Below are 54,804 nucleotides of genomic sequence, written 5' to 3'. Positions count from 1 at the left end.
GAAGTCGATGTGGTTGCGGTTCAGGTCGATGTTGTCTTCGTTCGTGCGGTGCAGGTGCGAAAACCCGTGCGGGTTGACCGCATGCACCAGCAGCAGCGTCACGCCGGCCTGTTCGAGCCGCGCGAGCAGGTCGGTGTCGTGCAGCGTCGCGACCTGCGCGCCGGAGCCGCAGAAGCCTTCGGGGCCGTGCGTGCCGGAGGTGACGAGCAGGATCTTCTTCGCGTCCTTCGCGCCGATCAGCGCCACGTCGGTGGCGAGTTCTTCGCCGAGCGCGCCGCGGTGCGCGGGATGCACGAAGGATTCGATGGCCGCGCCGCGCTGGGCCGCGGCGTCGAGGAACTTGGCGCGGGCTTCGACATACGTGCCGGAGAAGTGGCGTGTGGCGGCTGTGGGTTGTGTTTGCATGAGTGGGCTCCTGTACGGAAATCGTGGGAAGTTTTTTCAGGCCCGTGCGTGGGCATCCGCGGCGTCGATGTCGCGGCCGGTGTGATCGCGCAGCCAGACGAGGCCGAGCAGCGAGACCACCGTCATCGCGACGAGATACCAGGCCGGCGCGAGCTTGCTGCCGGTGGCGTTGACCAGCCAGGTGCTGATGAACGGCGCGAAGCCGCCGAAGAGGGCCACGCCCACGCTGTAGACCAGCGACATGCCGCTCGCGCGCACGCGCTTGGGAAACATCTCCGGCAGCATCGTGATGCCCGGCACCGTCTGCACCACGAGGCCGATGCTCAGCACGCCGAGCACGGTGAACAGCACCACGGGCGTGGGCGAGGCGTTGAGCCACAGGAAGCCGGGGTAGATCAGGATCGCCATCACGACGCGGCTCCAGAAGATGAGCGGCTTGCGCCCCACGATGTCCGACAGCTTGCCCACGAACGGCGCGAACGCGAACGAGATCAGCCCCGTGAGCGCCGCGCCGAACAGCGCCACCGAGGGCGTGAGGCCGAGTTCGCGCACGGCGTACGTGGGCATGTAGAAGGTCACGACATACGCGGCCGTGGTGCCGCCGACGATGGCGAGGATGGCGGCCAGCACCGTCTTGCCGTGCTGCGTGCAGACGATCTTCAGGCTGCTCTCGCGCGGCGCGGCGGCCTGCTCGGGCGAGATGTGCAGCGATTCTTCGAGATGGCGGCGGATGTACATGCCCACCGGCGCGATCAGCATGCCGATGATGAACGGCACGCGCCAGCCCCAGCTCTGCATCGCCTCGGGCGTGAGCGAGAAGGTGAGGCCGCCCACCACCACGGCGCCGAGCATCACGCCCAGGCCCTGGCTCGCGAACTGCCAGCTCGCCATGTAGCCGCGGTTGGCGGGCGTGGCGTGCTCCACCAGCAGCGTGGTCGATGCGCCCACTTCGCCGCCGGCCGAGAAGCCCTGGATGAGCCGCGCCAGCACGATGACGATGGGCGCCGCGACGCCGATGGCCGCGTAGGTGGGCGTGAAGGCGATGAGCGCGCAGCCCAGCGCCATCAGGAAGATGGTGAGCGTCATGGCCTTCTTGCGGCCCGCGCGGTCGGCATACGCGCCGATCACGATGCCGCCCAGCGGCCGCATGATGAAACCGACGCCGAAGCTGGCCACCGTCAGCAAGAGCTGGCCGTATGAATTGAAGGTGGGAAAGAAGAGCTTGCCGATCACGAGCGCAAGGAACCCATACACCGTGAAGTCGAAGAACTCGAGCCCGTTGCCGATGGTGGTGGCCACGATGGTCTGCCGCCTGCGGGCGGACGAGGGCTGCGTGCTTGGGATGCTCATGTCTCTCCAGTTGTGCTTTGGTGTGTGATCTGGTTGGAAGGTCGTTCGACCGCGGCGGATGCTAGAGACTTGGTGCTGTCATGAAAAGACAATAATTGGGCGATAACGATAACTTTTGGTTGTCATAACCCGGTGCCTTGAGCGATGAAGCCCAATCAGTTGCACGCCTTCGTGGCGGTGGTCGAGCAGATGAGCATCCGCGCCGCCGCGCGCGTCCTGGGGCTTTCGCAGCCGGCAGTGACCAAGATCGTGCGCGAGCTCGAGCGCGAGGTGGGCGCGCCACTGGTGGAGCGCAGCGTCAAGGGCGTGCGCCTCACCGAGTTCGGCAAGGCCTTCGCGCCGCGCGCGCGGCTGCTGCTGGCCGACATGGCGCGCGCCCGCGACGAGATCGCGCAGATTCGCGACGGCGCGACCGGCTCGGTGTCGATGGCGGTGAGCGCCTCGTTCGCGCTCACCGTGCTGCCCGCGGCCTTCAAGGATTTCCACATGCGCCTGCCCGCGGTCGATGTGCAGTTCAGCGAGGCGGTGCTGCCCTGGATGCTCGCGCGGCTGCGCGACGGGTTTCTCGATTTCGCGGTGGCCCACGTGGTGCCCGGCACGCTCGATGCGCAGTTCGAGGCGCTGGAGCTGTTCCCGGTGCGGCTGGTGGTGGGCCTGCGCGAGCGCCACCCGCTGCGGGATGCGCGGTCGCTGCACGACCTGTACGCCGGCGAATGGATCCTCCCGGGCGACGACCACCGCGGGCGCGAGGCTGTCTCGCCGCTCTTCACGCCGTTGGGCCTGCCGCCGCCGGCCCGCATCATCCAGGGGCAGTCGGTCACGGTGGCGCTCGGGCTCGTGGGTCACATGGACCTGATCGGCCTCTTCGTCGAGCCGCTGGTCAAGCTGACGTTCAAGCGGCACGGCATCCGGCGCATCGACGTGGTGGAAACGCTCCCCACGCTGAACGTGTGCGTGGTGCGGCGGCGAGGGCAGCGGTCGACGCCGGCGGCGCAGCATTTCATCGAATGCATCCAGCGCGCTTCGGCGGCTGCGATGGGCGTCTAGGGCGCGGGAAAGTCGATGCCCCGTTCCCCCGCCTTCCACGGCGCGTACTTGAACATGGCGCGGGCGAACAGATCCGAGGCGGTCCACGCGGACAGCCAGGCGTGCAGGCGCGGCCAGGGCTGCGCATCGAACCATGCGGCATCGACCATCGCGAACTGGCGCACGAAGGGCATGAGGGCGGCATCGGCCAAAGTCGCGTGCGCGCCGGCCAGATGAGGTGACACCGAGAGCCGGGCTTCGAGATCGCGCAGGAACGCTGCACCGCGCTCGCGCGCCGCATGTTCCGCGTCGTCGAATCGGCTGGGGTACTTGTAGCGGTCGAGCTGCGGCTTGAAGTCGCCATCGCAGGTGGCCACCAGCGCGAGCAGTTCGTCGAGCGTGCCGGCTTCGGGTTGCAGCCAGCGCTGCGGATCGTTGCGCCGCAGGGCCCACCGCATGATGTCCAGGCTCTGCTCGATCACCGTGCCGTCGGCCATCGCCAGCACGGGCACCGTGCCCTTGGGCGATGCGGCCAGCATCTCGGCGGGCTTGTCGCGCAGCACGACCTCGCGCAGCTCGCAGCGCGTGCCGCTCGCGATCAACGCAAGCCGGGCGCGCATTGCATAGGGGCAGCGGCGGAACGAATAGAGAACGGGGAGGGCGGTGGCGGAAGACATGCGAGCGGACGATTTTCCGCCAGCGCGGCCGACTCGCGCCCGGCCGGGTTTTTCAACACAATCGGCCGATGGGCGAACGCCTCTTCCTTCGACTGGACGACGACCCGCTGCACGGGCCGGAATCGGGTGTGCCCGCCGGAACGCTGCGCGCGATGCCGGTGCGCGCGGCGTTGCAGGCGCATGTCTCCCACATCCTGCTGTACCGCGAGACCTTCGCCGCGGGGCACGAGGTGCATGAACGCGTGCTGCCCGATGGCGCGGTGCGCCTGGTCTTCAACCTCGGCAATGCGCCTTCCGCGGGCGATGGGGCCGGGCTGCCGGTGGAGGCGATCGGCGCCGCTGCCGCGCCGGTCGTGGTGCGCATGCGCGACACCGTGGAGGGCATCTCCGTCACGCTGCGGCCCGGCGCGGCGGCCGTGCTGCTGGGCCTGCCGGCCGGCGAGATTGCGGGCCGGGCCATTCACCTGGACGAACTCTGGCAGGGCGGTGCGGCCGAACTGCTGGCGCGCATGGCCGAGGCACCCGACGATGCCGCGCGGGCGACATTGCTCCAGTCCGCGCTCGAGCGCCGGCTGCGCGATGGCGGCGGTGCCGTTCACGCCGCCGCGACGCGCGCGGCCCGCCTCATCGCCGAATCGGGCGGCCGGAAACCTCTGCGCGATGTGGCTGCGGCCGTCGGTGTCGGCGAGCGGCGGCTGCAGCAGCTCTTTCATGCGCACGTCGGGCTGTCGCCGCGTGCCTGGGCGCGGCTCGCGCGGCTGCACGACTGCTTGCGCGCGCTGCGGCTGCAGTCCGCGCCCGCCTGGGCCGACGTCGCGGTCGAGAGCGGTTTCTACGACCAGTCGCACCTGGTCAACGAATTCCGCGCGCTCTGCGGCGTCACGCCGACCGAGTTCATGGGGCACGCGATTTCGGGTTCTTCCAAGACGCCTGGCTGAGGGCGCACTATCTTCGTCGGCGTTCGAACCAAGGAGCACTGGATGACGCAGAACGAGAACACGAACCGCCCGCTGAAGGACTGCATCGCGGTGGTCACGGGCGCCAGCCGCGGCGCGGGGCGCGGCATCGCGATGGAGCTGGGCGCGGCCGGCGCCACGGTGTACGTCACCGGCCGCAGCACGCGCGCGCAACCCGCGGACACCTACGGCCAGTTGCTGGCGTTGTCGGACTTGCCGGCCGTTCCCGGCAGCATCGACGACACCGCCGACGAGGTCACGCGCATGGGCGGACGCGGCATCGCCGTGCGCTGCGACCACACCCATGAAGACGATGTGAAGGCGCTCTTCGCGCAGGTCGAGCGCGAGGCCGGCCGCATCGACCTGCTCGTGAACAACGCATGGGGTGGCCACGAGACCTTCACCGGCGTGTTCGATGCGCCTTTCTGGGAACACCCGCTCGCGAACTGGGATTCGATGTTCGACCGCGGCGTGCGCAACCACCTCGTGGCCAGCCGCTCGGCCGCGCCGTTGATGGTGCGCCAGAAGCACGGACTGATCGTGACCACCACCTTCTGGGACCGCGGCCGCTACATGAAGGGCAATCTCTTCTACGACCTGGCAAAAGCCTCGATGACGCGGCTGGCCTTCGGCATGGCCGAGGAGCTCAAGCCGCATGGCGTGGCATCGGTCGCCGTGTCGCCGGGCTGGATGCGCACCGAATTCGTGCTGGCCGGCCACAAGACCGACGAGGCGCACTGGCGGGAGCGGCCGGCGCTTGCGAGCACCGAGTCGCCGCGCTACCTGGGGCGTGCGGTGGCGGCGCTGGCGGGCGACCCGCAGGTGATGGCGAGAACCGGGGAGGTGCTGCGCGTGGCCGATCTGGCGAAGGCGTACGGCTTCACCGACATCGACGGAAGGCAGGTGAAGGCCTTCGAGATGTAGAGCGCCGGCACCTTGGCATGCGCGCTAGGGCGCGATGGTCATGCAGGGGGTGTCGCTGAACTCGAAGCTGAACACGCCTGCATGCTGGGCGGCCTTGCGTTGGGCCCATTTTTCGACGGCTTTCATGTGGTCCCGCTTGGCGCTGGGCGTCTGCAGGGCCGGTGACGTGCTGAACCAGAACTTGAACGAACGCCCCGCGGCTTCGGGGGCCACCGCCCGCTTGCCCGCGGGATCGACCCGCGCCGCGAGCATCTCTTCCAGGACTTCGATCTCCGGGTTCGTGTTGGAGCCGTCGCCGCAGAAGATGTAGTGGTCGGCCGATACCTTGCGGGTGAAATCGGAAGAGACGTTGTGCTCGGACCCATGGTGCGGATACTTCAGCACCGTGAGGTGGATGCCGCCGCTTTCGCCCAGATGGCCGCCGCTCTTCAGGCCCGCAAGAATCATGTCGGGGTGGTTGTCGCCGGTCAGCAGCAGCGTCTTTTCGTCCTCCTCCACGAGCAGCACGGTGGAGGCCACGTTGGGCGCCGTCACGTTCTTGTAGGCCGCGACGCCCTCCCATTCGTGCAGGTCGATCGGGTTGAGGCCATGGGCCCCGGCGCTGGCCTCGAGCTGGCCGGCGTAGAGGTCGCGGACCTCGCGGGCGGTCTGGCGGTTCTTCTTGTCGCGCAGCCAGTGGTCCCAGCCTTTTCGCAAGGCCCTGAGCTCCTTGGGCGTCGGGCACAGGATGCTGACCGTCAGTCCTCCGATGGTCTCGGCCGCCTGGTCCGGGCGCGCCATCAGCAGCTTGCCCGAATGATCCGGCGTGGCTTCCAGGGCGTTGAGCGCAATGTCCAGCCGCTCCGGCTTGATGAGGCGCGACACCGTGAGCGCTTCTTTCACCGAGGTCGCGATCTGCGCGTACTCGTGGCCCAGGTGCACCAGGTCCGGCACCTGGCTGGCCTGCAGCATGGGGGCGCTGGCGGCCAGCAGTTCCTCGATGTCGCCGACGTTGTCCGTGATCAGGTCCCGGAACGCGTTGTGCCAGATGCGATGAATCTCGGGCGTCCGGGGCAACTGCGGCTCGGACGACGGGTCGCCCGCCTCTTGGTGGAAGTCGAACACCTTCCACTGCATCATCAGGTCCAGCAGGACGGCGATACCCCCGATGTGGTCGCTGTCGATGTGCGAGATGTAGGCGAGGTCGATCGCCTTGCCCGCCTCCCGCCACGTGCCGAGTTCGGTGGCGATGTTCCTGCGCATGGCCGTCGGCGTGCCGCCGTCGCACAGGATGCGGTGCGCTTCGGCCGCGTCCTCGACCATGAGGCAGTCACCCTGCTCGGACTGGAAAACATGGATCTTCATGGCGTGTTCCTCCCTTCACCTGCGTTCGTCTCGTTGGTCGAACACCAGCGCTTCGAGGATGGCGGCCTCGGCGTCGATCACCCCGAATCCCGCATCGTTGCGCCATTCGTAGCCGTGCGAAGGCAGGGGCTTGGCCGTGCGCTTGAGGATGCCCTGGCATTGCGAGGCGTTCAGCGTCGGCTTGGCGGCGAGCATCAGCCCCACCACGCCGCAGACGTAGGGGCTCGCCATGCTGGTGCCCGTCATGCGGACCCAGAGCTCGTCGTCGCCGAACCCATTGGCCGCCACGATGTCGGTGCCCGGCGCCGCGATGTCCGGCTTGCTGCGGCCCTCGCGGGTCGGCCCCTGGCTGCTGGAAACGTTGATGCGCCCCGCCGCCGCGTCGACATTCGCCACCCCCAGCACGCGATGCGCGCAGGCGAGCGAGCCGATCGAGTGCGAGTCGACGTTGCTCGTCCTGGAGAAGAACGAGGGAAAGCGGAAGGCGCGCAGGTTTTCTCGGCGGTCCAGCTCCATCGGATCGTCCCGCTCGATCCAGGCGTGGAAGTGGCCCGAGCGGATCTCGTCGCCGTGCAGCCGGATCTTCCAGACGCCGGGCGCCACCGGCGCGAACGTGTCGGGATTCAGGTTGGGAGACAGGTACAGGGCGATGTAGTTGTCGCCGTTGACCGGGTGGTACAGCTCGTTGTAGATCGACAGGACAGTCCCGTTCTCCAGGCGCTTGTTCTCGACGAACTGCCGCGGGCCGGCCGTGATCCACGTCGTGGCGCCCGGCGGCTGTACGGCGATGGTGAAGCGGTCTTGCGGGCTGTACCAGATCTCCAGCTCGTTTTCGGAGACGTCGGCGATGCCGTCGCCCACCACGACCCACTCGAGGTCCGTGCTCAGGCCGCGCGACTTCACCTGGCCCATGGTGTGGATGCGCCCCATGACCCACCCCAGGTCGTCGGGCGTCGCCCCGGCCTCCTGGCCCGCATTTCCGGCGGCGATGCTGATCGCGCGCCCCGGCGTGCTCAGCGACGAATCGACCCAGCGGCACGGCCCGTTGGAGCCGTCGTGCGGGCCGCCGTTGGTGCCCAGGCTGATGTTGATGGACACCGGCAGGCCGAGCCGCGTGCCCTGCGCATAGAGGTATTCGATGGCGTCGACGATGCGGGAAGAGTCGCTGAAGGTCCAGCGCCTTTCCTCGCGCTCGTCCGCTGGCATCGGCAGGGAGATCGATACGCCGGCGATCTTCGCGCCGGGGCAGACGCCGTGGCGTCCCGCCGCGATGCTGGCGACGTGCGTGCCGTGCGACCCCGGCATCCGCTGCGACTGGCGCTCCAGATCGACCGCGGGAATTCCTCCGGAACGCCCTGCGGCCACGGCGGCACGCAGCCTCTGCTCGGTGAACTCCGCGCCGTACCGGTAGGGGTGGGGTGGGGCGCGGAAGTCGCCGCCCTGGTCCCAGATCGCCACGAAGCGCGTGTTGCCGTCGTCGTCCAGGAAATCGGGATGGGCGAAGTCGAAACCCTGCACATCGATGATGCCGATCAGCACCCCTTCGCCGGTCTGGCGCTTGCCGGCCACCTGGACGGTTCGCGGCGTGGGCCTGGCGCCCTTGGCAGCCACGGCCAGCGGAAGCGAGAAGCTCAGCGATTCGGCCGAATGCACGAACGTGACACCCGGAATGGCCGAGATGGCCGGCAGCGACTCCACCGGGACGGTGGCCGAGATGAAGTTGCGCCGCGGGAGCACCTGCCGCGAGACCTCGGCAGGCAGCACCGCATGCCGCACGATCTCTTCGATCGCACCCGCGACGGTGTCGGCCGCATTGGGCGTGCCGGGCTCCGCATTGACCGTCTCGACGAACACGTTGACATAGGCTTCGCTCGCGAGCCCGGTCTCGGTGAGCTTCGGACGCCGTGGCGGGCGCGCTCGCACGGGAACGGTGTCGCCCGCCGATTCGCCGCATGCAAAGCTCTCGCAGGCCTGCAGCGTTCGCATGGCGTCGGTGCCGAGGGACGACGCATCCAGGACCATCCCGCTGGCAATGCGGGCGGAGAACAGGGCGCCGGTCGCATTGACCGGATCGCTGCGGTTCTTCAGGAGGCGCAGGCGCGGATGCAGTTTGCGCTCGTCGTTGGAAGTCATGAAACTCTCCTCGCAACGGATGGCTCGATCGCTTGCCGTCCCTGATTCTGTTGTGCTTGTGTGACAGGCTTTTGAGTTGCACATTGTCACGAAAAGCGGACGTCTTGCCTCCCTTGTTTGTAGGAGGCGGTGCGTTTCCCGGCGGCAGTCCCCGCGCGAAACGGGGTGCCCGGTGTGGCGGAAATCCTCCCCCGGACCCGGACCGCAGGCGGAGGGGTGATTTCCAGCGATGGCGAATTGCCCGAGGACTGGCACACCATCCGGGCTTCCGATGTCTTCGGCCCCTGGGGCGCCTGAATCGCAACCTTGTTGCGATTGGTCAATATAATGCAATTCTGTTGCACATATAGCGTACGCCCCATGACCTCACGCCTCCCCGTCACCGTCCTGTCCGGCTTCCTAGGCGCCGGCAAGACCACCTTGCTCAATCACATCCTGCACAACCGCGAGGGGCGCCGCGTGGCGGTCATCGTCAACGACATGAGCGAGGTCAACATCGACGCGGCGCTCGTGCGCGACGGCGGCGCGCAGCTCTCGCGCACCGACGAGAAGCTGGTGGAGATGAGCAACGGCTGCATCTGCTGCACGCTGCGCGAAGACCTGCTGATCGAGGTGAACCGCCTCGCGAAGGAGGGCCGCTTCGACCAGCTGGTGATCGAGTCCACCGGCATCTCCGAGCCGCTGCCCGTGGCCGAGACCTTCACCTTCGCGGGCGAGGACGGCAAGAGCCTGGCCGACGTGGCGCGGCTGGACACCATGGTGACGGTGGTCGATGCCTTCAACTTCCTGCGCGACTACGGCTCGCCCGACAGCCTGGGCCAGCGCGGCCAGTCGCTCGGCGACGAAGACACGCGCACGGTGGTCGATCTCCTGATCGAGCAGATCGAGTTCTGCGACGTGCTGGTGGTCAACAAGACCGACCTCGTCACGGCCGAGGAGCGCGAGCGGCTGATGGCGATATTGCGGAGCTTGAATCCGCGTGCGCGCATCGAGGTGTCGGAGTTCGGCCGCGTCGCGCTAGACCGCGTGCTCGACACCGGCCTCTTCGATTTCGAGCAGGCGGAGCAGGCGCCGGGCTGGCTCGCCGAGCTGCGCGGCGAGCATGTGCCCGAGAGCGAGGAATACGGCATTCGCAGCTTTGTCTATCGCTCGCGCCTGCCGTTTCATCCGAAGCGCTTCTGGGACCTGGTGCAAAGCGAGTGGGAGGGCGTGGTGCGCTCCAAGGGATTCTTCTGGCTCGCGAGCCGCCCCACGCGTGCCGGTTCGTGGTCGCAGGCCGGCGGCGCCTGCCGCTACGGCGCTGCGGGCTTCTGGTGGGCGGCGGTGCCGCGCGAGCATTGGCCGACCGACCTCGACGCGCTGGAGTTGATCACCAACAACTGGGACCCCGCCACGGGCGATGCGCGGCAGGAACTGGTGCTGATTGGCATCGGCATGGACGAGGCGGCATTGCGTGCGCGGCTGGATGCCTGCCTGCTCACCGAAAGCGAAATGCGCTTCGGCCCTTCGTGGTGGCAGAACCTGCCCGATCCGTTCCCGTCCTGGAACGTCTGAACAGGTCTATCGCGAGCAGTCGCCGCAGGTGCCGTGCAAGGTGAGCGCGGTGTGGCGGGTGTCGATGCCTTGCTTGCGCAGCGCCCGCCCGAGCCGGCCCATCACCTTGGGCAGTTCGGGGTCCGACGGCAACGCCAGCACCTTGTGGCACTGGTCGCATTCGAAGGTGTTGCCCGATGCCGCCTCGACGTGCCATGCGAAGCGGTTGACCCGGTCGGCGCCCACGCGGCGATCGCACAGGCCCGCTTCGACGAGGCGGTCGAGCACGCGGTAGATGGTCACGCGGTCGGGGGCTTCGCCCGTGGCGGTGGTGTAGGCCGCGGCCACTTCTTCGTGCGTCAGGGGTTGGGAGGTGTGCCGGAGCAGCTCCAGCACCGTCTGGGCGGCGCGTGTCACGCGCAGGCCGCTTTCGCGCAACAGGGTTTCGCTGTCGAAGGCAGCGGCGGCGAGCGGGGGCTTCGGGTGCGGGGTCGGGGTCTTCATGGGAAACGCCATTGTGTTGCATCCCCGGGCCGCTTGTGTAAAGCAACGAAAAATCGCCTGCAATCCGCCCGGTTGCCATGCCAGATAATCGCCGGCATTCCAGATCACCGGGCGACACGAACAGCATGGACACAGAGCGGGGCGGCGACGTACTCAGCCATGTGCTTGCGACGTACAAGTCCGAACGCGCGGTCACCGCACGCTTCTCGCTTTCCGCGCCGTGGGCACTGCATTCGACCGGCGTCGATGGCCCGCTGATCCGCATGTGCACCGGCGCGCCGTACTGGATTGCGGTGGACGGCGCAGAGCCGGTGGCCGTGGCGCCGCACGACATCGCGATGCTGCCGCAGGGCGGCGCGCACACCGTGTCCTCCGCGCCGGGGCTGGAGGCCGAACCCTTTCGCGACCTGATCACCGCCCACTCGGTCGGCCGGCATGGCGATCATCCGATCGTGTTCTCGCACGGCGGGGGCGGCGCGGCGACCGAGCTGTTCTCGCTGCACCTGTGGATGCCCGCCGAGGGCCTGGGCTCCATCATGGCCAGCCTGCCGCCGCTGATCGTGCTGCGGCGGGCGCAGATTCCCACCACCGCGTCGCTCGCGCAGGCGATGGAGTCGCTGGTGAACGAAACCATCGCGCAGCGGCCGGGCTGGCAGCTCTCGGCGGCGCGCATGGCCGACCTGCTGCTGGTGCACATCCTCTGCGAGCACCTGTATGCCCAGCCCCCGGCCGACCATGCGCAGCAGGCCGGCCAGCTGCGCGGCCTCGACGACGAAAGCATCGCCCGCGCGATGTCGCTGATGCACGAGCGGCCCGAGCACCCGTGGTCGGTGGCCACGCTGGCGCAGGCCAGCTATCTGTCGCGCACCATCTTCAGCGAGCGCTTTCGCGCGCTGGTGGGCGTGACGCCGATGCATTACCTCGGCTCCTACCGCATGACGCTGGCGGCCGAGAAGCTCAAGAACCGGCAACTGAGCCTGCACCAGGTGGCCGAGGCGGTGGGCTATGCCTCGGAAAAGGCGTTCTCGCGCGCCTTCCAGCGCTGGACGGGCATGACGCCCAGCGCCTACGCGCGGCGGCACGGCAGCCCCGAATCCAACTGATCAACGTGCACCGGACGATCGGTGCCCAAATCCGGCGTGCCGGAGGTTGAGGCGGCCGCAGGCGCGCCGAACAATCGGCGCATGCCCATCCAACGCCACCGAGTCATTCCCGAAGTGCGCAATCCGGCGCTCGAAAACTCCCTCGTCAAGTCGATCGCGTCCGGCGACAACCAGCAACGCGAAGCCACGGTGAAGAACACCGACGGCGAGCCGCTGCTCCAGTTCGAAGGCCGCAGCAACCCGTACCTTGAGCATCAGCGCAACGACCTGCTGCTGAGCATCCAGCACATGCGCAGCGAAGGCCACGACGAGATGGTCTTCATGTGCATCACGCACTGCAAGGAACTGACCTTCAAGGCCATCCACTACGAGCTGGTCAACATGCAGGCGCGCATCCGCGCCGACGACGTGGCCGGCGCGCTGCAGCTGGTGCCGCGGGTGCGCGCGCTGCTGGAGTTCCTGGGCAAGACCTGGGACGTGCTCTCCACCATCACGCCGCACGAATTCAACCAGTTCCGCAACACGCTGGGCATCGCCTCGGGGCAGCAGTCGTACATGTACCGGCATGTGGAGTTCGTCCTGGGCAACAAGTCGGTGCCGCTCGCGCGCGCGCATGCGAACAATCCCGACGTGTGGCCCTATATGGAGCGCGCGCTGAATTCGCCGAGCCTCTACGACGATGTGCTCGCGCTGCTGCACCGCCGGGACATCGCGGTGCCGCCCGAGGCCTTGTCGCGCGACTGGTCGGCACCCTATGCGGTGAACCCGGGCGTCGAGGCCGCGTGGCTCTGGGTGTACGGCGATCCGACGCCGGAGAACGATCTCTACCGGCTCGGCGAAGCGCTGATGGACATTGCCGACGTGTTCTCGCAATACCGCTGGCGGCACTTCGTGTCGGTCGAGCGCATCCTCGGCTTCAAGCCGGGCACGGGCGGCTCTGCCGGCGTGGGGTGGCTGCGCAGCGTGGTGGATCACCGGTTCTTTCCGGAGCTGTGGTCCGTGCGCACGCAACTCTGAGGCTGCCCATGACCGCAACAACAACACATCACAAGATACTGATCGTCGGCGCCGGCATCGCGGGCTGCTCGGCCGCCATCGCGCTGGCCGCCAAGGGCATGCGGGTCACGCTGGTCGAGAAGCAGGCCGAATGGCGCTTCCAGAGTTCGGGCATCTTCATCTACAGCAATGGGTTGGAGGCGCTGCGCAGCGTCGGCGTGCTGCCGCAGATCCTCGATGCGGGCTTCGGCATCGCGGATGGGCGCAATGTCTACCTCGACCACCTTGGCGCGCCTATCGTCGATGTGTTCTATCCGCGCTCGCAAGGTGGCGCGGCGCCGATCCTGGGCATCAAGCGCGCGGAGATGCACCGCATCCTCGCGGGCCGGCTCGATGCGCTCGGCGTCGATATCCGGCTGGCGACGACGGTGGAAAAGATCCATTCGCCAAGCGGCAGCGATCACGCGGAGGTCTCGCTGTCCGACGGATCGACGCGGCGTTTCGATCTCGTCGTCGGCGCCGACGGCATCCGCTCGCAGGTTCGCGAGGCCGTGTGCGGACCCGTGATGCCGCGCTACACCGGCTTCGGCGTGTGGCGCAGCGTGCACGAGCGGCCGCGCACGCTCGACGCCAAGATCATGATGATGGGCATCGGCAAGCGGCTCGGGATCATGCCGATCAGCGACGACAGGCTCTACATCTTCGGCACGGTGAGCGAGCCTGCGGACCGCTGGTATCCGCGGGAGCAATGGCCCGCGCTGATGCGCGAGCGGTTCGCGGAATTCGGCGGGCCGGCGCGGCGGTTTCTCGACGAGCTCTCGGCGAATTCGGAAGTGCTCTATACCGCCGTCGAGGAGGTGCAGGCGCCGCTGCCCTGGCACGCGGGCCGCGTGCTGCTGATCGGCGATGCGGCGCACGCCTCGACGCCGTTCATGGGGCAGGGCGGCGCGATGGCCGTGGAAGACGCGGTGGTGCTGGCCCGGATGCTCGCGGCGAACGGCATCAACGAAGATACCCTGAAAGCCTTCGGCGAGCGCCGCTACCCCATGTGCCGCTTCGTGCAGGACGCCTCGCGCAAGGTCGGCGAAGCGGGCGCGATGGAAGATGCCGTGAGCTGCGCGCGCCGCAACGCGGCGATGCAGGACACGGCACAGCAACAGGTCGATGGCTTCTATCGCGAACTCGATGCGCTGCGTGCAATGCCGGCTTGAAGCGCGTGCTCATGCCCGGATGCAGCTGAATGCCCGGCGCATCGTGCCGACGCCTGCTGCCCGCGCCGATCTCGCGTTGCAGGGCATCGAGGCCACGGGCTTTCCGCAGCGGCAGTTCCGGCAGCAGGTGTCGGCCGAGTACGAGCGCCATGCGCAGATCGTGAAGGCGACCGGCATCAAGGCCGAACCAGCCGGCTAGCGAATCGAGCGGGCCAGCGCCTTGGCGAAATCCGCGACATCGTCGTCGCGGCACGCCTCGGCCGCCATCGGCGCATGCCCGCCCGCCACGGCGACCAGCGCCATCGCCTTCTTGGGGCACAGGCCCAGGCAGGTCGATTGCACGACGCGCAGGCGCCCCGGCACATGCACCAGATCGCGCTTGAGTTCCTTGCGGACCTGTTTCGCCTTGAGTTTCGTGGGGCCGTCGCTGCGCTCTTCGCAATCGCCGCAGACCAGCACCACGCCGGACAGCTTGATCTCGACCAGGGGAGGGGAATGGCTCACGCGCTTCTTTCCTTTTGTTTCAGCCCATCTTGGGCGCGAAGGCACGCTGCGCAAGTCAGCCGACCGCCCGAATGCGCTAAGGTGAGGCCATCCGAATCCTTGAATACCTTTGCCCGACCATGTCCCGCCTTCCCATCGAAATCGAAACCGCCCCGAACCCCACCGCCTCCGTGATCCTGATGCACGGCCTGGGCGCCGACGGCAACGACTTCGTGCCGATTGCAAGCGAGCTGGACCTTTCCGAGGTTGGACCGGTGCGCTTCGTGTTCCCCAACGCGCCGGTGATTCCGGTCACCCTGAACAACGGCTACCAGATGCCGGCCTGGTTCGACATTGCCGGCCCCGATTTCAATGTGCAGGAAGACGCCGCGGGCCTGCGCCGCTCGCAGGCCACCATCGAGGCGCTGATCGCCAACGAAAAGGCCCGGGGCATTCCCGCCAACCGCATCGTGGTGGCCGGCTTCTCGCAGGGCTGCGCGATGGCGCTGCTGACCGGGCTGCGCCATACCGAGCGCCTGGCCGGCATCGTCGGCCTTTCGGGCTGGCTGCCGCTGGCGGCCAGCACCGCGGCCGAGCGCCATGCGGCCAACCACGAGACGCCCGTGTTCCTCGGCCATGGCCGGCAGGACCCGATGGTGCCCTTGGCAAGGGCCACGCAGTCGCGTGACGCGCTCATCGCCTTGGGCTATACCGTCGAGTGGCACGACTACGCGATGGCGCACTCGGTCTGCATGGAAGAAATCGACGACCTGAATGCTTTCCTGCTGCGCGTGCTCGGCTGAAGAACAGGCCGCTTTGGCAAGCCACGCGACAGACGGAGAAGGAAAAGAGAAGGAGACAGCCCATGATCCTCGTCATCGGACACGCCCTCGCCAAGCCCGACACCCTGCAGGCGATGCTGGCCATCAGCGTGGAGCACGTGCTGCGCTCGCGCGCCGAGCCCGGTTGCATCTCGCACGAAGTGACGACCGACGTGCAAGACCCGCTGCGCCTGACCTTCGTGGAGCGCTGGAGCGACATGCCCGCACTTCAGGCGCACTTTGGCGTCGATGCCTCGCGCGCCTTCGGCAAGGCGCTGGCCGCCATGGCCGACGGCACGCCGGAGATCCACGTCTACCAGTCGGACGAGATAGACCTGCGGGCCGGCCACACCTGACCCGAATTTTTCTCTACTGAAAAGGCCTTTGGCCCGCATGGTGCCTATGCAGGGAGCTATCAAAAAAATAGCGGGCGAGAACCTAGCCGGAAACGGGATTCCCTGCGCAAGCAGTGCCCGCTCTCCCGTGCTACCTTCCAGCCCCTCAGAAGATTGATGGGTCATAACAATATGAGCAACAGATTGCAGGAGAGGTTGGGTGCACTTTCAGCCGCACGCCTCCACGGCATGCGACGCGGCATCGAGAAGGAAAGCCTGCGCGCGCTGCCCGACGGCAAGCTCGCGCTGACGCCGCATCCGGCGGCGCTGGGCTCGGCGCTCACGCATCCGCACATCACGACCGACTTCAGCGAATCGCAGCTCGAGCTCATCACGGGCGTGCACGCCGGCGTCGAATCGGCGCTCGAGGAATTGACCCGGGTCCACCAGTTCACCTACCGCGTGCTCGACCAGCTGGGCGACGAGCGCCTCTGGGTCTCCAGCATGCCTTGCGGCCTGCCGACCGACGAGACCATTCCCATCGGGCGCTACGGCTCTTCGAACGTGGGCCGCGCCAAGAGCGTCTATCGCATGGGCCTGAGCCACCGCTATGGCCGCCGCATGCAGACCATCTCTGGCATTCACTACAACTGGTCGCTGCCCGACGTGTCGAGCGAACAGTACTTCGCGCTGATCCGCAATTTCCGCCGCCACGCCTTCTTGCTGCTGTACCTGTTCGGCGCCTCGCCGGCCTTGTGTTCGAGCTTCGTCGCGGGCCGCCCGCACGAGCTGCAGCCGCTGGGCGACGGCAGCATGTTCATGCCGCACGGCACCTCGCTGCGCATGGGGCGCCTGGGCTACCAGAGCGATGCGCAGGCCTCGCTGGCCGTGAGCTACAACAGCCTGGAGGGCTACGGTGCCTCGTTGCAGGACGCGCTCACGCGCCCCTGGCCGGCCTACGAGGCCATCGGCATCCGCAACCTGGGCGGCGACTACAACCAGCTGGGCACCAGCCTGCTGCAGATCGAGAACGAGTTCTACGGCACGATCCGCCCCAAGCGCGTGATCAACCCCGGCGAGCGTCCGCTGCATGCGCTGCGCGAGCGGGGCGTCGAATACGTCGAGGTGCGCCTCATGGACCTCGACCCCTTCGAGACCGTTGGCATCAACGCGCAGACCATGCGCTTCATCGACGTCTTCCTGCTGCACTGCCTCCTGAGCGACAGCCCCGACGACACCCCCGAGGAAATCGCCGACCTCGCGCGCAACCAGCACCTGACCGCCGCGCGCGGCCGCGAACCGGGCCTGCGCCTGTCGCGCGGTGGCCGCGAAGCGACGCTGACCGACTGGGGCATCGAGCTGGTCGACGAGTGCCTGCCCATCGCCGCCGCGCTCGACGCGGCGCAGGGCGGCACGCTGCACACCGACGCGGTGAATGCCGCGCGGGCCGCGCTGCAGAACCCCGACAGCCTGCCCTCGGCCCGCGTGCTCGCGGCCATCGAGCAGCAGCACGGCAACTCGTTCATCGGCTTCGTGCGCGCGCAGTCGGAGCAGACCCGCGCCGCGCTGCTGGCCCTGCCGTTCTCGGACGAGCAGCAGGCCGGGTTCGAGCGCATGACCGCCGAGTCGATCCAGGAGCAAAAGCGCATCGAGGCGGCCGACACCATGCCCTTCGAGATCTACCGCGAGCAGTACGTCTCGCCCGCGCGCCTGGGCATGGCGCGGGGCCGGATGGCCGTCGCGGCCTGATCGCAAGAGCGAGGCATCAAGGCGCCGAGGCGTCCGGCGTCCTTCGGCGGCACCATCCTCAGACGACAGTGGCGGTGGCCTATGGCCTACAGGCATTGGACCGCATGGCCCACCGCGCACGATGTCCGCACTGCGAGGATGCGTTGCATGCACAGCGCAAGTTCCGCCTCCCTGGTTTCATCATGACGTTCAAGGCCTATCTCGTCGAAGACAGCCCCGTGATCCGCGAGAACCTCGTCGGATTTCTGGAGGACGTGGCCGATGCGCAAGTGGTGGCCTCCGCCAGCACCGAGGAAGAAGCCGTCGCCTGGCTGGGCCAGCACCGTGACGGCTGGGACCTGACCATCGTCGACCTGTTCCTCAAGCGGGGCAACGGACTGGGCGTGATCAACGCCTGCCGCAACCGCTCGCCGCACCAGAAGGTGGTGGTGCTCAGCAACTACGCCACGGCCGACATGCGCGATCGCTCGACCCAACTGGGCGCCGACGCCTTCTTCGACAAGTCGGCCGAGCTCGACCAGCTGGTGGCGTACTGCGCCACCATGCAGCCGTCGCCCGGGTGACTGGCACCCTCTGCCTCCGGCGCTGCCGCCACGCTCTTTTGGGGTAAAACGCCACGCTGCCGCACAGCGGCAAGGCGCAGACACTCCCCCAAACGAAAGCAGCAGAGAGAGCGACTCATGAGCAACAGCATCGACTTCAAGGGCCGCGTGGCCATCGTGACCGGCGCGGGCGGGGGCCTCGGCCGCCAGCATGCGCTGGCCCTGGCGGCGCGCGGCGCCAAGGTGGTGGTCAATGACCTGGGCGGCGCGCGCGACGGCTCCGGCGGCTCGGTGAGCGCCGCGCAGGCGGTGGTCGACGAGATCAAGGCGGCCGGCGGCGAGGCCATCGCCAATGGCGCATCGGTGACCGACTTCGAGGCGGTGCAGGCCATGGTGCAGCAGGCGGTGGACGCCTGGGGCCGCGTCGACATCCTGGTCAACAACGCCGGCATCCTGCGCGACAAGAGCTTCACCAAGATGGAAATCGCCGATTTCAAGCTGGTGGTCGACGTGCACCTGATGGGCGCGGTGAACTGCACCAAGGCCGTCTGGGCGCTCATGAATGCGCAGAAGTACGGCCGCATCGTGATGACCACCTCGTCCTCGGGCCTGTACGGCAACTTCGGCCAGAGCAACTACGGCGCCGCCAAGCTCGCGCTCGTGGGGCTGATGCAGACGCTGAGCATCGAGGGCGCGAAGAACGATATCCGTGTGAACTGCCTTGCACCCACCGCCGCCACCCGCATGACCGAGGACCTGTTCCCGAAGGAGATGCTCGAGGCCTTCCAGCCCGACGCGGTGGTGCCCGCCATGCTGGTGCTGGCCTCGCAGGATGCGCCCAACCGCACCGTGCTCTGCGCGGGCGCCGGCGTCTTCGAGGCGGCGCACATCACCCTGACGCAGGGCGTCTGGCTCGGCAGCGGCCCCGATGCGCCCGAGCAACTGGCCGCGCGCCTGGCCGAGGTGACCTCGCGCGAGGGCGAGGTCGTGCCGCAGAGCGGCGCAACCCAGGGCAGCAACGAGGTCGGCAAGGCCATGGCGGCGAAGGTCGGCAAGGGCTGAAAAGGGCTGAAAAGCCGCCCTGTTCATGGCGCTTGACCTAGAGCGCACTCGAGCATTTCCAATGAATTCACCGGGACTTCCGGTTCATTCGACTGCCGAGGAAAAAACCATGAACACGATCGACAACAAGGCCCTGGTCCAGCACATTCACGCCGAACTGGACAAGGGCAACGGCCAGGCCTTCATCGACAGCCTGGCCGAGGACGCCAGCTGGACGCTGGAGGGCACCACGCCCTGGTCGCGCACCTACGCGGGCAAGGCGGCCATCCGCGAGGAGCTGATCAAGCCGCTGTTCGCGCAATTCGCCGCGCCCTACGTGAGCAGGACCGAGCGCATCATTGCCGAGGGCGACCGGGTGGTGGTGCTGTTCAGCGGCGACGTGCCCACCAAGGCCGGCAAGCGCTACAACAACCGCTACTGCTACGTCTACCGACTCGAAGGAGGCAAGGTGAAAGAGCTGACCGAGTACTTCGACACCGCACTGGTGCAGCAGGCGCTCGAGGCGCCGCCGGTTGCCGCGCATGCCGGCAGCTAGCGCACCGGCCGCGCCCGTCGTGAAGGGCACGCCCTTCCACATCGGCGAACTGGCCACGCGCACCGGCCGCACGGTGCACGCCATCCGCTGGTACGAGACCCAGGGCCTCGTGCCCGGCGTGGCGCGCGACGAGGGCGGCCGGCGCCTCTACGGCGAACTGCACGTCGGCTGGCTGGACCTGATGGAGCGCCTGCGCCGCACCGGCATGTCGATTGCGGAGATGCGCGAATACACCGCGCTTGCGCTGCAGGGCAAGGCCACGCTGCAGCAGCGCCGCGACCTGCTCGCCGCACACCGCGCGCGTGTGACCGAAACCATTGCCGACTGGAAGAAGGCGCTCACGCTGGTCGACCGCAAGATCGACTTCTATGACGCCTGGATGGCGAGCGGGCACCGCCCGCCGCTCATTCCCGCGGAGACGCCGCGCACGCCGCCGCCGAAACGCAAGACCCGGTGACCGGCTGCGCAGCAGCAGCGGCGCAGGCGGCTACTCCGCGACGAAGCCGCCGCCGTCCTTGCGAATCGAGCCGCGGTCCCGGTGGTTGTTGAGCCGGCCCAACGTGCTGTCGAGCAGCCGCTTGAGCTTGTCGGCCGCGCCGCGGAAGGCCTCGTCCAGCGTGTTGCCGTGCTGTGTGACGGCCAGCGGCTGGTGGTGGGCAAGGCGCGCTTCCATCACGCAGCGCTTGTCGCCGCCACCAGCCTTGTCGTGGTTCTCGTCGCTCAGATGCACCTCGACGCGCGTCACGTCTTCGACGAAACGGGAGAGGTGCTGCTTGATCTCGGTGTCGGCCCAGCGTTCCAGCGTGTCCTTGTTCTCGATACCGTTGCTCGTATTGACCTGAATCTGCATGCAATGTCCCTCTGCTGGATGGATGAACGAAGGTCCACTGTGCGCCCTTGGGCGCCGTGCCGTGCGTAGGTCTATTCCCTACCCACGCGCCGGGCAGGGTCCGCAATGTGGCAGTTTTGCTCAGCTCTGGATGTAGCTGGTGAGCTGGTCGATGGTCTGCTCGTGCTCGCTGATGATGTCGTCCATCAGGTCCTGGATGGAGATCATGCCCACCACCTTCTCGCCGTCGACCACCGGCAGGTGGCGGAACTTGCGCTGGCTCATCAGCGCCATGCAGGCGCGGGTGCGGGTTTGCGGGGTGACGGTCATCACGTCGGGCGTCATGATCTCCGAGACCTTCATCTCCTTGGAGTTCTTGCCCTGCAATGCGACCTTGCGGGTGTAGTCGCGTTCGGAGAGAAAGCCCACGAGCTTCTCGCCGTCCATCACCATGAGCGCGCCGACCTCGAAGCGGGCCAGCGTGGCCAGCGCATCGAACACGCTGGTGTCGGGCGAGGTGCGCCAGGCGGCGGAATCGTGGCGCTTGAGCAGTTCGGAGACGGGTTTCATCGCGGTCACTCCATCAGAAAAGTTTTGATTCGACCGACGCCGCTGGCGCCGCACTCGGTCAAATCATAGGGGCGGAAAAGCCCCCCGCGATGCAAAACCCTCTAGGGGATTGCGCGTGTGTCCACGCGCGAGAACTTAAGGCGTCGCGGCCAGCACGCGGCTGAGCGCCACGGGGTCGCCCACCACGGCCTTCACGAGGCCCTTGTCGTCGAAGTTGACCTGGTACTCCGACCAGCTGTCGCGCCAGTAGCGCCACACCGGTGCGTCGAGGCTCGGGTTCTCGCTCGCCACCGGGTAGCCGATGGCCATCAGCACCTGCTCGCGCGTCATGCCGGGCATCACCTTGCCGCCGCGGATGGCTGCGCTCACCGCGGGCGGGAAGGTGGCCATCTTCTGCTTCGGGTCTTCGGTGACCACGTAGCGCTTGGCGAAGTCGATCAACGTGAGGTTGCGGCTGTAGTCGTTCTTGATGCGCTGGGGCTTGCCCGCGAGATCGAGGTTGAAAAAGCGGAAGTCGTAGGCCGTGATGCGCGCCGGCGTGCCCACGGCGACGATGCTCGTGCCTTGCTCGTCGTAGTTGATGTCGCTGATCGAGTCGCCGTAGGTGCGCATGTTGCAGCACAGGAAGCCGCTGGTCAGCGGGCCGGGCGGCGGGGAAGGGCGCTGGGCCTGGACGACGGACACGGGCACGACGGTGGCTGCCAGCAGGGCGGCAGCGGCAAGGCGCTTGAGCATGGATTTCCCTCGGGGTTTTGTTGGAATGGCTGCGGGGGCGCAGCGCGCGGATTCTAGGGGGCCAGCCGGGGCAAGCGAAGGCGCCATAGGGTGGACGGGCCCTGTCAGCTATGGAAAAGATAGCGTTCGCGCGTTGTTCCGGTTCCCGGTTCACAATGCGCGTCCGGCCTCCGGGCCGCCCCCTTCACAACCCCAGCAGACAGCGCGACAGAAAGAGCATCCATCGATGGCGATCCAGTGGTTCCCCGGGCACATGTACACGACCCAGAAGGCCATCACCGAGCGGGTGAAGGACATCGACGTGGTCATCGAGCTGCTCGACGCGCGCCTGCCCGGCTCCAGCGCCAACCCGATGCTGGCCGAGCTGACGGCCGGCCGGCCGACGCTCAAGGTGCTCAACAAGCAGGACCTGGCCGACTCCGCGCGCACCGCGCTCTGGCTTGCGCACTACAACGCGCTGCCCGACACGCGCGCGATTCCGCTGGATGCGAGCCTCACCACGCCCGCGCAGCAGATCGTGAAGGCCTGCCACGAGCTCTCGCCCAACCGGGGCGGCATGGCCAAGCCGATGCGGGTGCTGATCTGCGGCATTCCGAACGTGGGCAAGTCGACGCTCATCAACACGCTGACCGGTGGGCGCAAGGCCAAGACCGGCGACGAGGCCGGCATCACCAAGCTGGAGCAGCGCATCACGCTGGCCGACGACTTCTACCTGTGGGACACGCCCGGCATGCTGTGGCCGCGCATCGTGGTGCCCAAGAGCGGCTACAACCTCGCGGCCAGCGGCGCGGTGGGGCGCAACGCGTTCGACGAGGAGGAAGTGGCGCTGGAGCTGCTCAACTACCTCAAGGGGCACTACGCCGAAGGCATTGCCGCGCGCTTCAAGTTGGTCGAGCTCGACGCCGCCACCATCGCCGCCATGAAGGACGAGGACGTGCTCGACACCATCGGCCGCAAGCGCGGCGCGCTGCTGGGCAAGGGCCGGGTCAACCTGCAGAAGGCGGCGGAGATCGTGATGCACGAATTCCGTGCGGGCAACCTCGGGCGCATCACGCTCGAGACGCCCGAGGAGTTTGCGCAATGGCTGGCTGAGGGACAGCGCGTCGATGCGGAGCGTGCGGCCAAGAAGGCGGCGCGCGGGAAGAAGGGCAAGCAAAAAACCGAAACCACGCCGGAGGAAAACAGCTGATGCCGAGTTTCTTTTTCTTTCGCAAGGGCGGCCTTGATACCGACTCGGAAGACTTCCCCGGCCTGGTGAGCGTGGCCGCCTACCTGAAGCAGCTGAGCGCACAGGAACACGAGCGCAAGCCCACGGATGCCGAAGGTTTCCTGCGCGAGCTCGACGCCGTGCCATGGCGCGAGGTGATGGCGGCCTGGCTCGTCGCGCAGGAGGGCCCGCTGCCCGCGCTGGTCTTGTGCAGCGACGACATGAAGGTGCAGTTCGGCATCAGTGGCGTCTTCCATGAGCAGTTGCACTACTACCAGTGCAGCTTCAGCCGCGAAGTGAAGAAGGGCTGGTTTTCCAAGGAAACGCAGAACCTCAGCTTCGAGATTCATGCGCGCGAAGACGTGGCCGGCCTGGTGCGGCAGTTCGTGCAGGGCGACTATGACGCGCTGACCGACGAGGCGCGGCGCATCGGCCAGAACGTCCTGGCGTAGTGGCCGGCGGCTTGTTGGCCCCGGGGCGCTGACCGGCAAGGGCCCGCCCACTATCATCGAAAAATGCAACGCCTCACGCGCCAACGCAACGCCGTTTTCTCCGCTTTCAGCGACCCCGGCCGCGTCCTCACCGCACCGGAAATCCTCGAACACGCTCGCGAGATCGTCCCTGAGATCAGTCTCTCCACCGTGTACCGCCAGGTCTCCCTGCTGCTGGCCGATGGCGAGATCGCAAAGGTCGAGTTGCCGGGCGAGCCGGCGCGCTACGAAGTGGCCTGCAAGCCCGCCGCGCATCGCCATGCGCACCACGACGGCGACGAGGCCGATCACCACCATCACTACTTTCATTGCTCGGGCTGCAGGCAGGTGTTCCTGCTGCATGCGTGCCCGGGGCCGATGGACGACCTTGCGCCCAAGGGCTTCCAGGTGAAGAGCCACGAGGTGACGTTGCATGGGCTGTGCGCGGCCTGCGTCGACGCAGGCGGCAAGGCGAAAGCGCGCAAGGCGCATTGAGGCGTTAGGTTGCGGTCAGCTTTTCTGCGTTATTGAGAATGAATTCTCAATAACGTATAGTTGCGGATCCAACTTTTCGGAACGATCCTATGCAAGTCCTGTCTTCGCTCAAGGAAGCAAAGAAGCGTCACCGCGATTGCCAGGTGGTGACACGGCGCGGCCGCACCTACGTCATCTGCAAGTCCAACCCGCGCTTCAAGGCGCGCCAGGGCGGCGCGAAGAACAAGAACAAGCGCTGATCCTGCGCTGACGACAAGGCGGGGCGCTTCCCGCCACCCCCCCCCCCACGACTGAACAGAACCGCATCGGCGCACCCCGCGCCGCCGAAGGCCTGCGCGCGTCTTTTTCTCCAACTGGAAACCTGTCCATGCTCCGAGCCATCGGCCTCACCAAACAGTACGGCACGCACACCGCGCTCGACCGTCTCGACCTCGACATCCGCGGCGGCGACATCTACTGCCTGCTGGGCGCCAACGGCGCGGGCAAGACGACGACCATCAACCTGTTCCTGAACTTCATCGCGCCGACCGGCGGCACGGTGGAAATCAACGGCGTCGACGTCACGCGCCATCCCGTCGCGACCAAGCAGGACGTGGCGTACATCCCCGAGCAGGTCACGCTGTACGGCACGCTCTCGGGCCTGGAGAACCTGCGCTTCTTCGCCGGCCTCGCACTCGGCCATGAACTGCCGCGCTCGCGCCTGCTCGAGTTGATGACCGAGGTGGGGCTCGACCACGCGGCCGCCGACAAGCGCGTCTCGGCGTATTCGAAGGGCATGCGGCAGAAGGTATGGATCGCGGTGGCGATCGCCAAGGCGGCCAAGGCGCTGCTGCTCGACGAGCCCACCTCGGGGCTCGATCCGCACGCCGCCGCCGAGTTCTCCGACCTGCTGCGCCGCGCGGCCGACACCGGTGTGGCCGTGCTCACCACCACGCACGACCTGTTCCACGCGCAGCAGACCGCCACCCGCGTCGGCATCATGAAGCGCGGCCGCCTCGTGGAAAGCCTCGACGGCGAAGCGCAGATCGCGAACACCGACCTGCAGTCGCTCTACCTGCAGCACATGAGAGCATGAGATGAAAGCCTCCATGTTGCTGAACTGGATCGCACGACGCGAATTTCTCGAACGCCTGCGCGATGGCCGCCTGTACTGGGCCGGTGGGCTCGTGGTGATGCTGCTGTTCACCGCGCTCGCCGTGGGCTGGGCGCACCAGCAGGGCGCCCACGCCGAGCAGGTCGCCGCGCAGGCCATGGACTACCGCGACTGGCTGCACCAGGACAAGCGCCACCCGCACGATGCCGCGCACCAGGGCATGCACGCCTTCAAGCCTGAGCCGCCGCTGTCGATGGTCGACTCGGGCATCAACCCCTTCATCGGCAGCACCGTGTGGCTGCAGGCGCACCGCCAGAGCGAGGTGAAGTTCAACGCGGCACAAGACGCGACCGGGCTGCAGCGCTTCGGCAATCTCTCGGTCGGCTGGATATTGCAGGTGCTCGGCCCGCTGCTGGTGATCGTGCTCGGCTTCAATGCGTTTGCAGGCGAGCGCGAGCAGGGCATCCTGCGTCAGACGCTGAGCCTGGGCGTGTCGCCGCTGCGGTTGCTGGCCGGCAAGGCGCTGGCGCTCGCGGCATCGCTCGCGGTGCTGCTCGTGCCGGCCGCCATCGTCGCGGCCATCGCGGTGGCCGCGGGCGCGGAGCAGGGCGGGCGCATCGACGCGCTGCTGCGCCTTGTCGCATGGGCGCTCGGCTACGCGGTGTACCTCGGCATCTTCGTGTTCCTCGTGCTGGGCGTATCGGCGATGTCGGCCACCTCGCGCACGGCCATCACCGTGCTGCTCGCGCTGTGGATCGGGCAGGCCGTGATGGCGCCGCGCGTGCTCTCGGAGCTGTCGCGCACCTGGTTCCCGAGCCCGACGCGGCTGGAGTTCAACCAGCAACTCGGCGCCGAACTCAAGGCGGTGTCGGACAAGGTCTGGCAAGAGAACTTCGGCACCACCGAGCGCTGGGGCCGCGACGTGCCGCTCAGCAAGTGGGGCATTGCGCTGCGTCTGGACGACCAGGCCTCGTACCCCGTGTACGACCGCCACTACGGGCGCCTCTGGGACACCTGGGAGCAGCAGCAGACGGTGCAGGAGTGGAGCGGCCTCGTGCTCCCCATCCTCGCGATCCGCAGTTTCTCGATGGGCATGGCGGGCACCGATTTCTCGCACCACCGCCGCTTCACGACCGCGGCCGAACTGCATCGCCGCAACATCCAGGACCTGATGAGCAAGGACCTGGTGGTGCATGCCGATCCGCTGGGCGACCGCCACTTCTCCTACCAGGCCACGCCCGACCTGTGGGCCACCGTGCCGCCGTTCGACTACCACTCCCCGGGCGCGGGATGGGCGCTGCGGCACCAGGCGCGAAGCCTGGCCGTGCTGTGCGCCGGCCTGCTGCTCGCAGTGGCGTTCGCCGCCTTCGCCACCGTGCGCCAGCGCGCGCTTTGAAGAGGGATGCCACACATGTCCATTCATCCTCCCCAAGGCCGCCGCCTGCTGGCCGTGATGCGCCAGGAAATCCGCTTGATGCTCGCCGAGCGCGGCCTCTGGGTCGTCGGTGCGCTGTTCCTGCTGCTCGTGGCCTATGCGCTGGGCAACGGTCTCATGCAGACCGCCAAGCGCGACCGCGCGCAGGCCGCCGTCGCGCAGGCCGACCGCGACACCCGCGCCGGCCAGCGCGTGCAGCTCGAAGCCATCCTCGCCGGCACCGCGCAACCCACGCCGTTCGAGAACCCGGCCGATCCCTCGCGCATGGCGAGCGGCTACGGTGGCCAGCATGCGCTGCTGCCGACCGCGCCGCTGGGCCCGGTTGCGCTAGGCCAGAGCGACCTGTTCCCGAGCCAGTACAAGGTCACGAACCAGAGCCGCGTCGTGTTCATGAACCCGAGCGACATCGAGAACCCCTGGCACCTGCTGAGCGGGCATTTCGACCTGGCTTTCGTCATCGTCTATCTGCTGCCGCTGCTGATCTTCGCGCTCAGCTACAACCTCCTGTCGGCGGAGCGCGAGAACGGCACCCTGCGCCTGCTGCTGTCGCAGCCCTTGCGCCTGCGCACGCTGCTTGCGGGCAAGCTCACGGTGCGCGCCGCGGTGCTGCTGGGGCCGGCCGTGCTGCTGCCGGTGGCGGTGCTGTGGATCGCGCGCCATGCGGGCTTCGCCGGCGCATCCAGCGCGATGGGCAGCGCGACGCTCTGGTGGGCGTTGCTGGTCGGCGCCTATGCGCTGTTCTGGTTCGCGCTGGTCGTGGCGGTGAATGCCTTCGGCGCTTCGTCGGCGACCAATGCGATGGTGCTGGTCATCGCGTGGGTGATGCTGGTGCTGGTCGCGCCGGTGCTGCTCAACCTCGCCGTCACCCGGGCCGCGCCCGCGCCATCGCGCACCGAGCTCGCCACGCAGCAGCGCGTGGTCACGGCCGAGGCGATGAAGCGCTACCAGGACCTGCTGGGCACCGAGTACCAGCACGTGGGCCACGGCGCGATCCTCATGCCGCGCAACGGCAAGATCGAGATCGCCGGCCGCGCGCTGGCCAACTACAAGATCGAGCGCGAGGTCGACGAGGCGATCCGCCCCGCGCTCGACCGTTTCGACGCGCAGCAGGCGCGCCAGCAGCAACTGCTCGGCCGCTTCGGCGCGGTGTCGCCCGCCGCCGTGGCCTACGAAGGCATGACCGCGCTGGCCGGCAACGGCGTGCGCCGCCATGCGCGCTTCGAAGCGCAGACGGTGGCGTACCACGAGGCGTGGAAGGCCTTCTTCTTCCCGCGCATCGATGCACGCGACGCGTTCACGCCCGCCGAGTTCGACCGCATCCCGGCCTTCGCCTGGCAAGAAGAGCCCGCTGGCCTGATGCGCGGCCAGGCTGCGCTGGCGGTGCTGCAGCTGCTCGTGCCGAGCCTGCTTTTGTTCGGCCTTGCGGCGTTGCGGCTGCGGCGCTTCTCGGTCGCCTAGCGCATTGCAATGGCGCTTCCTGATTTTTCGTTTCGTTCCACCCAAGCAAGCAGTCCAATGATCCAGCTCACCCGCACGGCCATCGCAGTCGCCGCCGTCACAGCCCTCCAGGCCGCGTACGCACAAGGCAGCGCCGCCGAACTCGGCACCGTCGTCGTCGAAGGCAGTCGCGATGCCAACAGCCTGCACCTCGAGGAATCCAGCGGCGCGGCCTCGCGCCTCGGCCTCTCGGTGCGCGAGACGCCGGCCTCCGTCGAGATCCTGTCGCAGGACGCGATCCAGCAACGCGGCGCGCGCACCTTCAGCGAAGCGCTGCGCGGCATGGCGGGCCTGTCGGGCGGCGGCCCGCCGTCGTCGCCGACGACGCTCTCCACGCGCGGCTTCAGCAGCCTCATGTACCTCTACGACGGTGTGCGCAGCTCCGGCGCCGGCGTCGTCAACCGCGTGCAGGACACCTGGAACTACGACCGCATCGAAGTGCTGAAGGGGCCGGCCTCGGTGCTCGACGGCGAGGGCGCCATCGGCGGCGTCGTCAACTTCGTGACCAAGCGGCCCGATCGCAGCAACCCGAACAAGGAGGCCTTGCTTTCCTACGGCAGCTACGGCTCGACGCGCGCGGCCTTCGGCTTCGGCGGCGCCCTGGGCGATGCCAGCGCCTACCGTATCGACTACAGCCGCAACGACAGCAAGGTCGGCACCATCGACCGCAACGGCGAGCGCATCGACCACTTCACCAGCGGCCTGCTGGTCGACCTCGGCGGCTCGGTGAAGCTCGATCTCTCGTTCGACTACCTGCGCGACAACAACGACGCCTACTGGGGCACGCCGCTCGTGCCGCGCAGCTTCGCCACCCAGCCGACGAACGTGGTGAGCACGCCCGACGGCCGCGTGATCGACCGGCGCATGACGCGCACCAACTACAACGTACTGGACGACGACAACTCCTCGGAAACCTACTGGCTGCGCGCGCGCCTCACGGGCCAGCTCGACGGCGGCTGGTCGTGGCGCAACGAGTTCTCGGCCAACAAGTCGAACCGCGTGTTCCGCAATTCCGAGAGCGCCACCTTCGTGGCACCCGCCAGCATCGCGCGCGACCAGACGCTGATCACCCACGACCAGGACTTCTGGCTCGACCGCATCGACGCCACGCACAAGGGCACGATCGGCGGCATGGACAACCGCTTCGTCGTCGGCGGCGAATACAGCGAAACGCGCTTCGGCAGCCAGCGCCGCTTCTCCAACGGCAGCGCCAGCACGGCGAGCCTGCTGCGGGTGCCGGTGTTCGACCCCTACGTGGGCTTCTTCAACGACAACCCCGCGCTCAGCGTGGGCGGCGGCAACCGCACCGACATGAACACCAAGGTGCGGGTCAGTTCGGTGTTTGTCGAAGACGCGCTCAAGCCGATCCGCAACCTCACGCTGGTCGGCGGCCTGCGCCACGACCGCACCGAGGTCGACCGTTCCATCACCGACCTGAACCTGGGGAGCAACACGCGCTTCGGCAGCAGCTACCGTTCGACCTCGGGCCGCCTCGGCGCGGTGTATGACATCACGCCGCAGTCGAGCATCTACGCGCAGTACACCAACGCCACGCTGCCGGTGAATTCGCTCTTCCTGCTGTCGGCATCGAACGCGGCGTTTCCGATGTCGCGCGGCAAGCAGGCCGAGGTGGGTTTCAAGCAGAGCCTGCCTGAAGCGAACCTGGAGTGGACCGCGGCGGTCTACAAGATCGAGCTGGACAACGTGCTCTCGCGCGATCCGGCCAACGCCGCCAACACGGTGAACAACGGGCGCCAGTCGTCGCGCGGGCTGGAACTCTCGGCGGTATGGAAGCCCACGCGCGAGTGGACGCTGGCGGGCAATCTCGCGGCGCTCGATGCGCGCTTCGACACGCTGGTGGAGGCGGGCAACGTCTCGCGCGTCGGCAAGACGCCGCCCAACGTGCCCGAGCGCGTGGCCAACCTCTTTGCGACCTACCGGCCCGACAACTCGAAGTTCGAGTACTTCGTGTCGCTCAACCGCACCGGCCACATGTTCACCGACAACGCCAACCAGATTCGCATCAACGGCTTCACCACCATGGATGCGGCAGTGAGCTATCGGCTGAAGAACGCGCTGCTGAGCTTTCGCGTGCGCAACCTGACCGACAAGCTCTACGCCACCTGGGTGGGGCGTGCCACCAGCCAGGTGCTGCTGGCGCCGCGGCGCACCTTCGAGGTGTCGGCCAAGTTCGACTTCTGATCGCGGTGCGCGCTCAGCGCATCTGCAGGCGCGCGTCCTTCGGGTAGCTGATCGTGTAGTCCGCCGCCACGCGCGCGGTCTTGCCGGCTTCGAGGTCGAAGCTCCACATCGCAAGGCCCGGCTGCTTGTTCCATGCCAGTTCGCCCGGCTGCGGCGAGAACTGCGAAGTCACGCGCACTTGCTCGTCGACCGAGACCGGCGCCGCCTCCAGCACCTGCACCGCGATGGGCGTGCGGTGGCGGTTCTCGACCACGTAGGCGCGCTGCACCTTGCGCTCGGCGCGTGTGCCGGCAAAGCCGCCCGTGCCCTGGTTGTCCTTCTCGGGCTCGGCCTGCACGCGCACCAGTTCGTCGCGGCCGAAAGAGAGCGTCAGGCGCGCATCGCTGGGCGCCGTCCACTGGCCGTTGCCGACGAAATTGCCGTCGCGATAAAGCTGCATCGGGCCGGCCGGCCACACGCCGGTGGGCTGTGCGAGATCGGCGACCAGGAAGGCGCTCGGGTCCACGCCAGGGCTGGTGCGCGAGGCGAGCTTGGCCGTGTCCTCGTACTGGCCGAGCGCCATCGTCACGCGCTGGCCGTTGGAGGGCACGTCGATGCTTTGCGGTACAGAGAATTCGGTGGCGAAGCTGTTGTCGAACACGCTCACGTCGAACAGCGGCGCGCGGCGCTCCATGGCCGACTCTTTTGCGTGGGGAGGCGGAACGCCCGCCGCGACCGGCGCCGGTGCGGACATGAAAGCCATGTCGGCGCGGGCGCGCTGCGGCGGCGGCTCGATGCCGATGCGCCAGGCGCCCGGCGTGCGGCCGGTGGTTTCGCGGCGCGGCTGGCCGGTGGAGAGCACCAGCTTCACGCCGCGCCAGTCTTCACCGGTGGCTTGCGCCACCAGCGCCTGGCGCTCGATGCGCACCTTGCGCGTGGTGGTGTCGAGCAGCGCGCGATAGGTGGGTGTCCAGCCGGGGCCGGCGACCTGGTAGCTGAGCTTCACTTCGGCATCGGTGCTCGCGGCCAGCGTGACGGTCACGGCCACCACCTGCGCGCCGTTGCCCTGCGAGCGCGTGCGTTCGGCGAGCAGCGGGTTGAGCTGGCGGTCGATGTCGCTCTGCTTGCGTGCGAGCTGGTGTTGCTTCAGCAGCGAGTCCTGCCCGGTGCGGCGCATCGCGTCGGTCACCGCGGCGAGGTTGCGCGCGTCCATCGGTGCGCGGGCGCCTTGTGACGAATCTCCGCCCGAAAGCCCCTTGAGGTAGCCCGTGACCATGCCCAGCGCATCGCGCTCGGCCTGCAGCGCGGCCTTCTGGTCCTCGAGTTCGCGGATGCGGCCGTCGAGCTCGCTGGTGGCGCAGCGCGCCGAAAGCGCGCGCTGCTCGTTGAGCACCGAGGTCTCGCCCACGCGCACCGACGCATCGGCCGACACCTGCAGGCTCTGCACGTCCAGCCCCGCGGGCAGGCAGGCAAAAGTGACCGAACGGCTGCCCGCCGCGACGCGCGCCACGCGCTCCACGGTGGCGCTGCCGGGGTAGACCTTGACCTGGGTGATGCGCGAGTCGGCCGCCTGGGTTTGCAGAGGGGGCGGCACCTGGGCGCTGGCGCTCAGGACCAGCCAGGTGGCGGCGACGACGGTGGCACGGAGCAGAAGGGCGGAGGACGGTGCTTTCATTGAAGAGCCTTCGAAAGTGAGTGGGTTGACCTCCACTCATACGGCCGGGCTCGCTCAACGGGGTTAAGGCGCCCCGAGAAATATTTCATGCCGATGGCGGCTGTCGCCAATGCATCCGCAACGGCGCTCCCGGTCACGCGTGCGACGACGCGCGAAGGCTCCGGTTCGTAGAGTGGATTCGTCCACACCGCCCACCCATTCCGTTCCAAGGAGACCCGCCATGCTCGACACCATCCAGGCCATCAACCGCACCGCCTCATTCAACCGCTGGGCCGGCTTTGAAGTCCACCGGGCCGCCGACGGCGAAGCCGAACTGCGCATGAACTGGCGCGAGGAAGACATGGGCCAGTACGCCGGCTTCCTGCACGCCGGCATGATCGCCGCGCTGCTCGATACCGTGAGCGGCTACGCGGCCTCCACGAAGGCGGGGCGCGTGCTGGCCTCGCACTTCTCCGTCAACTGCATCTCGCCCGCCATCGGACACGCCTTCGTGGCCCGCGGCCGGGTGGTGAAGGCGGGGCGCAAGCAAGTGTTCGTCGTGGCCGAGCTCTATGCGCAACCCGAAGGAAAAGGCGAGGACGCACTCAAGCTCGTGGCGACGGGGAACGCCATCCTGGTTCCGGTGGAACTGGAAGCGCTGCAGCCGAAGCCCGCCGCCTGAGCTTCAGCCCGAACAGCGGCCGCAGCCAGTTGATGCGGCGGATCAGCCCGTCGGTCAGCAGCCAGCAGCCCAGGATCGTCAGCGCCACCAGCAGCGCGGGCTCCAGCACCGGGCCGAGCGCGAACGGCGTCAGCACGGTCACGCCGACGATGATCAGCGTCTGGTGCAGCACGTACCACGGGTAGACCGACTCGTTGGCCCAGCGCAGCCACGGCCACGGGCGGTTCAGGTGGCGGTGGCCGTGGCCCAGGATGGTCGCGATGGCCAGCCACATATAAAGCGTGCGCAGCAGGTCCAGGAGCAGGCCCGGGGCCGATCCCCTGGCGCCGACCCGCAGCGCGATGAAGGCGCCGATCGCCGCCACGGCCAGCACCAGCGACACCCGGCGCAGCCGCTCCAGTTCCTTCCAGATGCCCGTGTCCACGCCCATCCAGTAGCCGTAGAGGAACACGGTGAGGTAGATGGCGTGCAGGTAGAAATCGCGCACCAGGTTGTGCGTGGGCGGAAAGTGCGGGGCCAGCAGCACCGTCCAGGCCAGGAGCGGAAGCGCCGGCAGCAGCAGCAACTTCCAGCCGCGCAGCGCGTTGAACCGGCGGCGCACCCACTGGCCGGCCGGCGACTTCCACAGCGGCAGCGTCAGCGCGACCAGCGCGGTGTACGCAAACAGGTAGGGCAGGTACCAGAGGTGGTTCCAGGTCATGCCGAACTCCGCGCCGTCGAAAGCGCGCTTGGGCCACGGTTCGGCCATCGACAGGTAGCGCAGCAAAAAGGCGCCGAAGCCCGGCGCGACCAGCCCGTTGGCCACGCCCTGCGCGTAGGCCTGGTAGGGAACGATCACCATCATCCCGAACACCAGCGGCAGCATCAGCCGCGCGCCCCGGCTGCGCAGCAGCGCCCCGGTGCCCTGGTGGCGGGCGAGGAAGCCGAGCGACACGCCGGAGATCAAAAACACCAGGTCCATGCGCCAGAGGTTCAGCACCCGCATCGGCCACTGCAGCCATTCGGCCGCATGCGGGCTTTTCAGGTGCCAGGGCCAGTCGGCCACGTAGTACATGGCCACGTGATAGAGGATCACGAACAGGAAGGCGAGCGCGCGCAGGGCGTCGATGTCGTGGCGCCGGTCCGTGCCGGGCAGGGGAGTCGGAAGGTTCATTTCAGCGTCCTCGAAACGGAAAGTGCGGCCATCGTGTGCCCCGGTGCCACCCGGCGGCGCGCCCGCGGGACGGATGGCCCGGCCTTTGTGACGAGCGGTGGCCCCGGTGGGACGAAATTCGCCCCGCCGTCGCGCAGATGGCGAGAATCCCGGGCATGAAAGCGTCCCGCCGGAACCTGTACGAGCGCTACGAGCCGATCCGCCGCTACGTGGAAGTGGGTTTCTGGATCGTGCTGATGGCGCTGCAGGGCGTGTTCAGCACCATGGTCGCGGTGGTCGACGCCCGCAACCGCGCCGTGCCGCGCGCGACCTGGGAAATCGTCACCTGGGAGGGGTCGAGCCACCTGGTGCTGCTGATGCTGATTCCGGTGTTCGTCGCCATCGAGCGCCGGCTGGCGCCGCTGATGCCCGGCCGCTGGGTGCGCTTCGTGGCCGGGCATGTGGTGGCCAGCGTGGCCGTCAGCGTGGTGCACGTGGCCGGGATGTTCGCGGTGCGCTCGCTGGTCTATGCCCTGATGGGCAGCCGCTACGACTTCGGCGGCTGGACCGCCCAGTGGGGCTACGAGTACCTGAAGGACGTGCGGGTCTACGTCTCGATCGTCTTCGGGATCTGGGCCTACCGGTTCTTCATGCTGCGGCTGCAGGGCGAGGCGCGGGTGCTCGATGCGCCGGAGGCGGGTGTGGCCGATCCGCCCGAAGCCGCGCCGCCTTCCTCATCGCCCGCTCCCGACGAGGCATCTCCCGAGCCTGAACCGGAAGCAAGCCCGCCGCCCCCGCCACCGGCCCCGGCCCGCCCCGAACGCTTTCTCGTACGCAAGCTGCGCCGCGAATTCCTGATCGCCGCCACCGACATCGACTGGCTCCAGGCCGAGGGCAACTACGTCGGCCTGCACGTCAACGGCCACGACTACCTGCTGCGCGCCACGCTCACCGATTTCCTCACCCAGCTGGACCCCGCCCGTTTCGTGCGCGTGCACCGAAGCCATGCGGTGAACCTCGCGCGCATCAAGGAAATCGAGCCGCTGGACGGCGGCGATGCCCGCCTGCACATGCACGACGGCACGACCGTGCCCTGCAGTCGCCGGTATCGCGACGCGCTTCGGGCCGGCGCCGGCTCGACGGGCTGAAAAAGAAGCCTGTTCCGGTGCGCATGTGCGCCGTTATGGCCCGTTTCGCACCATCAAAGAGCCTTCAGGCACCATTTTTGCTTCCTTGCACCGTCGCTCCGGGCAATCCGGCCGCGATGCACCAATTCAAACCAAAAACTGCAAGAAGCTCCCATGGACGCACTCAAACAGGGCGCAGATGCGCTGTTCATCCTTCTCGGCGCCATCATGGTGTTGGCCATGCATGCCGGTTTCGCCTTTCTCGAACTGGGCACCGTGCGCAAGAAGAACCAGGTCAATGCGCTGGTGAAGATATTGGTCGACTTCTCAGTCTCGACCATCGTGTACTTCCTGGTCGGCTACGGCGTGGCCTACGGCACCCACTTCTTCGTGGGCGCCACCGAGCTGGCGGCCAAGAGCGGCTACGAACTGGTGAAGTTCTTCTTCCTGTTGACTTTCGCTGCGGCCATTCCGGCCATCATTTCGGGTGGCATCGCCGAGCGCGCCAAGTTCTGGCCGCAGTTGATCGCCACCGCGGTGATCGTCGGCGTGGTGTATCCGCTCTTCGAGGGCATCGCCTGGAACAAGGCCTTCGGCATCCAGGCCTGGATCGCCTCGGTCACCGGCCACGAGTTCCATGACTTCGCGGGATCGATCGTGGTGCATGCCGTGGGCGGCTGGCTGGCGCTGCCGGCCGTCGTCCTCCTGGGCGCGCGCCGCAACCGCTACCGCGGCGACGGCTCGCTGAGCGCGCACCCGCCGTCGAACATCCCGTTCCTCGCGCTCGGCGCGTGGGTGCTGTGCGTGGGCTGGTTCGGTTTCAACGTGATGAGCGCGCAGAGCATCGACAAGATCTCCGGCCTCGTGGCCGTCAACTCGCTCATGGCGATGGTCGGCGGCACGCTGGTGGCGCTGGCCATGGGCAAGAACGACCCCGGCTTCGTCTACAACGGCCCGCTCGCCGGCCTCGTGGCCGTGTGCGCCGGCTCCGACCTGATGCACCCGCTGGGCGCGCTGGTGGTGGGCGGCGTGGCGGGCGGCATCTTTGTCTTCATGTTCACGCTCACGCAGAACAAATGGAAGATCGACGACGTGCTCGGCGTCTGGCCGCTGCACGGCCTGTGCGGCACCTGGGGCGGCATCGCGGCCGGCATCTTCGGCACGCAGGCGCTGGGCGGCATCGGCGGCGTGAACGTCGGGGCGCAGCTCATCGGCACGGTGATCGGCGTGGTCTGGGCGCTGGCCGGCGGCGCGGTGGTGTACGGCGTGCTCAAGGCCACGATGGGCTTGCGGCTGTCGCAGGAAGAGGAATACGACGGCGCCGACCTGTCGATCCACCACATCTCCGCGACGCCCGAGCGCGAAGTCAACTGGTAAGGACGCGCGGGGAAGGGTTGGCAAGGCGCCGGGAGGGGCCGGCCGGCGGGGTTGGGCTATTCTTCGCCCCCTCTAAAGACAAGCCGGAGAAGGAAGAACCATGACCCAACCCACCCACTGGCTGCGCCGCGGCATCGCCGCGCTGGCGAGCAGCGTGCTGATGCTTTCGTTTGCAGCAGCACACGCCGGCGCACCGCAGGTCAAGACCCAGGCGCCCGGCTTCTACCGGATGATGCTCGGCGACTTCGAGGTGACGGCGCTCTTCGACGGCACCATCGACCTCGAAGTGAAGAAGCTGCTCACCAACACCACGCAGGCCCAGGTCGGCAGGCTGCTCGACCGCTCCTTCAAGAAGGAACTGGTGCCCACCTCGGTGAACAGCTACCTCGTCAACACCGGCAGCAAGCTGGTGCTCATCGACACCGGCGCCGGCACGCTCTTCGGCCCCACGCTGGGCAACCTGCGCAACAACCTGCTGGCCTCCGGCTACAAGCCCGAGCAGGTCGACGACGTGTTCATCACCCACATGCACGGCGACCACGTCGGCGGCCTCATCGTCGACGGCAAGCTGGCCTTTCCCAACGCCACGATCCACGCGGGCCAGGAAGACGCCGATTTCTGGCTCAGCAAGGCCAACCTGGAGAAGGCCACACCTGAGATGAAGGGCTTCTTCCAGGGCGCGCAGGCGTCGTTGAATCCGTACGTCGAGGCCGGCAAGTTCAAGCCCCTGAAGGGCGACGCCGACCCCGTGCCCGGCATCAAGGCCGTGCCCGCCCACGGCCACACGCCCGGCCACAACACCTACGTGGTCGAGTCCAAGGGCCAGAAGCTCGTGCTGTGGGGCGACCTGATGCACGTGGCCTCGGTGCAGTTCGTGCAGCCGCAGGTGACCATCTCGTTCGACGTCGATTCCAAGACCGCCGCGGCGGAACGCAAGAAGGCGTATGCCGATGCGGCCAAGGGGCGCTACCTGGTGGCCGGCGCGCACCTGCCGTTCCCGGGGCTGGGAAGAATCCGGGCCGAGGGCTCGGGGTATGCGTGGGTGCCTGTGGATTACCAGCAGGTGCGATAAGTTGGTGATCTGAAGCGTATTCGGGCTGGATACGCTTCGTTTTTGAAGCGTATTTTTGGGGCACGGCGGTGGTTGCGGGTTCGCGAGGTCGGGAAAGCACGGATTTGGCTGCTGTAGCAAACTCCCCCGACCGCATCGCGCCCACGCCAACAGCCCCATGACCCAATCCCCACCCGCCCTCGAAGTCCTCCCCCGCGACCTCTCCGCCTACCGCAAGGGCAACGTCGGCATCGACTACGTGCACCGCTTCGAATCCGGCAAGCCCGGCCCGCACGTGCTGATCAATGCACTCACGCACGGCAACGAAATCTGCGGCATGACCGCCGCCACCCACCTGCTCGACAACAACGTGCGCCCGAAGATCGGCACGCTCACCGTGAGCTTCGCCAACATCGACGCCTACGAGTCGTTCAAGGAAGAGTCCCCCTACGACAGCCGTCAGATCGTGCACAACCTGAACCGCATCTGGTCGCCCGAATGGCTGGACGGCGGCGAGGACAGCCCCGAGCTGCGCCGCGCGCGCGTGCTGCGGCCGGTGGTGGACGCCGCCGACCACATCCTGGACATCCATTCGACCAGCCAGCCCGTCGTGCCGTTCTGGGTCTACCCCGCGTTCGAGCGCAACGCCGAGGTGGCGCTGGCCATCGGCCGCCCGCCGGTGCACCTCGTGATGCCCGATGGCCTGGGCTCGGGCACGCCGCTGATCCAGTACGGCAGCCACGGCGGCCCGGACGGCAAGGGCGTGGCGATGGTGGTCGAGTGCGGCCAGCACTTCCTGCGCTCGGCGTCGGTGCTGGCCACCGCGGTCACTTATGACTTCCTCGCGTACTTCGGCCTTGTCGACAAGGACCCGGCCACGCCGGCGCCGGAGCCGCAGCGCCGCTTTCAGCTGCTGCAGACGCACGTCATCAAGTCGGCGGACTTCGCGTTCGTGCGGCCGCTGATCGGCTTCGAGACCTTTGCCAAGGGCGAGCTGATCGCCACCAACGGCCCGGACGAGATTCGCGCGCCGTGCGACGACTGCACGATCTTCATGCCCGCGCAGCGGGTGATCGTGGGGCGCGAAGCGGTGTATCTGACCCAGCCGATCTGAAGCGCATGACGGATTCGCCCGCCATGAGCCGCTGGCGCGTGGCGGGCCTGGTGTTCGTCTTCCTGTGGTTCGCTCTCGGCGGTGTCGCGCACTTCGTGGCGACCGAAGCGGAGATGCGCATCGTGCCGCCGCGCGCGGCCGTGCTGGTGAGCGGCGTGTTCGAACTGCTGGGTGCGGCCGGACTGCTGTGGCAGCCGACGCGGCGTGCCGCAGGCATCGGCCTCTTCCTTCTGACCCTGGCCGTGACGCCCGCGCATTTCTACATGCTGCAGCGGCCGGAGCTTTTTCCGAGCGTGCCGTATTGGGCGCTGGTGGTGCGGCTGCCGGTCCAGGTGGCGCTGCTGGCGTTGATTGCGCAGAACACCGAACTCACTTGGAGCTTGATTGCACTAGCGCTAAAAATTCTCAGTCGATTTCTTAATTTATTCGTGCGGTTAATTGATTTGATAAATATCAAATCCTCAGGAGTGAAAATTTATTGGAAATTGGCGATTGTCAGCGCCTTCAATGTATTGCGAGGGTTGACAACTCACATCGAAAAATGAAATTTGAGAGCGTTTGTTTATTCTATTTGTTCTCTGCCTGTTTAGCGGACCAAAACAATCCAGTCCAGCTGAAAAAATTGCTTGAATTCTGCTTCCAAAAAAAATGTACCGATCATGCTCACGTTGACAGAAGGCGCGAGAAGCAGCTTGGCATTCAATCGAGATATGTCGATTTGCCGCTTGGAGGCGTCTTAAGATCGTTGGGCCTGAAAGCAGATGAGGCCCTGTTTTTGCAGAATTGAAAACCCTAAGCGTGGAATTTCTTTTGAGCTTGAATGCGATGTGCTCTATTAATTCGCATGAATTGTTATTTATATATTTGTCATATATAATTATTTCATCTTCGGCCGAAATGTATCTATCAAGTACTGAGAAATCGAGAATTCCGCCGGTAGTTGTAGAAATGTTGTCAATCGGATTGTCTCCTCCGTGATCAGTGTTTGCAGGTAGTGAAAGGTCAACTAAATTTACGCCAACTGCATCGAAATGAGATATCTCGTTAGGGCTAAAAAATGAACTCCTCGCAACTAATTTTGAAGCGCCAAAGTATGAGGCGGCCGCAATCGATTTTATTCCAAGAGGTAGTCGCCGTAACGCAGTAGGGCAATCAGCTATTTCATGAGTTGTCACTCTTCCATGAGCCATCGCAAGGGGGAACCACGCTTGAAATCCAAGATCAGTTCCTATAGTTTGAGCATATTCCTGAATTAACTCTGGAGTGGCGGCTATTTTGGAGGAAAGAAATGCCGCAGAGGAGACTGCATCGACAGCGCCGGAAAAGATCTCGCTCAATGCGTTGGTGTGAATTGCAAGCCGCACTATGAATTGTCTCCTGAATTTTTGGCGTGCGCAGCCTTTGACGTGAGCGCAATTTTATTGTCCAAGAGCTTCATTGCTGTCGTGTAGGCCTCATCAAAGAACCCTGAAGGCCATGGCTCCTCAAAATCACCGACGCTATTAACCCGCATCTCTTTAGGTTTTCCAGGGGCTCGAGGAGTGTATAAAAATTTTACCTCGGTGTCGCCTATAGCCATTGCGGTTCGGCCCAATTTTTTATTCGATATTGCAAGCTGCAGGCCTCGCACAAGATGCTCGCTATGTGTTTCAACCACAAATCGACGACCGGTTTTTGTTGCCTCAACGATTATTTCCGCCAATTTTGATTGCGCGCTTGGATGTAGATGAAGCTCTGGCTGCTCAATTACGATCGTGGAGTTTTCCGGCATCACCGCGATTTGCACCAAGATAGGCAAGACTTGAGAAAATCCAAAACCGACATCCGATATTATTTCCTTTTCCCCACGCTCCCTCTCAATTTCCAATTTTACTAATTCTTCAATGGAGCGGGAGTCAACTCTTCTGCCAGAAAACATGCTTTCTATCCAGCGAGCTAGTTGCGTGTAGCGCGTTGTTTGTTCTCGTTTTGCAGATCGTTCTTTGCTAGCTCGAGATTTTAAATTGGCCAAGATGCTAGGAGTATGTTCACCAGCCGCGCCGACCGCTAGTAGGTGTGCGGTTCTGCTATAGCTTCGCGATGGACTCCTTCGTAAAGGCCCGACATAAAAAATATTGCTGTCTAGCTCCCTGAAGATAAGACTTAGAATTGATGACAATATATGAATTGGATAGTCGGCAAAAAAATCGAATTTCTTTTCGTTTTTTTGAATTACTCGATCAATCGCTAATTTATATTTTTCGTCAACCCTGGTTGATCTCCCTTTTGTCCATAAGAGAATCGCCTTGGATTTAATTGAATCATCCCTTGGAAATAAATCGTTCGCAGTTGCACGGGCCGCCTCTTCTGATAATTTCAGGGAAAACGTGTCGCGAGTTTGTTTTTTTATTAGGGTGATGTATGGATTTTTTGCCGATGCACTCGATTTAACTGTAATTTCCAATAGTCGTGCCTGTTCCGTGGCGAAGTCGTGCCCAAACTGGAATTCTATGTAGGCTTGATTTTGATCTTGAAAAAATCTTGCCGGTAATGACTGAGAAGAAATGGAGAGGCCGATTTTTATTTTTCGGTCGGTTTTATGTTCGAAAACATAATCTCGATAGATCCCAAGATCAACGTAATCGCCTTGAGGCGCTAGAACCTCGTGCTCATTCGAGGAGGATGCTGTTTGTTTTAATGCCAGAAGAGATTTTATTATTGAGGATTTTCCTGAGCTATTGGGACCAAGAAGTAGTGTAATTTTTGAATCAAGATCTACGTCCAGAGCAGGAAAACGTTTGAAATTTTCTAGATGGAGTCCGGTAACATACATGTATTAGCCTTTACCAATGTGTGACTGCTTCTCAGCAGGAAATGAAAGCATCGGCGCTGCGCCAACATAAATAAGAAATATTCGATTAAAGTGAATTTCATTGCATATTTAAAATGCACAGTTAGATTTTTGTGCAGTGGCTGCTTGATTTTTTGGTTCATGCCGACTAGCTAAGTTTTACGTAGCTTATGCGCGATGTCGTTGCTGGGACTAAGGGATGATGCTGATGTTTTCAGTCCGCCTTGATGTCTCGAGGCGCTTAAGCTTTAAGTTACTCAAGTCTGAATGAACAACGCCGGATCCACCATCGCCCGGTTCAACATCACCCCCCAATGCAGATGCGGCCCCGTCACGCGACCAGTCGCACCGACTGCCGCCAACGGCTCGCCGGTCTTCAACACATCGCCCACCTTCACATCCACCCGGCTCAGATGGCAATACATCGTCAGCAGCCCGCCGCCATGGTCGAGCCACACCGTGCCGCCGTTGAAGAAATAGTCCCCCGTATCGATTACCCGCCCCGGCAGCGGCGCCAGCACCGGCGTGCCGGTGCCGGCCGCGATGTCCATTCCACTGTGCGGATTGCGCGACTGCCCGTTGAACACGCGGCGCAGACCGAACGAGCTGGAGCGGCGACCCGGCACGGGCACGCGCATCTGCAGTGAGGCATCGGGCCGCAGGTCGGTGAGCGTGGCCATCACGCCGGCCTGGTGATCGCGTTCGCGCACGTAGCGCGCTTCGTCCTCGGGCGAGAGATCGACCGTGCGCGGCGCCACGGTCAGGCGCTGCTCGCGGTATTGCTTGTCGGTGACCGTGTAGGCGACCTGTCTTTCGCTGCCGCCGTTCTCGGCGCGCACCGTGATGCTCGCCTCGCCGGGCTTGGCCGCGAGCGGGATGCCGACCAGCGCCGTCCACTCGATGACGTCGCCCATCACGAGCAAAGGCACGTCGCCTGCAAAGGCCGTCGGACGCTTGGCGCCCGGGCCGAGCGAGAGGCGCGCCACGCCGCCGGGCACCTGCGATGCATGCGGCCAGACGGCGGGGTGCGATTGCTTCGACTTCGCAGGTGCGGCAGCGGCGGCGTGGGTCGCAGGCAACGCAAGCAGGCCCAGCGTGCCGAGCAATGCGCAGCGGCGATTCAGTGCGGGCGTGAGGAGGTCGGGCGAGGTGGTTCGGGTGTTGTCGTGCATGAAGAAGAGATCGAATGAAACAGGTTCTGTCTGTGACGTTGCGCGGCCGCGTGGCTATTCGCGCCATGTGCCGGGCGCCAGCCCATCGAGCGTGTGCGGTCCGATGGCGGCGCGGATCAGGCGAAGCGTCGGCAGTCCGACAGCGGCCGTCATGCGCCGCACCTGGCGGTTGCGGCCTTCGCTGATCGCCAGCTCCAGCCACGCGGTCGGAATGCTCTTGCGCTCGCGAATGGGCGGTTGCCGCGCCCACACTTCGGGCGGCGGGTCGAGCAAACGCGCGCGGGCAGGGCGCGTGAGGCCGTCGTTGAGTTGCACGCCTTGGCGCAACGCAGCGAGCGCCTCTTCGGTCGGCACGCCTTCCACCTGCACCCAATAGGTCTTCTCCATCTTGAAGCGCGGATCGGCGATGCGCGCCTGGAGCTGGCCGTCGTTGGTGAGGAGCAGCAGGCCTTCGCTGTCGGCATCGAGGCGGCCGGCAACGTAGACGTCGGGAATGTCGATGAAGTCCTTGAGTCCGCGCCAGCGGCCCTCGGGGGTGAATTGGCTCAAGACGCCGTAGGGCTTGTTGAAGCGGATGAGGCGGGAAGGGCTCGGAACAGTCATGAATGCACAGGATAGCCCGGGTCTGCGGCCGGCCGCCGTCGGACAGCGGCGGCAGGCCACATCAGATCGCGCAGCCGTCCTGCAACGCGAACGTTTTCACGCGGCTTCCAATCTACCCAGACAGCTGAACAACACGGAGTCGGACATGACGATGCGAAGTTTCAACAGGTTGGCGTGGGCGGTGGTTGCAGGCGTCGCGGTGACGGCATGCAGCAGCACGTCCTTGCGTGTCGGCGGCGCGCCCGATGCGAGCGTGAAGAACTGCGTGGCAGCCGCCGCGCGCGAGCTGCGGGTGCCGCCGGGCAGCATCGCTGTGGACAGCGGCTCCACGCCGCGCGACGGTGTCTACACGATCAACCTGAAGGTTGGCCCGCAAGGCCGCTCGGCGGTGTGCACCACGGACGAAAACAGCGCGGTGCTGGGCGTGGTCTACAAGCGACCCGAATAGATGAAATGAAAAAGCCGGGGCCATGACGGCCCCGGCTTCGTTCGCGGAAGAGGCAAAGCGGGTTACTTGCCCCAGCTGTCCCGCATCCCCGCAGCCCGGTTGAACACCCGCTTGCCCGGCGCATCCGTCTTCGTATCCACCACGAAGTACCCATGCCGCTCGAACTGAATCCCCACGCCAGCCTGGGCTGCCGCCAATGAAGGCTCCACGAACGCCGAGCAAATCTCCAGGCTCTGCTTGTTCAGTTCATCCAGCAGTTCCCCGCTCCCCGGATTCGCCGCAGCAAACAGCCGCTCGTACAACCGCACCTCGGCCTGCACCGCATCCGCCACCGCCACCCAGGTGATGTTTCCCTTCACCTTGATGGCGTCCGCGCCGGGCGTGCCGCTCTTGGTGTCCGGCACCAGCGTGGCCTGCACTTCGACGAGCTTGCCGTCGGCATCGCGCGTGGCGCCGATGCATTCGATGACGTGGCCGTACTTCAGCCGCACCTTGTTGCCCGGGAACAGGCGGAAAAAGCCCTTGGGCTGCACGTCTTCGTAGTCGGTGCGCTCGATCCACACTTCGCGGCCGAGCTTGAACTCGCGCTTGCCCATCTCGGGGTGATGCGGGTGCACGGGGGCGGAGCAGTCGTCGAGCACATCGTCGCCGCCCATGAGCTCGCCCCAGTTCGTGATGACGAGCTTGACCGGGTCGAGCACAGCCATGGCGCGCGGGGCGATGGGGTCGAGGCTGTCGCGCAGCGCGGCTTCGAGACTCGCGTAGTCGATCCAGCCGCCCGATTTGGTGGTGCCGCTGCGCTCGCAGAACAGGCGCAGCGCCTCGGGCGTGTAGCCGCGGCGGCGCAGGCCCGCGATGGTGGGCATGCGGGGGTCGTCCCAGCCGTCGACGTGGCCGTCTTCGACCAGCTGGCGCAGCTTGCGCTTGCTGGTCATCACGTGGGTGACGTTCAGGCGCGCAAATTCGTACTGGCGCGGATGCGGGCTGGCGATGAGGCCGCCTTCGGCGAGGCGGTCGAGCAGCCAGTCGTAGAAGGGGCGCTGGTCTTCGAATTCGAGGGTGCAGATCGAATGGGTGATCTGCTCCAGCGCGTCTTCGATCGGGTGCGCATAGGTGTACATCGGGTAGATGCACCACTTGTCACCGGTATTGTGGTGGTGGGCGCGGCGCACGCGGTACAGCGCGGGGTCGCGCATGTTGATGTTGGTGCTGGCCATGTCGATCTTGGCGCGCAGGATGGCTGCACCGTCGGCGACCTGGCCGTCGCGCATGGCGCGAAAGCGCGCGAGGTTTTCCTCGGGCGTGCGGGTGCGGAAGGGGCTGTCGGTGCCGGGCGTGTTGAAGTCGCCGCGGTTCGCGCGCACTTCGTCGGCGGTCTGCTCGTCCACGTAGGCGAGGCCGGCGCCGATGAGGTATTCGGCCGCCTCGTACATGAAGTCGAAGTAGTTGCTTGCGAAGTACTCGTGCGGCTGCAGGGTGCCGGGGGCGCTGGGGCGGTCGGCCAGGTAGGTTTCATAGCCGAGCCACTTCACCGCGTCGCGGATGGAATCGACATATTCCTGCTCTTCTTTTTCAGGGTTGGTGTCGTCGAAGCGCAGGTGGCTCACGCCGCCGTATTCGCGGGCCAGTTCGAAGTTGAGCCAGATGCTCTTGGCATGGCCGATGTGCAGGTAGCCGTTGGGTTCGGGCGGAAAGCGAAGGCGCACCTTGGCGGGGTCGGTCATGCCCTGGGCATGGTGGGCGGCGTTGCCGGGGGAGCCGCCCCATTTGCGGCCGGAATAGGCGCCCTGTGCGAGGTCGTTCTCGATCACGTGGCGCAGGAAATTGCTCGGTGCGGCGGCCGTTTTGGCGCCGCTTTTATCGGTCGGGGAGGTCATTGCTTCATTCTAGAGGGCGCCTCTGAGGGGTTACCTTTGGCAACGTTCTTCACAATGGCGGGTGCACCCGGTTTGCAATTGCCGCGTTCAATACACACATGGGCGGTCCAGACCCGGACGGTGCCCCCGAAACAAGGAGTCAATATCATGAGCCTCACACGTTCCACCTTCTTCAAATGGGCTGCCGCGGGCGTCGTGGCAGCCGGTGCATTGTTCGCAGCCACTTCGGCCAGCGCCCGCAGCGACGTGAGCTGGTCGATCGGTGTCGGCGTACCGGGCGTGGCGGTCGGCGTGGGCGGTCCCGCCTACTACCCGGCCCCCGTCTATGCACCCCCGGCCCCGGTTTACTACGCACCGCCCCCGGTCTACTACCGTCCGCCGCCGCCGGTGTACTACCGTCCGGCCCCGGTGTACTACGCACCGCCGGCCTATTACGGTCCCCGCTATTACGGCGGTGGGTACTACCGTGGTCACCGTCATGGCCACTGGCGCTAAACAGCCACATCATTCGTGACTGAATGAAAAAAGCCGGCCCCCGAAAGGGCCGGCTTTTTGCTGGGCGCTCGCCGCGCAATTTCACATGGCGCGAAACAGGTGCGCGTAGAGCCGGCTGACCGGAATCTTCTCGGCCCGCCCCCGCAGCGTGAGATGCAGCTTGCCGGCTTCGTCGCGGTGCACCGATTCGATGGCCGCGCTGCGCACCACCACCGCGCGGTGTACCTGCCAGAAGGTGTCGGCGTCGAGCTGGGTCAGCAACTGCTTGAGCGGCGTGCGGATCAGGTACTCGTGCGTGGCGGTGAGCACGCGAAGGTATTTGTCGGCGGCCTCGAAATACAGCACTTCGTCGACGGGCACCATGCGCACCGTGCTGCCGCCGGCGTCGCTGGCGGCAATCATCCGCAGCGGTGCCGAGGGTGCCGCGGCGGGCGGGGCCGAGCCGGAACTGGCCGCGGTGAGCACCTGGCGCCATTGCGCAAGGGTTCGTTCCAGCGCTTCGTCGGCCACGGCAGGGGAGGCTGAAGGCGAAGGCTGTTGCTGCTGCGCCGCCAGCGCCTGCTGCAGCCGCGCCACGGTTTTTTGCAGCCGCGCGGGCTGCACGGGCTTGAGCACGTAGTCGATGGCCTCCGCCTCGAAGGCGCGCGCGGCGTATTCGTCGTAGGCGGTGACGAACACCAGTTGCGGCATCGGCGCCTCGTCGGTGGGCCAGATGTCGGCCAGTTCGGCCGCGGCGCCCAGGCCGTCGAGGCCGGGCATGCGGATGTCGAAGAACAGCACCTGCGGCAAGAGGCGCAGCGCCTCGCGCACCGCGCTGCGGCCATCGCCGGCGGTGGCGACGATCTGCAAGCCGGGCCATGCCGCGGCCAGTTCGGCCTTGAGGGCTTGCGCCAGAAGGGGCTCGTCTTCGGCGATCAGTGCGGTGGGGTTCATCGTGGTGGTTGTCGTCGCATTCATGAGGCAGCCGCCGCGGGAAGCGGAAAGCTCAGCGTGGCGCAGGTTCCGCCGGTCGGCGCGGCCGCAAGGCGCATCTCGCTTTGCGCGCCGAACACGGTGGCCAGGCGCTCGCGCACCTGCTCGAGCCCGAAGCCGCTGCCGCCTTCTTCCGAAGGCGGCGCCGCATCGAGCCCGACGCCGGTGTCGCTCACTTCGATGACCAGCCGGTCCGCGTTCCTGCGCGCGCGCACGTGGATCTCGCCGCCCTCGACCTTGGGCTCCAGCCCGTGGCGGATGCTGTTCTCCACCAGCGGCTGCAGCAGCAGCGGCGGCACCGGAATGTCGCGCAGGTCGTCGGGCAGGTCGAGCGTGTAGCAGAGGCGCTCGCCCATGCGCACGGACATCAGCTCGAGGTAGTCGCCCAGCCGGTCGAACTCGGCCGAGAGCGGATGCGCCAGCGTGCGCGAGCCGCTCAGCGTCATGCGCAGGTAGCTGTTGAGACGGTCGAGCATCGCCACCGCGCGCGGCGGGTCGGCGGTGATCAGCACGCGCAGGTTCGCGAGCGTGTTGAACAGCATGTGCGGCTCGAGCTGCGTCTCCAGCAGCTTGAGCCGCGCCTCGGTAGCGTTGCGCTGCGCCAGTTCGATCTGGCTCTGCATGTGCTTGCTCTTGCCGAGGCTGAAGAAGAAGTAGCACATGCCGATGGTGGCGACCAGGGTGATGACGATGGTCGAGGTCATCTTGCGCGTGGCGAGATTGCGGAATTCCATCGGCGGCACACCGACCCAGGCGTCGCCGATGGCATTGCCGGCAAGAAAGCCGACGGTGACGCCCAGCGCCACCAGACCGTAGCCCCAGAGCCCGTGCGGCCACAGCACCTCCTTGTTGCCGCTCAGGATCAGCCGGCCGGTGTCGATGACGAGCCAGCTGATCGTTCCGATCGAGAGCGAATACACCATCTGGGATTCCCAACTGCCGTTGCCCGAGATGGCCAATGCCGAACCGATGAGACAACAGAAGACGACGGTGATCAGGCCATGCCGCAGCATGTTGCGGAAGTTCTCCGCGCGAAACCGCGGCAGCGCTTCAGGAGCGTCAGGAGTCACCCACGCTCCCTGTCGCCCAGCGCGCGGCGCTCGCGTTCCACCAGCCGGTCGTAGAAGCTGCCGCCGGGCGCGATGAACCAGATCACCGCGCCGTGGATGAGCAGGCCCAGGCCCCAGCCCATCAGCGGATACATCGCCCAGGTGTGCCCCTTGGCGGCCGAGAGCCCGACCAGCCCGAGGTTGACGAGCACATAGACGAAAGCGTGGATGTACCAGCCCATCTTGGCGCCGGCGCGGCGGCGGGCGATCTTCTCGAGGTCGGGCTGCGAGGGGTTCGGGTGTGCGGGGTTCATGACAACTCCTTGAATTGGACAGGAATGAAATCGGGCGTGGCCGGCTGCTGCTGTTGCGGCTGCGTAGGCGTTGCCGGTTGCAGGGCTGCGCGCTGCCGCAGTTCCTCGGTGGTGTCGCCCGGACCATCGGGCCGCCAGCCCGGGGGCATGACGAGATACCCCACGAACGCACGCACCGAGCGCGCCGAACGCAGGTCGCGCAAGAGTGCGCGCCAGTGGGTGAACTCGATCTCCAGGATGTTGTGCGAGGTGATCGGGTTCACCAGCCCGTAGCGGCAGGGCAGGTCGGCGCGCTCGGGAATGTAGGTGCCGAAGAGGCGGTCGAACACGATCAGCACGCCGCCGTAGTTGCCGTCCAGGTATTCGAGGTTCGAGGCGTGGTGCACGCGGTGCGCCGAGGGCGTGTTGAGCACCCATTCGAGCGGCCCGAGGCGCGGAATCCACGTCGCATGAATCCAGAACTGGTAGAGCAGGTTCAGCGTGAGCATCAGCAGGATCACCTTGGGCGGCATGCCCAGGAGCGGCGCCAGCATGAAGAACAGCAGCGTGCCGGTGAGCTTGCCGGTCCAGCCGAAGCGGTAGGCGGCCGACAGGTTCAGCTGGTTCGGCGAATGGTGGATGGCATGGGTGCACCAGAACCAGCGCACCCGGTGGGCCGCGCGGTGGTACCAGTAGTAGCAGAACTCCTGGCCGATGAAGCAGGCGACCCAGCCGCTCCAGTGGTCCATCGGCAAGGTGAAGAGGCGGTGGTTCCAGAACCAGTCCATCGCGCCGGTCCAGAAGGCCACCGGCAGCAGCCAGCGCAGCGGGTATTCGCGCACGAGAAAGTCGAACACCGAGACGCCGGCCGCCTTCCAGTCGTAGCTCGCCCGGCCGTTGCGCCAGGAGAGCACGAGCGCTTCCAGGATCGAGGCGGCCAGCACCACCGTGACGGAGATCTTGAGGAGCAGAAAGAGCACGGTCATGGCGGTTCCTGGCTGGGCTGGACGCGTGGGGGCTGGGGCTCGGATCTTAGGCCGCGCGGGCGCCGGTGGCGACAGCGTCGGTGGCGATGGCCAGCCTCCACAGGCGCACTGCGCGGGCCGCGAAGATGCCGCTGAAAGCGCCGTACAGCACGGGAAGGCCGATGGCGAAGCTGGCCTGCTGGCGCAGCTCGGGGTGCATGGCCAGCGCCACGCCCACGACATATTTGGTGAAGAAGATGCCCATCATGAGCGCGAGCGGCACGGCGCTGCCGGCCACATGGAACTGGCGGTTCGCCGCGTCGTAGCGGGTGGTGGCGGGCAGCGGGCGCTGCAGCACCAGCGCGATCAGCACCGCCGCGGCCGCTGCCCAGCCGAGCAGGGCACCCAGCGAATCGCCGAAGGCCGAGAGCACGCCGAAGACCGACAGGCCGCCCATGATGACGGGCATCAGCGTGACGCGGCTGAGGCTCACGCTGTTGGACAGCAGTTGCTTGCTGCCGAGCCAGACGAGCAGCACGAAGACGGCGAACACCCACTTGGGTGTGTGAAGAAGGATCTGCAGCAGCATGGTGGTTCTCCGGTGAAAGCGGTGGGTGGTGAAGCGATGGGCGAACTGTGCCGGCGCGCTCTCTTGCCGGCCACCGCCATGCGACGAAATGCAGGAACACGGCGCGAACCGCGTCCGGCCGGCGTGAACCGCAGGACCCGGCATGAGCTTTACCGCCGCTTTACGGCGCAGCAAACAGCGGTACTACCATTCGGCGCTGTACTCTAGGCCGCATATCTGCACCTCCCCACGCATCCCATGGACCCCAAAACTCCCCCCGAGCCCCTGCCGCCCATCGTGTCGCCGACACACCCACCGGCACGCAGGCGGCGCTGGCTGGGGTTGTTGCTGACCGTGGCGCTGCTGGTGGCTCTGGGAGGCGGTGCCTGGTATCTGATCCAGCGCTCGAAGGCGCCAGCGGCGGGGCCTGGTGGCCCCGGCGGTCCGGGGGGTGGTCGTCCTGGCGGCGGGCCGGGCGGACGGGGCGGCGGCGGCGCGGCTGCCAACACCGTCGGCGTCGCCACCGCGCGGCAGGCCGACATTCCGGTGCAGCTCGAGGCGCTGGGCACGGTCACTCCGCTGGCCAATGTCACGGTGCAGCCGCAGGTGTCGGGCGTGCTCACCGAGGTGCTCTTCAAGGAAGGTCAGATGGTCAAGAAGGGCGACGTGCTCGCCACCATCGATCCGGCGCCGTTCCAGAACGCGCTGGCCCAGGCCACGGGGGCGCGCCAGCGCGACGAAGCCCAGTTGGCCGCGGCGCGCGTCACGCTGCAGCGCTACCAGACGCTGCTCGGCCAGGATTCCATCGCCCGGCAGGACGTCGACACGCAGGCGGCGCTGGTCAAGCAGCTCGAAGGCACGGTCGCCATCGACCGCGCCAATGAAAGCACGGCCAGGCTCAACCTCACCTGGAGCCGCATCACCGCGCCGGTGAGCGGGCGCATCGGCCTGCGGCCGGTGGACGCGGGCAACTACATCTCGACCGGCACCACCGGCGGCGTGGCGGTCATCACGCAGATCGCGCCCATCGACGTCGAGTTCTCGGTGCCGCAAGACCGCGTGCCCGAGGTGCAGGAGCGCCTTGCGCAGGGCGCGCAACTCGAGGCCACCGCCTTCGACCGCACCCGCACGCGCCAGCTCGCCAAGGGCATGTTCTCCACGCTGGACAACCTGGTCGACACGCAGACCGGCACCGTCAAGTCGAAGGCGCGCTTCTCGAACGCCGACGGTGCGCTGTTCCCGAACCAGTTCGTCAACCTGCGGCTCCTCTTGCGCACCGTGAGCAGCGCGGTGGTGGTGCCGGTGACGGCGCTGCGCCACGGGCCCAACGGCGACTACGTGTACGTGATCAACGAAGACAACACCGTCTCGCAGCGCCCCGTGACGCGCGGCGAATCGAGCGTGGACAACGTGGCGGTCATGTCGGGCCTGAAGGCCGGCGAGCAGGTCGTGACGGAAGGCGGCGACCGATTGAAGGACGGCGCGCGCGTGCAGACCCAGGCCGACCGGCCGGCTGCGCCGGCTTCGGGCGCTGCGGCGGGAACCCACCGGCGCCGCCAGGGCGGCGGCAACGGCGCGAAGGCGGGAGGCCAGGCGCCTGCCGCCGCAGCGACCGCGCCGGCGCCCGGACCCGGAACTGCCGCGGCGCCGGCAGCCGGTGCAGCCGCAACGCCACCGGCCGCCGCGGCGCCGGCTCCCGCAGCCGCAGCGAACGCCAAGCTCCCCACCGCCGAGCAGCGCCAGCGCATGCTCGATGCGGTGAAGGACAACCCCGAACAGCTCGAACGCCGCAAGCGTTTCCTTGAAGCGCTCGACAAGGGCGACCCGGCGGCGCTGGAGCGCTGGCAGCGGATGCAGGAGCGCGGTGACCGGGGTGACGGCCGGCAGGGCCAATGAGCCGCCGGGCCGCTCCCAAGGTGTGGAGGCCTTCCAGATGAGTCCCTCACGCCCCTTCATCCTGCGACCGGTGGCGACCTCGCTGCTGATGGTCGCGATCGTGCTGGCCGGCATGGTCGGGTTCCGCTTCCTGCCGCTGTCGGCGCTGCCGCAGGTCGACTACCCGACCATCCAGGTGCAGACGCTCTACCCCGGGGCCAGCCCCGAGGTGATGAGCAACACCGTCACCGCGCCGCTGGAGCGCCAGTTCGGCCAGATGTCGGGCCTGGACCGCATGAGTTCGACCAGCGCGGCGGGCGTGTCCATCGTCACGCTGCAGTTCTCGCTCGGCCAGACGCTCGACGTCGCCGAGCAGGAAGTGCAGGCCGCCATCAACGCCGGCGGCTCGCTGCTGCCGGCCGACCTGCCCGCGCCGCCCGTGTACGCCAAGGTCAACCCGGCCGACGCGCCGGTGCTCACGCTGGCCATCACGTCGGACACGCTGCCGCTCACCGAGGTGCAAAACCTCGTGAACACCCGGCTCGCGCAGAAGATCAGCCAGGTCTCGGGCGTGGGGCTGGTGTCGCTCAGCGGCGGGCAGCGCCCGGCGGTGCGCATCCAGGCGAACACGCAGGCGCTCGCGGCCAACGGCATCGGGCTGGACACGCTGCGCACCGCCATCAGCGCGGCCAATTCGAACGGCGCCAAGGGCAGCTTCGACGGCCCCAAGCGCGCCTACACCATCAACTCGAACGACCAGTTGCTCACGGTCGAGGACTACAAGAACCTCATCGTCAGCTACAAGAACGGCGCGCCGATCCGCATGGTCGATGTGGCGCAGGTTGTGAACAGCGCCGAGAACACGCAACTGGGCGCCTGGGCAGGCACGAAGACCGCCGAGGGCGGCGAAAGCGCCGAACCCAAGCTCACCCCCGCCATCATCCTGAACGTGCAGCGCCAGCCCGGCGCGAACGTGATCGCCACCGTCAACGCCATCAAGAAGCAGCTGCCCGAGCTGCAGGCGGGCTTTCCGGCGGGCCTGAAGATCGAGGTGCTGAGCGACCGCACCGCGGGCATCCGCGCCTCGGTGCAGCACGTGGAGATGGAGCTGGTGCTGGCCGTGGTGCTGGTGGTGCTGGTGATCTTCGCGTTCCTCGGCAGCCTGCGCGCGACTGTCATCGCGAGCATCGCGGTGCCCATCTCGCTCATCGGCACGCTGGGCTTGATGTACCTCTTGGGCTACAGCCTCAACAACCTGAGCCTCATGGCGCTGACCATCGCCACCGGATTCGTGGTGGACGACGCGATCGTGATGATCGAGAACATCGCGCGCTACATCGAGGAAGGCGAAAAGCCCCTGCAGGCCGCCTTCAAGGGCGCGACGCAGATCGGCTTCACCATCATCTCTCTCACGGTGTCGCTCATCGCGGTGCTGATTCCATTGCTCTTCATGGGCGACGTGGTGGGGCGCCTGTTCCGCGAGTTCGCGGTGACGCTGGCGATCACCATCCTGATCTCGGCCGTGGTGTCGCTCACGCTGGTGCCGATGATGTCGGCGCGCTGGCTCAAGCACGAGCCCAAGAAGGAGCCGGGCGGCACGGGCTTCGGCGCACGCGCGCAGCGTTTCTTCGACGGCGTGATGGTGCGCTACGACCGCTCGCTGCACTGGGTGATCGACCACCAGCCGCTCACGTTGCTGGTCGCGCTGCTCACCATGGTGCTCACCGTGGTGCTGTACCTCACGATCCCCAAGGGCCTGTTCCCGACGCAGGACACCGGCCAGCTGCAGGCGCGCATCCAGGCGGCGCAGGACGTGTCGTTCGACCGCATGGCGCAGCTGCAGCTGCAGGCGGCGCGTGCGGTGCTCGAAGACCCCGACGTGGAGAACCTGAGCTCGTTCGTCGGCGTGGACGCCGCCAACAACACCATGCTGCACACCGGCAGCATGTTGATCAACCTCAAGGGCAGCCACGACAGCCAGCAGGAGGTGATGGACCGGTTGCGCGAGCGCGTGCGGCAGGTGGCCGGCGTCACGCTGTACCTGCAGCCCACGCAGGACCTGACCATCGACGCCGAGACCGGCCCGACCGAGTACCGCGTGTCGCTCGAAGGCGTGAACAGCGCGCTCATCACCGAGTGGATGAAGAAGCTGGTGGCCAAGCTGCAGGACTCGGACAAGGTGCGCAACGTGAGCAGCGATGCCGGCGCGCAGGGCCTGGCCGCGTTCGTGAACGTGAACCGCGACACCGCGGCGCGTTTGTCGATCACCGCGAGCACGGTGGACGATGCGCTCTACAGCGCCTTCGGCCAGCGCATCGTGTCGACCATCTTCACCGAGACGAACCAGTACCGCGTGATTCTCGAAGCGCGGCCCGGCATGGTGAACACGCCGCAGACGCTGGGGCAGCTGAACCTGATCGCCGGTTCGGGCACGGCCACGCCGCTGGCTGCGATTGCCGATATCTCGGAGCAGCAGGCGCCGCTGCAGATCACGCACGTGGCGCAGTACCCGGCGAGCACCTTGAACTTCGATACGGCGCCTGGCGTGTCGCTTGGGCAGTCGGTCGATGCGATTCGGGCGGCGGCCAAGGAAATCGGGATGCCGGGGAGCGTGACGATGACGTTCCTCGGGGCTTCGGGAGCCTACGAGCGGTCGCTGTCGAACCAGTTGTGGCTGATTCTTGCAGCGGTTGTTTGCGTGTACATCGTGCTCGGGGTGCTGTACGAGAGCTATGTGCATCCGCTGACGATCTTGTCGACGCTGCCTTCTGCCGGGGTCGGGGCGCTGCTGGCCCTGATGCTGACTGGCAATGACCTGGGGGTGATCGGGATCATCGGGATCATTCTGCTGATCGGCATCGTCAAGAAGAACGCGATCATGATGATCGACTTTGCGATCGATGCGGAGCGGACGGAAGGGTTGTCGGCTCGGGAGGCGATTCACAAGGCTGCACTGTTGCGGTTCAGGCCTATCTTGATGACGACGCTCGCTGCGTTGTTTGCCGCTGTTCCGTTGATGTTGAGTTTTGGTGAGGGGGCTGAGTTGCGGCGGCCACTCGGGCTTGCAATCTTTGGCGGGTTGATCGTCAGCCAACTGCTGACCTTGTTCACTACGCCTGTTATTTATCTGGCGTTTGATCGGCTTGGGGGAGGCAGTTCGCGTCGGGCCGTGATCGAGGAGGAGGCGGCTTGATCCGTTTTTCCTTCTGCTCTTTGTTTTCTTTCCGAGGCCGGGTCTCGCCCCGGCGGGCGACTCACTTTCTTTTGCTTCGCCAAAAGAAAGTAAGCAAAGAAAAGGCGACCCTGCTGTCTGCGTCCC

55 protein-coding genes (1 of these 55 only partly in view) are annotated in these 54,804 nt (G+C 66.5%); 33 read left to right on the top strand and 22 right to left on the bottom strand.

Features of this window, described 5'->3' with window-relative positions:
- Positions 1-405: the beginning of a M14 family metallopeptidase gene (locus tag J2W23_RS30560; protein ID WP_307651395.1), read on the bottom strand. Its footprint begins 699 nt before the window's first position; 405 of the gene's 1,104 nt are visible here — the first part of the coding sequence; its start codon is at positions 403-405; its stop codon lies beyond the left edge, outside the window.
- 36 nt (positions 406-441) lie between these two features.
- Complete coding sequence (locus J2W23_RS30555) at positions 442-1,755, bottom strand: MFS transporter (RefSeq protein ID WP_307651394.1); 1,314 nt, start codon at positions 1,753-1,755, stop codon at positions 442-444.
- Between the two features lie 144 nt (positions 1,756-1,899).
- Between J2W23_RS30555 and J2W23_RS30550 the strand changes: the two genes are divergently transcribed.
- Entirely contained in the window at positions 1,900-2,802 is a 903-nt protein-coding gene (locus tag J2W23_RS30550) for a LysR substrate-binding domain-containing protein (protein ID WP_176656271.1), read from the top strand.
- Here J2W23_RS30550 and J2W23_RS30545 read toward each other — a convergent pair.
- Complete coding sequence (locus J2W23_RS30545) at positions 2,799-3,458, bottom strand: glutathione S-transferase (protein WP_307651393.1); 660 nt, start codon at positions 3,456-3,458, stop codon at positions 2,799-2,801. The genes J2W23_RS30550 and J2W23_RS30545 overlap by 4 nt on opposite strands.
- 68 nt (positions 3,459-3,526) lie before the next feature.
- On the opposite strand from J2W23_RS30545, the gene J2W23_RS30540 reads away from it, so the two are divergent.
- Both J2W23_RS30540 and J2W23_RS30535 read left to right on the top strand, forming a co-directional pair.
- Entirely contained in the window at positions 3,527-4,396 is an 870-nt protein-coding gene (locus J2W23_RS30540; RefSeq protein ID WP_307651392.1) for a helix-turn-helix transcriptional regulator, read from the top strand.
- A gap of 42 nt (positions 4,397-4,438) precedes the next feature.
- Entirely contained in the window at positions 4,439-5,338 is a 900-nt protein-coding gene (locus J2W23_RS30535; protein WP_307651391.1) for an SDR family oxidoreductase, read from the top strand.
- A gap of 24 nt (positions 5,339-5,362) precedes the next feature.
- Here J2W23_RS30535 and J2W23_RS30530 read toward each other — a convergent pair whose 3' ends face one another.
- Both J2W23_RS30530 and J2W23_RS30525 read right to left on the bottom strand, forming a co-directional pair.
- The gene (locus J2W23_RS30530) at positions 5,363-6,682 is read right to left on the bottom strand and encodes an MBL fold metallo-hydrolase (RefSeq protein WP_307651390.1); all 1,320 of its coding nucleotides are present in this window, start codon (positions 6,680-6,682) and stop codon (positions 5,363-5,365) included.
- Between the two features lie 15 nt (positions 6,683-6,697).
- Complete coding sequence (locus tag J2W23_RS30525; protein ID WP_307651389.1) at positions 6,698-8,815, bottom strand: S8 family serine peptidase; 2,118 nt, start codon at positions 8,813-8,815, stop codon at positions 6,698-6,700.
- A 360-nt stretch (positions 8,816-9,175) separates the two neighbouring features.
- Between J2W23_RS30525 and zigA the strand changes: the two genes are divergently transcribed.
- The gene (zigA, locus tag J2W23_RS30520; protein ID WP_176656277.1) at positions 9,176-10,369 is read left to right on the top strand and encodes a zinc metallochaperone GTPase ZigA; all 1,194 of its coding nucleotides are present in this window, start codon (positions 9,176-9,178) and stop codon (positions 10,367-10,369) included.
- A gap of 6 nt (positions 10,370-10,375) precedes the next feature.
- Here zigA and J2W23_RS30515 read toward each other — a convergent pair whose 3' ends face one another.
- Positions 10,376-10,852, bottom strand: a complete 477-nt coding sequence (locus tag J2W23_RS30515) for a Fur family transcriptional regulator (protein ID WP_176656278.1) — start codon at positions 10,850-10,852, stop codon at positions 10,376-10,378.
- Positions 10,853-10,977: 125 nt separating this feature from the next.
- Between J2W23_RS30515 and J2W23_RS30510 the strand changes: the two genes are divergently transcribed.
- The 4 genes from J2W23_RS30510 to J2W23_RS30495 all read left to right on the top strand — a co-directional run bounded on the left by J2W23_RS30510 (position 10,978) and on the right by J2W23_RS30495 (position 14,361).
- Positions 10,978-11,955 carry an AraC family transcriptional regulator gene (locus tag J2W23_RS30510; RefSeq protein WP_307651388.1) on the top strand — a complete coding sequence of 326 codons (978 nt, stop codon included), beginning with the start codon at positions 10,978-10,980 and terminating at the stop codon, positions 11,953-11,955.
- An 81-nt stretch (positions 11,956-12,036) separates the two neighbouring features.
- Entirely contained in the window at positions 12,037-12,972 is a 936-nt protein-coding gene (locus J2W23_RS30505) for a tryptophan 2,3-dioxygenase (protein ID WP_307651387.1), read from the top strand.
- Between the two features lie 8 nt (positions 12,973-12,980).
- A complete protein-coding gene (locus tag J2W23_RS30500) occupies positions 12,981-14,162 on the top strand; it encodes an FAD-dependent oxidoreductase (protein ID WP_307651386.1) in 1,182 nt (393 codons plus the stop codon).
- A 19-nt stretch (positions 14,163-14,181) separates the two neighbouring features.
- On the top strand, positions 14,182-14,361 hold the full coding sequence (locus tag J2W23_RS30495; protein WP_307651385.1) for a hypothetical protein: 180 nt from the start codon (positions 14,182-14,184) through the stop codon (positions 14,359-14,361).
- Here J2W23_RS30495 and J2W23_RS30490 read toward each other — a convergent pair.
- Entirely contained in the window at positions 14,358-14,666 is a 309-nt protein-coding gene (locus tag J2W23_RS30490) for a hypothetical protein (protein ID WP_176656282.1), read from the bottom strand. The genes J2W23_RS30495 and J2W23_RS30490 overlap by 4 nt on opposite strands.
- Before the next feature lie 119 nt (positions 14,667-14,785).
- Here J2W23_RS30490 and J2W23_RS30485 point away from each other — a divergent pair, with 119 nt between their 5' ends.
- From J2W23_RS30485 to J2W23_RS30455, 7 genes are all read left to right on the top strand, one after another.
- Complete coding sequence (locus J2W23_RS30485) at positions 14,786-15,448, top strand: alpha/beta hydrolase (protein WP_307651384.1); 663 nt, start codon at positions 14,786-14,788, stop codon at positions 15,446-15,448.
- A gap of 62 nt (positions 15,449-15,510) precedes the next feature.
- Positions 15,511-15,822 (top strand): putative quinol monooxygenase, encoded by a 312-nt coding sequence (locus J2W23_RS30480; protein ID WP_307651383.1) that lies wholly within the window; start codon positions 15,511-15,513, stop codon positions 15,820-15,822.
- A 171-nt stretch (positions 15,823-15,993) separates the two neighbouring features.
- Positions 15,994-17,550 (top strand): glutamate--cysteine ligase, encoded by a 1,557-nt coding sequence (gene gshA / locus J2W23_RS30475; RefSeq protein ID WP_176656285.1) that lies wholly within the window; start codon positions 15,994-15,996, stop codon positions 17,548-17,550.
- Between the two features lie 182 nt (positions 17,551-17,732).
- On the top strand, positions 17,733-18,113 hold the full coding sequence (locus J2W23_RS30470; RefSeq protein ID WP_176656286.1) for a response regulator: 381 nt from the start codon (positions 17,733-17,735) through the stop codon (positions 18,111-18,113).
- Positions 18,114-18,230: 117 nt separating this feature from the next.
- Positions 18,231-19,154, top strand: a complete 924-nt coding sequence (locus J2W23_RS30465; RefSeq protein WP_307651382.1) for an SDR family NAD(P)-dependent oxidoreductase — start codon at positions 18,231-18,233, stop codon at positions 19,152-19,154.
- A 109-nt stretch (positions 19,155-19,263) separates the two neighbouring features.
- Positions 19,264-19,689 carry a nuclear transport factor 2 family protein gene (locus tag J2W23_RS30460; RefSeq protein WP_176656288.1) on the top strand — a complete coding sequence of 142 codons (426 nt, stop codon included), beginning with the start codon at positions 19,264-19,266 and terminating at the stop codon, positions 19,687-19,689.
- The gene (locus J2W23_RS30455; protein ID WP_176656289.1) at positions 19,676-20,146 is read left to right on the top strand and encodes a MerR family transcriptional regulator; all 471 of its coding nucleotides are present in this window, start codon (positions 19,676-19,678) and stop codon (positions 20,144-20,146) included. Before J2W23_RS30460 ends, J2W23_RS30455 begins: the two co-directional genes overlap by 14 nt.
- A gap of 30 nt (positions 20,147-20,176) precedes the next feature.
- On the opposite strand, the gene J2W23_RS30450 is transcribed toward J2W23_RS30455, so the two are convergent.
- The 3 genes from J2W23_RS30450 to bamE all read right to left on the bottom strand — a co-directional run bounded on the left by J2W23_RS30450 (position 20,177) and on the right by bamE (position 21,823).
- Positions 20,177-20,539, bottom strand: a complete 363-nt coding sequence (locus J2W23_RS30450) for an HPF/RaiA family ribosome-associated protein (RefSeq protein ID WP_176656290.1) — start codon at positions 20,537-20,539, stop codon at positions 20,177-20,179.
- A gap of 120 nt (positions 20,540-20,659) precedes the next feature.
- Complete coding sequence (locus tag J2W23_RS30445; RefSeq protein WP_176656291.1) at positions 20,660-21,088, bottom strand: CBS domain-containing protein; 429 nt, start codon at positions 21,086-21,088, stop codon at positions 20,660-20,662.
- Between the two features lie 135 nt (positions 21,089-21,223).
- Positions 21,224-21,823: an outer membrane protein assembly factor BamE domain-containing protein gene (gene bamE, locus J2W23_RS30440; protein WP_307651381.1), complete on the bottom strand. Its 600-nt coding sequence runs from the start codon at positions 21,821-21,823 to the stop codon at positions 21,224-21,226.
- A 226-nt stretch (positions 21,824-22,049) separates the two neighbouring features.
- On the opposite strand from bamE, the gene ylqF reads away from it, so the two are divergent.
- The 8 genes from ylqF (at position 22,050) to J2W23_RS30400 (ending at position 30,222) form a co-directional block, all read left to right on the top strand.
- Positions 22,050-23,012, top strand: a complete 963-nt coding sequence (gene ylqF / locus J2W23_RS30435; RefSeq protein ID WP_307651380.1) for a ribosome biogenesis GTPase YlqF — start codon at positions 22,050-22,052, stop codon at positions 23,010-23,012.
- Positions 23,012-23,482: a hypothetical protein gene (locus J2W23_RS30430; protein ID WP_176656294.1), complete on the top strand. Its 471-nt coding sequence runs from the start codon at positions 23,012-23,014 to the stop codon at positions 23,480-23,482. Before ylqF ends, J2W23_RS30430 begins: the two co-directional genes overlap by 1 nt.
- 63 nt (positions 23,483-23,545) lie before the next feature.
- On the top strand, positions 23,546-23,995 hold the full coding sequence (locus J2W23_RS30425) for a Fur family transcriptional regulator (RefSeq protein ID WP_176656295.1): 450 nt from the start codon (positions 23,546-23,548) through the stop codon (positions 23,993-23,995).
- Positions 23,996-24,084: 89 nt separating this feature from the next.
- Positions 24,085-24,234 carry a type B 50S ribosomal protein L36 gene (gene ykgO, locus J2W23_RS30420; RefSeq protein ID WP_013542562.1) on the top strand — a complete coding sequence of 50 codons (150 nt, stop codon included), beginning with the start codon at positions 24,085-24,087 and terminating at the stop codon, positions 24,232-24,234.
- 128 nt (positions 24,235-24,362) lie between these two features.
- Complete coding sequence (locus J2W23_RS30415) at positions 24,363-25,070, top strand: ABC transporter ATP-binding protein (protein ID WP_176656296.1); 708 nt, start codon at positions 24,363-24,365, stop codon at positions 25,068-25,070.
- Positions 25,071-25,083: 13 nt separating this feature from the next.
- Positions 25,084-26,484, top strand: coding sequence for an ABC transporter permease subunit (locus J2W23_RS30410; protein ID WP_307651404.1), 1,401 nt, complete (start codon positions 25,084-25,086; stop codon positions 26,482-26,484).
- 15 nt (positions 26,485-26,499) lie between these two features.
- Positions 26,500-27,981 (top strand): ABC transporter permease subunit, encoded by a 1,482-nt coding sequence (locus tag J2W23_RS30405; RefSeq protein ID WP_307651379.1) that lies wholly within the window; start codon positions 26,500-26,502, stop codon positions 27,979-27,981.
- Positions 27,982-28,038: 57 nt separating this feature from the next.
- Entirely contained in the window at positions 28,039-30,222 is a 2,184-nt protein-coding gene (locus J2W23_RS30400) for a TonB-dependent receptor (protein ID WP_307651378.1), read from the top strand.
- Positions 30,223-30,235: 13 nt separating this feature from the next.
- On the opposite strand, the gene J2W23_RS30395 is transcribed toward J2W23_RS30400, so the two are convergent.
- Positions 30,236-31,876, bottom strand: a complete 1,641-nt coding sequence (locus J2W23_RS30395; RefSeq protein WP_307651377.1) for a DUF4139 domain-containing protein — start codon at positions 31,874-31,876, stop codon at positions 30,236-30,238.
- 220 nt (positions 31,877-32,096) lie between these two features.
- Here J2W23_RS30395 and J2W23_RS30390 point away from each other — a divergent pair, with 220 nt between their 5' ends.
- Positions 32,097-32,537, top strand: a complete 441-nt coding sequence (locus J2W23_RS30390) for a PaaI family thioesterase (protein WP_307651376.1) — start codon at positions 32,097-32,099, stop codon at positions 32,535-32,537.
- Here J2W23_RS30390 and J2W23_RS30385 read toward each other — a convergent pair.
- Positions 32,461-33,690 carry an acyltransferase family protein gene (locus J2W23_RS30385; protein ID WP_307651375.1) on the bottom strand — a complete coding sequence of 410 codons (1,230 nt, stop codon included), beginning with the start codon at positions 33,688-33,690 and terminating at the stop codon, positions 32,461-32,463. The genes J2W23_RS30390 and J2W23_RS30385 overlap by 77 nt on opposite strands.
- 155 nt (positions 33,691-33,845) lie before the next feature.
- Between J2W23_RS30385 and J2W23_RS30380 the strand changes: the two genes are divergently transcribed.
- The 5 genes from J2W23_RS30380 (at position 33,846) to J2W23_RS30360 (ending at position 38,883) form a co-directional block, all read left to right on the top strand.
- Entirely contained in the window at positions 33,846-34,817 is a 972-nt protein-coding gene (locus J2W23_RS30380) for a LytTR family DNA-binding domain-containing protein (protein WP_307651374.1), read from the top strand.
- A 153-nt stretch (positions 34,818-34,970) separates the two neighbouring features.
- Positions 34,971-36,173, top strand: coding sequence for an ammonium transporter (locus J2W23_RS30375; protein WP_307651373.1), 1,203 nt, complete (start codon positions 34,971-34,973; stop codon positions 36,171-36,173).
- A 100-nt stretch (positions 36,174-36,273) separates the two neighbouring features.
- Positions 36,274-37,245, top strand: coding sequence for an MBL fold metallo-hydrolase (locus tag J2W23_RS30370; protein ID WP_176656304.1), 972 nt, complete (start codon positions 36,274-36,276; stop codon positions 37,243-37,245).
- Positions 37,246-37,402: 157 nt separating this feature from the next.
- Positions 37,403-38,338: a succinylglutamate desuccinylase/aspartoacylase domain-containing protein gene (locus tag J2W23_RS30365; protein WP_307651372.1), complete on the top strand. Its 936-nt coding sequence runs from the start codon at positions 37,403-37,405 to the stop codon at positions 38,336-38,338.
- Positions 38,339-38,343: 5 nt separating this feature from the next.
- Entirely contained in the window at positions 38,344-38,883 is a 540-nt protein-coding gene (locus J2W23_RS30360; RefSeq protein ID WP_307651371.1) for a DoxX family protein, read from the top strand.
- Here J2W23_RS30360 and J2W23_RS30355 read toward each other — a convergent pair.
- From J2W23_RS30355 to J2W23_RS30340, 4 genes are all read right to left on the bottom strand, one after another.
- Positions 38,800-39,675: a hypothetical protein gene (locus tag J2W23_RS30355; RefSeq protein ID WP_307651370.1), complete on the bottom strand. Its 876-nt coding sequence runs from the start codon at positions 39,673-39,675 to the stop codon at positions 38,800-38,802. The two genes, J2W23_RS30360 and J2W23_RS30355, sit on opposite strands and share 84 nt — an antisense overlap.
- A 26-nt stretch (positions 39,676-39,701) precedes the next feature.
- Positions 39,702-41,150 (bottom strand): AAA family ATPase, encoded by a 1,449-nt coding sequence (locus tag J2W23_RS30350; protein WP_307651369.1) that lies wholly within the window; start codon positions 41,148-41,150, stop codon positions 39,702-39,704.
- A 275-nt stretch (positions 41,151-41,425) separates the two neighbouring features.
- The gene (locus J2W23_RS30345) at positions 41,426-42,340 is read right to left on the bottom strand and encodes a M23 family metallopeptidase (protein WP_307651368.1); all 915 of its coding nucleotides are present in this window, start codon (positions 42,338-42,340) and stop codon (positions 41,426-41,428) included.
- 54 nt (positions 42,341-42,394) lie between these two features.
- On the bottom strand, positions 42,395-42,943 hold the full coding sequence (locus J2W23_RS30340; protein ID WP_307651367.1) for a pseudouridine synthase: 549 nt from the start codon (positions 42,941-42,943) through the stop codon (positions 42,395-42,397).
- Between the two features lie 145 nt (positions 42,944-43,088).
- Here J2W23_RS30340 and J2W23_RS30335 point away from each other — a divergent pair, with 145 nt between their 5' ends.
- Entirely contained in the window at positions 43,089-43,391 is a 303-nt protein-coding gene (locus tag J2W23_RS30335; RefSeq protein ID WP_307651366.1) for a hypothetical protein, read from the top strand.
- Positions 43,392-43,453: 62 nt separating this feature from the next.
- On the opposite strand, the gene J2W23_RS30330 is transcribed toward J2W23_RS30335, so the two are convergent.
- Positions 43,454-45,268 carry a glutamine--tRNA ligase/YqeY domain fusion protein gene (locus J2W23_RS30330; protein WP_307651365.1) on the bottom strand — a complete coding sequence of 605 codons (1,815 nt, stop codon included), beginning with the start codon at positions 45,266-45,268 and terminating at the stop codon, positions 43,454-43,456.
- Between the two features lie 147 nt (positions 45,269-45,415).
- Here J2W23_RS30330 and J2W23_RS30325 point away from each other — a divergent pair, with 147 nt between their 5' ends.
- Positions 45,416-45,763: a hypothetical protein gene (locus tag J2W23_RS30325; RefSeq protein WP_176656311.1), complete on the top strand. Its 348-nt coding sequence runs from the start codon at positions 45,416-45,418 to the stop codon at positions 45,761-45,763.
- An 81-nt stretch (positions 45,764-45,844) separates the two neighbouring features.
- On the opposite strand, the gene J2W23_RS30320 is transcribed toward J2W23_RS30325, so the two are convergent.
- The 5 genes from J2W23_RS30320 to J2W23_RS30300 are packed head-to-tail and all read right to left on the bottom strand — an operon-like array spanning position 45,845 to position 49,631.
- On the bottom strand, positions 45,845-46,696 hold the full coding sequence (locus tag J2W23_RS30320) for a LytR/AlgR family response regulator transcription factor (protein ID WP_307651403.1): 852 nt from the start codon (positions 46,694-46,696) through the stop codon (positions 45,845-45,847).
- 20 nt (positions 46,697-46,716) lie between these two features.
- Complete coding sequence (locus J2W23_RS30315) at positions 46,717-47,748, bottom strand: sensor histidine kinase (RefSeq protein ID WP_373424006.1); 1,032 nt, start codon at positions 47,746-47,748, stop codon at positions 46,717-46,719.
- Between the two features lie 53 nt (positions 47,749-47,801).
- Entirely contained in the window at positions 47,802-48,098 is a 297-nt protein-coding gene (locus tag J2W23_RS30310) for a 2TM domain-containing protein (protein ID WP_176656312.1), read from the bottom strand.
- Positions 48,095-49,063: a sterol desaturase family protein gene (locus J2W23_RS30305; RefSeq protein ID WP_307651363.1), complete on the bottom strand. Its 969-nt coding sequence runs from the start codon at positions 49,061-49,063 to the stop codon at positions 48,095-48,097. The genes J2W23_RS30310 and J2W23_RS30305 overlap by 4 nt, the downstream gene beginning before the upstream one ends.
- A 46-nt stretch (positions 49,064-49,109) precedes the next feature.
- A complete protein-coding gene (locus tag J2W23_RS30300; protein WP_307651362.1) occupies positions 49,110-49,631 on the bottom strand; it encodes a DUF6622 family protein in 522 nt (173 codons plus the stop codon).
- Between the two features lie 237 nt (positions 49,632-49,868).
- Here J2W23_RS30300 and J2W23_RS30295 point away from each other — a divergent pair, with 237 nt between their 5' ends.
- Entirely contained in the window at positions 49,869-51,506 is a 1,638-nt protein-coding gene (locus J2W23_RS30295; RefSeq protein WP_307651361.1) for an efflux RND transporter periplasmic adaptor subunit, read from the top strand.
- A 37-nt stretch (positions 51,507-51,543) separates the two neighbouring features.
- Complete coding sequence (locus tag J2W23_RS30290) at positions 51,544-54,678, top strand: efflux RND transporter permease subunit (protein WP_307651360.1); 3,135 nt, start codon at positions 51,544-51,546, stop codon at positions 54,676-54,678.
- Positions 54,679-54,804 lie beyond the last annotated feature (126 nt).

This window comes from Variovorax boronicumulans, assembly GCF_030812215.1.
In the GTDB taxonomy this organism is placed as follows: Bacteria; Pseudomonadota; Gammaproteobacteria; order Burkholderiales; family Burkholderiaceae_C; genus Variovorax; species Variovorax boronicumulans_C.
The sequence above is the reverse complement of the archived record's forward strand: the minus strand, read 5'-3'. Positions and strand labels throughout refer to the sequence as shown.

Bases quoted from the DNA above. Each gene is read 5' to 3' on its own strand.
- J2W23_RS30555 (WP_307651394.1), bottom strand. From the start codon at position 1,755: ATGAGCATCCCAAGCACGCAGCCCTCGTCCGCCCGCAGGCGGCAGACC.
- J2W23_RS30550 (WP_176656271.1), top strand. From the start codon at position 1,900: ATGAAGCCCAATCAGTTGCACGCCTTCGTGGCGGTGGTCGAGCAGATG.
- J2W23_RS30545 (WP_307651393.1), bottom strand. From the start codon at position 3,458: ATGTCTTCCGCCACCGCCCTCCCCGTTCTCTATTCGTTCCGCCGCTGC.
- J2W23_RS30540 (WP_307651392.1), top strand. From the start codon at position 3,527: ATGGGCGAACGCCTCTTCCTTCGACTGGACGACGACCCGCTGCACGGG.
- J2W23_RS30535 (WP_307651391.1), top strand. From the start codon at position 4,439: ATGACGCAGAACGAGAACACGAACCGCCCGCTGAAGGACTGCATCGCG.
- J2W23_RS30530 (WP_307651390.1), bottom strand. From the start codon at position 6,682: ATGAAGATCCATGTTTTCCAGTCCGAGCAGGGTGACTGCCTCATGGTC.
- J2W23_RS30525 (WP_307651389.1), bottom strand. From the start codon at position 8,815: ATGACTTCCAACGACGAGCGCAAACTGCATCCGCGCCTGCGCCTCCTG.
- zigA (WP_176656277.1), top strand. From the start codon at position 9,176: ATGACCTCACGCCTCCCCGTCACCGTCCTGTCCGGCTTCCTAGGCGCC.
- J2W23_RS30515 (WP_176656278.1), bottom strand. From the start codon at position 10,852: ATGAAGACCCCGACCCCGCACCCGAAGCCCCCGCTCGCCGCCGCTGCC.
- J2W23_RS30510 (WP_307651388.1), top strand. From the start codon at position 10,978: ATGGACACAGAGCGGGGCGGCGACGTACTCAGCCATGTGCTTGCGACG.
- J2W23_RS30505 (WP_307651387.1), top strand. From the start codon at position 12,037: ATGCCCATCCAACGCCACCGAGTCATTCCCGAAGTGCGCAATCCGGCG.
- J2W23_RS30500 (WP_307651386.1), top strand. From the start codon at position 12,981: ATGACCGCAACAACAACACATCACAAGATACTGATCGTCGGCGCCGGC.
- J2W23_RS30495 (WP_307651385.1), top strand. From the start codon at position 14,182: ATGCAGCTGAATGCCCGGCGCATCGTGCCGACGCCTGCTGCCCGCGCC.
- J2W23_RS30485 (WP_307651384.1), top strand. From the start codon at position 14,786: ATGTCCCGCCTTCCCATCGAAATCGAAACCGCCCCGAACCCCACCGCC.
- J2W23_RS30480 (WP_307651383.1), top strand. From the start codon at position 15,511: ATGATCCTCGTCATCGGACACGCCCTCGCCAAGCCCGACACCCTGCAG.
- gshA (WP_176656285.1), top strand. From the start codon at position 15,994: ATGAGCAACAGATTGCAGGAGAGGTTGGGTGCACTTTCAGCCGCACGC.
- J2W23_RS30470 (WP_176656286.1), top strand. From the start codon at position 17,733: ATGACGTTCAAGGCCTATCTCGTCGAAGACAGCCCCGTGATCCGCGAG.
- J2W23_RS30465 (WP_307651382.1), top strand. From the start codon at position 18,231: ATGAGCAACAGCATCGACTTCAAGGGCCGCGTGGCCATCGTGACCGGC.
- J2W23_RS30460 (WP_176656288.1), top strand. From the start codon at position 19,264: ATGAACACGATCGACAACAAGGCCCTGGTCCAGCACATTCACGCCGAA.
- J2W23_RS30455 (WP_176656289.1), top strand. From the start codon at position 19,676: ATGCCGGCAGCTAGCGCACCGGCCGCGCCCGTCGTGAAGGGCACGCCC.
- J2W23_RS30450 (WP_176656290.1), bottom strand. From the start codon at position 20,539: ATGCAGATTCAGGTCAATACGAGCAACGGTATCGAGAACAAGGACACG.
- J2W23_RS30445 (WP_176656291.1), bottom strand. From the start codon at position 21,088: ATGAAACCCGTCTCCGAACTGCTCAAGCGCCACGATTCCGCCGCCTGG.
- bamE (WP_307651381.1), bottom strand. From the start codon at position 21,823: ATGCTCAAGCGCCTTGCCGCTGCCGCCCTGCTGGCAGCCACCGTCGTG.
- ylqF (WP_307651380.1), top strand. From the start codon at position 22,050: ATGGCGATCCAGTGGTTCCCCGGGCACATGTACACGACCCAGAAGGCC.
- J2W23_RS30430 (WP_176656294.1), top strand. From the start codon at position 23,012: ATGCCGAGTTTCTTTTTCTTTCGCAAGGGCGGCCTTGATACCGACTCG.
- J2W23_RS30425 (WP_176656295.1), top strand. From the start codon at position 23,546: ATGCAACGCCTCACGCGCCAACGCAACGCCGTTTTCTCCGCTTTCAGC.
- ykgO (WP_013542562.1), top strand. From the start codon at position 24,085: ATGCAAGTCCTGTCTTCGCTCAAGGAAGCAAAGAAGCGTCACCGCGAT.
- J2W23_RS30415 (WP_176656296.1), top strand. From the start codon at position 24,363: ATGCTCCGAGCCATCGGCCTCACCAAACAGTACGGCACGCACACCGCG.
- J2W23_RS30410 (WP_307651404.1), top strand. From the start codon at position 25,084: ATGTTGCTGAACTGGATCGCACGACGCGAATTTCTCGAACGCCTGCGC.
- J2W23_RS30405 (WP_307651379.1), top strand. From the start codon at position 26,500: ATGTCCATTCATCCTCCCCAAGGCCGCCGCCTGCTGGCCGTGATGCGC.
- J2W23_RS30400 (WP_307651378.1), top strand. From the start codon at position 28,039: ATGATCCAGCTCACCCGCACGGCCATCGCAGTCGCCGCCGTCACAGCC.
- J2W23_RS30395 (WP_307651377.1), bottom strand. From the start codon at position 31,876: ATGAAAGCACCGTCCTCCGCCCTTCTGCTCCGTGCCACCGTCGTCGCC.
- J2W23_RS30390 (WP_307651376.1), top strand. From the start codon at position 32,097: ATGCTCGACACCATCCAGGCCATCAACCGCACCGCCTCATTCAACCGC.
- J2W23_RS30385 (WP_307651375.1), bottom strand. From the start codon at position 33,690: ATGAACCTTCCGACTCCCCTGCCCGGCACGGACCGGCGCCACGACATC.
- J2W23_RS30380 (WP_307651374.1), top strand. From the start codon at position 33,846: ATGAAAGCGTCCCGCCGGAACCTGTACGAGCGCTACGAGCCGATCCGC.
- J2W23_RS30375 (WP_307651373.1), top strand. From the start codon at position 34,971: ATGGACGCACTCAAACAGGGCGCAGATGCGCTGTTCATCCTTCTCGGC.
- J2W23_RS30370 (WP_176656304.1), top strand. From the start codon at position 36,274: ATGACCCAACCCACCCACTGGCTGCGCCGCGGCATCGCCGCGCTGGCG.
- J2W23_RS30365 (WP_307651372.1), top strand. From the start codon at position 37,403: ATGACCCAATCCCCACCCGCCCTCGAAGTCCTCCCCCGCGACCTCTCC.
- J2W23_RS30360 (WP_307651371.1), top strand. From the start codon at position 38,344: ATGACGGATTCGCCCGCCATGAGCCGCTGGCGCGTGGCGGGCCTGGTG.
- J2W23_RS30350 (WP_307651369.1), bottom strand. From the start codon at position 41,150: ATGTATGTTACCGGACTCCATCTAGAAAATTTCAAACGTTTTCCTGCT.
- J2W23_RS30345 (WP_307651368.1), bottom strand. From the start codon at position 42,340: ATGCACGACAACACCCGAACCACCTCGCCCGACCTCCTCACGCCCGCA.
- J2W23_RS30340 (WP_307651367.1), bottom strand. From the start codon at position 42,943: ATGACTGTTCCGAGCCCTTCCCGCCTCATCCGCTTCAACAAGCCCTAC.
- J2W23_RS30335 (WP_307651366.1), top strand. From the start codon at position 43,089: ATGACGATGCGAAGTTTCAACAGGTTGGCGTGGGCGGTGGTTGCAGGC.
- J2W23_RS30330 (WP_307651365.1), bottom strand. From the start codon at position 45,268: ATGACCTCCCCGACCGATAAAAGCGGCGCCAAAACGGCCGCCGCACCG.
- J2W23_RS30325 (WP_176656311.1), top strand. From the start codon at position 45,416: ATGAGCCTCACACGTTCCACCTTCTTCAAATGGGCTGCCGCGGGCGTC.
- J2W23_RS30320 (WP_307651403.1), bottom strand. From the start codon at position 46,696: ATGAACCCCACCGCACTGATCGCCGAAGACGAGCCCCTTCTGGCGCAA.
- J2W23_RS30315 (WP_373424006.1), bottom strand. From the start codon at position 47,748: ATGCTGCGGCATGGCCTGATCACCGTCGTCTTCTGTTGTCTCATCGGT.
- J2W23_RS30310 (WP_176656312.1), bottom strand. From the start codon at position 48,098: ATGAACCCCGCACACCCGAACCCCTCGCAGCCCGACCTCGAGAAGATC.
- J2W23_RS30305 (WP_307651363.1), bottom strand. From the start codon at position 49,063: ATGACCGTGCTCTTTCTGCTCCTCAAGATCTCCGTCACGGTGGTGCTG.
- J2W23_RS30300 (WP_307651362.1), bottom strand. From the start codon at position 49,631: ATGCTGCTGCAGATCCTTCTTCACACACCCAAGTGGGTGTTCGCCGTC.
- J2W23_RS30295 (WP_307651361.1), top strand. From the start codon at position 49,869: ATGGACCCCAAAACTCCCCCCGAGCCCCTGCCGCCCATCGTGTCGCCG.
- J2W23_RS30290 (WP_307651360.1), top strand. From the start codon at position 51,544: ATGAGTCCCTCACGCCCCTTCATCCTGCGACCGGTGGCGACCTCGCTG.